The sequence below is a fragment of the Buttiauxella brennerae ATCC 51605 genome, from assembly GCF_001654925.1.
GTDB lineage: Bacteria > Pseudomonadota > Gammaproteobacteria > Enterobacterales > Enterobacteriaceae > Buttiauxella > Buttiauxella brennerae.
Genome location: NZ_LXER01000039.1, coordinates 1 through 48,526, shown reverse-complemented (window position 1 = coordinate 48,526; position 48,526 = coordinate 1). Strand labels below are relative to the sequence as shown.

Here is a 48,526-nt window from a genome sequence, read left to right as displayed (position 1 = left end):
TTTATGGGGAACACTGGGGCAATTTATACCGGGAACAAGGTCAAAACCTGCTCGGTGCTGTCTTTGGGTTTTGACATTGACCTTCGGTTCCGGCTTCAATCGCGCCGTTTTTCACCCTTCAGTCGGGGTCACGTGGCCGGGAGCCACGTGAGTGAGCGATCGTCGGGAACGAGTCGCGAACGACCCTGAATGTTGGGTGAAAAACGGTGTTTACCGCTTGCGGCGATTGATTTGCCGGGAGTCTGGGTTCTTAGGGTGGCGACGGTGGCCACCCTAAGTCGTTCACCGGTACAGTAGCTATATGAAACACGGAACATCGGGTGAACGGAACAGTCTCCCTACTTAAAAAGATGAGACTAAGAGACAGCCCCGAGGGTGAAGGGGAAGACAAGAAAATTAATCCAGATACTCCATCGCAACCCTTGACGTCAGGCGCGTGATAAGTTCGTAAGCACTCACTTTTGTGATTTCAGCAATGCGCTCAACCGGCAGGTTGTCGCCCCACATCACCACGCTATCACCCACTTTTTCTTCTGAGTTGGGGCCGAGATCGACACAAATCATGTCCATGGCAACACGCCCGACAATCGGCACCTCACGGCCATTAACCAACACGGGTGTGCCAGATGGTGCGGCACGCGGGTAACCGTCGCCATAACCAATCGCCACAACACCCAAACGCGTATCACGCTCAGCAACCCAGGTACCGCCGTAACCGACCGCTTCACCCGCTTTATGCGCGCGAACCGCAATCAGGCTGGAAGTCAGGGACATCACTGGCTGGAAGCCAAAATCTACGCCCCACGGCTTTTGTTCAAGCGGTGAAACGCCGTAAAGGATGATACCTGGGCGCACCCAGTCCATATGCGAGTCAGGCCACAACAGGATGCCGCCTGATGCGCCAATAGAACGCTGCCCTGGCTTGCCTGCGGTAAACGAATTGAAAATATCAAGCTGGCGCAGCGTGGCGTCAGATTCTGGTTCATCTGCACGGGCAAAATGGCTGACGATATTTACCGGCTGGCTGACATTTTTGCAGCGTGACAGGCGCTGATAAAACGCCTCAGCTTCTTCAGGCAAGATGCCTAAACGGTGCATGCCGGTATCCAGTTTCATCCACACCGTTACCGGATGGCTTAACTCGGCTTGTTCCAGCGCTTCAAGCTGTTCGATGCAGTGGACAGCTGTCTGGAAATTCTGTTCGGCAATAGTCGGGAGGTCGCTGGCATTAAAGAATCCTTCCAGCAGCAGAATGGGTTGAGTGATCCCACCCGCACGCAAGCGCACGCCTTCTTCAAGGCGGGCAACGCCAAAAGCATCGGCGTCAGAAAGTGTCTGGGCAGTCTCGAGCAGACCATGCCCATATGCGTTTGCTTTCACAACCGCCACCATACGGCTGGCTGGAGCCAGTTCGCGCAGGCGTTGCAAGTTATGTCGCAGAGCGCGGCGGTTAATTTTTACGGTTGCCGCTTGCATGTTCGATCCTTGCGAAATTTTTGTATATGGAATTGGAATGCCCAAATCCTCTAAATCATTCGGGCTGCAAGAAGGCGGCAAACTCGTGAATCCCCATGAGCTTACACAAGTAAGCGATTGGAGTAAGCGAGTGCAGCCAACGCACTTGCAGCGTGAAGGATGACGAGGATTTAGTCTTCGTCGTATTGCGGGCCAGCATAGTTATCGAACCGCGAGAACTGGCCGTTGAACGTCAGGCGTACGGTGCCGATTGGGCCGTTACGCTGTTTACCGAGGATGATTTGCGCGATGCCTTTCTCGTCACTGTTGTCGTTATAAACTTCGTCACGATAGATGAACATGATCAAATCGGCATCCTGCTCGATGGAGCCGGATTCACGCAAGTCGGAGTTCACCGGGCGTTTATCTGCACGTTGTTCCAGGGAACGGTTCAGCTGCGAGAGCGCAACGACCGGGACTTGCAGCTCTTTTGCCAGCGCTTTTAGTGAGCGCGAAATCTCGGCGATTTCCAGGGTACGGTTGTCCGATAGTGACGGTACGCGCATCAATTGCAGGTAGTCGATCATAATCAGGCTCAGGCCGCCGTGTTCGCGGTAGATACGGCGCGCTCGGGAGCGCACTTCCGTCGGCGTCAGGCCGGATGAGTCATCAATGTACATGTTGCGTTTTTCAAGCAAGATGCCCATGGTGCTGGAAATTCGCGCCCAGTCTTCGTCATCAAGCTGGCCGGTACGGATTTTGGTCTGGTCGACGCGTGACAGCGACGCCAGCATACGCATCATGATCTGCTCGCCTGGCATCTCGAGGCTGAAAATGAGAACCGGTTTTTCCTGCAACATCGCGGCGTTTTCGCACAAGTTCATCGCAAAGGTGGTTTTACCCATCGACGGACGCGCCGCCACGATGATCAGATCCGATTTTTGCAGACCAGCCGTTTTCTTGTTCAAATCCTGATAGCCAGTGTCCACGCCCGTTACGCCATCGTGTGGCGTCTGGTAAAGCGTTTCGATACGCGAGACTGTCGCTTCAAGAATTTGGTCGATGCTTTTCGGGCCTTCGTCTTTATTCGCACGGCTCTCAGCAATCTGGAACACGCGTGACTCAGCCAGGTCGAGCAAATCTTCGCTGGTGCGCCCTTGTGGGTCGTAACCGGCATCGGCGATTTCATTCGCCACAGAAATCATTTCACGAACTACGGCACGTTCACGCACGATATCGGCGTAAGCGCTGATATTTGCCGCACTTGGGGTATTTTTTGATAATTCGGCCAGATAGGCGAAACCACCGACACTTTCCAGGTTGCCCTGAAGTTCCAGAGATTCAGAAAGCGTGATCAGGTCGATTGGCTTGCTCATTTCGAGCAAACGCTGCATTTCGGTGAAGATCATGCGGTGTGGACGGCTGAAAAAATCGTTAGCCACGACGCGCTCGGAAACGTTATCCCAGCGTTCGTTGTCCAGCATTAAACCGCCCAACACCGACTGCTCCGCTTCCAGAGAATGTGGCGGCATTTTCAGCCCTTCCATCTGACGATCGCGGGGTTCTTTCGGTTTGTTGAAGGGTTTATTTCCTGCCATAGTGAGGGAGTTACCAAAATCAGATAAGAGAGACGAGAGTTTACTCTATCTCCCTCCGAGGAAACAGAAGGAGTTCTCATGGCAACACGCATTGAATTTAGTCAGCACGGCGGGCCAGAAGTCTTAAAAGTTGCTCAGTTCACCCCAGCCGCACCCGCAGAAAACGAAGTCCAGGTCGAAAACAAAGCGATAGGTATCAATTACATCGACACCTATATTCGCAGCGGTTTATACCCACCACCGATGCTGCCAAGCGGCCTCGGAACAGAAGCGGCGGGCGTGGTAACTCAAGTTGGTAGTGCGGTAACACATCTTAAAGTAGGTGATCGTGTTGTCTATGCGCAGTCCGGGCTTGGCGCGTACAGCAGTGTGCATAATGTGCTGGCAGATAAAGCCGCGAAACTTCCTGATGCTATCTCTTTCGAACAAGCCGCCGCGTCATTCCTCAAGGGGCTGACGGTCTATTATCTGCTGCGTAAAACTTACGATATCAAAGCCAATGAAGTTTTCCTGTTCCATGCAGCAGCCGGTGGCGTTGGACTCATCGCCTGCCAGTGGGCCAAAGCGCTGGGCGCAAAACTGATTGGTACCGTGGGTTCAGCACAAAAAGCGGAACGCGCCAAAAATGCCGGTGCCTGGCAGACCATTAACTACCGCGAAGAAAATCTTGTCGACCGTGTGAAAGAGATTACAGGCGGCAAAAAAGTGACGGTCGTTTATGACTCTGTAGGGAAAGATACCTGGGAGGCGTCGCTGGATTGCCTTCAACGGCAGGGGTTGATGGTGAGTTTTGGTAACTCGTCTGGCCCAGTGACAGGCGTAAACCTCGGCATTCTCAACCAGAAAGGCTCACTGTATGTTACCCGGCCATCACTCAATGGTTACGTGACCACGCGCGAAGAGCTGGAAGAAGCCTGCAACGAGTTGTTCTCGTTGATTGCCAGCGGCGTGATTAAAGTGGATGTGGCTGAAACCCAGAAGTTTGCTTTGAGCGATGCTGCTCTTGCGCATCAGACACTGGAGAGCCGTAGCACAGAAGGCTCTAGTTTACTGATTCCATAAAAGAATTTGGGCTTCCCTTAGGAAGCCCATTCTTTTTTTGTTCGCACGGTATGTAGGGTACAGCGCGATGAATTCGTTTTTTTGCAACCCGGTAATATTGTCAGATTTGGTAAATAATTGATATCCCGCGACCCGCAAACTTAGCCAGAAAGATGCGAGGTTGTGATCAACTCCGCAATACCTGAGCAATTAGATGGGTTATTACAAACAAAACCTAGCGTTTGTCGGCAACCAATGACAACGCATGTTCCACAACATCGATTCCAGCACCGGCTTTATGGGCGTTTTCACTCAGGTAACGACGCCACTGGCGCGCTCCGGGGATGCCCTGGAACAGGCCTAACATATGGCGCGTAACGTGGCCTAAATAAGTGCCGTTCGCCAGTTCGCGTTCAATGTACGGGTACATGGCGCGCACTGCTGCTACGGTGTCGACTTCCTGCGTCTCCAGGCCAAAAATCTCCCGATCAACTGCCGTCAGTAAACCAGGGTTCTGGTAGGCTTCGCGCCCGACCATGACACCATCCATATGTTCCAGATGCGTTTTGGCTTCTTCCAGCGTTTTAATCCCACCGTTAATCGCCATTGTCAGATGCGGGAAATCACGCTTTAACTGATAAACGCGCGGGTAATCCAGCGGTGGAATTTCGCGGTTTTCTTTCGGGCTTAAACCCGAAAGCCAGGCTTTACGGGCATGAATGATGAACATATCGCATTCGCCCTTCCCGGCTACCGTGCCAATAAAATCACAGAGGAATTCGTAGCTGTCCTGGTCGTCAATGCCGATACGCGTTTTGACAGTGACCGGAATAGACACCACATCGCGCATCGCTTTAATGCAGTCGGCAACCCGCTGTGCATCCGCCATCAGACATGCACCAAACATACCGTTTTGCACACGATCTGACGGGCAACCCACGTTCAGGTTAATTTCATCGTAGCCGCGCTCTTGCGCCAGTTTTGCGCAAATAGCCAGTGCAGCCGGATCGCTCCCCCCTAATTGCAGGGCGATAGGATGCTCGTCTTCGCTGTATGCCAGATAGTCCCCTTTGCCATGAATAATCGCACCGGTTGTCACCATTTCGGTGTACAGCAGTGTCTGGCTTGATAACTGACGCAAGAAGTAGCGGCAGTGGCGATCGGTCCAGTCAAGCATCGGCGCAATAGAAAAACGATGTGGCTGGAAAGGAGTCTGGCTGATTTGTGAGGACATAGGCTGTGGGCGTTTACGGGCTACGGTTAAAAAAGGGTCGCTACTATAGCATAAAGCAGCGCCGGGACACCCGCTCGTCCCGGCGGCTATTTTCATCAGAAAGTGACGCTCAGCTGTGCCCCTGCCCCCCATGTCTGGTCTTCGCCATACAATCCCATTAAATCGACATGAACACGATTGAATGGCGCAAAGCCAACACCACCGGTAAAGACATTGCTGTCGTTTGATTTTACATCTGCGCGATAACCCGCACGCACGGCAAGCCATGGCAGCGGCGTAATTTCAGCACCGACGCCAACATACTGCGAGTCTTCTTCGCTTTTGAAGCCTTTAGTTTCGGTGAGATCGCCATCGGCGCTGAGGGTGATGAGGTCGTTATGCCAGGCAACGCCTGCGGTCACTAACGGGCGAATCTGGTAAGTGTCTTTGTAGTTTACCGTCTCGCCGGTTCTGCCATTGGTGATAAGAATATCTTTGGTATCAATGTCACGCGAAATCAGGTTCTGACCGCTCAAACCCACCGTCCAGTTTTCGCCGAAATCGGCGGCAACACCTGCATCAACGTTGAAACCCGTATCATCATTGCGGTAACGACTGCTGTTCCAGTCGTTGCTGTCGTAGGAATAGACTGACGTGGTGTAATTATACAGCCAGGTTTTTTGCAGCTTTGGCGTAACGCCAAAAGAGACGGGTACGCCGCCCAAATCAAACTGTTTCGCAAGCGCCACACCATAGTCAGAGACAATAGCTGCACGGCCAGAAGCCGTAGAGTTCAGATTGCTGGTAATAACATCGGAGCCATTAATAGCGGCATCTAACGCAACGCCCCCGGCCACTGCCCGAGAACCTGCGATGCTATTGAGGTAATCGATATCTTGCTGATCAATGGAAGAACTAACATGCGCTCGTGCATAGGCTTTTGCGACAAAAGCCACTGAAAGCACGTCGTTTGGAATACTGACGGCAATACTCGCACCCGCTTTCGCGTTTGCTGTTTTCCCTTTCAGATCTTCCAGTTCCCCAGCCAGATCACCTGCGGCACCCTGAAGCTGATTGAGCGAACCATTGGGGTTGAAAAGGATATCCTGCAAGGTGAGATCGTCGATAACGTTTTTGTAGTTATCGACTTTGTTACTGATGTCGTCGATCTGATCTTGCAGGTTATCTTTATCGGTAATTTGTGCGCTGACGGCAGGTAGAATCACCGTTATCGTGTCATCCTGCTTTGCTTTTGCCAGCAGTGCAGGGTTAGTGAGAACTCCACTTCCGTAACTTGCGGAGGCAACTCCCGTTCCCCCCATTGCATCACTACGCGCTTCTGCCCAGGTACCCGCCGCAGAGGCCGGATTTGCCACAAATAAAGATGCAGCGCTAAGCGCCACCAAAGTTTTAATTTTTTTCATTCACCGCTGCCCGTATGTTAATCGGATGTAATAACTTGCCCTCCCAGTTATGACTGAACAGAGGCAGACTATTGCTGTGAATAAAAAGCTAAAAAGTGAGCTGTTTCGCCCATCGAAATCCTGTTTCTATCCATCAGGATTATCAGTTCAAAATTCCTTTGCAGCCTTATTTATAGTTTACCGTTTGGTTTTCGTGAAGGGAGACCATCATGTTGGCCGAAAAATTGTGGTGGGTGATCAATCCAGCGATCCTGACGCTGCGCGGCATATCCTGGGTTTAACGGGTAATAAATACGGTTTTCAGCTTTGTTGGCTTCACCCACAATTAATAACCGGACTTCATGTTCTGTATTGTTGATAAAGGTATGGCAGATACCGGTTCCAGCCGGGAAACCGACGCTATCGCCTGGTTCAAGCGGGTAAAGATGCCCGTTAATCCACACCTGCGGATGCCCTTCGAGCACATACGCAAATTCTTCTTCACTGCTTTCCGCATGGGGATAAGAGGTGCGGCGGCCAGGCAGCAGGCGCTCATGATGAATCCCCAGCCGCGTTAAACCGAGTTTACGAGCCAGCGGTGCGCCAATAGAAAAAAGCTCAGGGTTGCCCGGATAAGTAGAATCATCCTCACCTTCCAGGTCCTGCCAATGGCGAATGCAATCAGGTTTATTCATAACAAACTCCGGGATAGTCATCTCAAAAGATATGGCCAACATGGCGCACCACTCGGCGTTTTTAGCGCGTTGTGATAGAGTGTAGGGCTAATCTACAGGGGAATGCTGATGGACATCACGACTTCACAAAACGTGTTAGCGCAGGCTGAAAAACTATGCGAGCAGCGTAATGTGCGCCTGACGCCACAACGCCTTGAAGTGTTGCGTTTGCTGACGCAGCAGGCGGGAGCAATCAGCGCTTATGATTTGCTGGATTTATTGCGTGCCAGTGAACCGCAAGCCAAACCCCCGACGGTGTATCGTGCGCTCGATTTTCTTCTGGAACAAGGTTTTGTACACCGGGTAGAGTCCACCAACAGCTATGTGTTGTGTAATCTGATTGATCAGCCAACTCATTCATCTGCGATGTTTATTTGCGACCGATGTGGTGCGGTGAAGGAACATAGTGCGGAAGGTGTGGAAGATATCATGCATCAGCTGGCAGCCCATTTAGGGTTTGCTCTGCATCATAATGTCATTGAAGCGCATGGTTTATGTAGCGGATGTGCAGAAGTTGAAGCCTGTAGCCACCCGGATGCTTGCGGGCATGACCATTCAATTCAGAGCAAGAAAAAATCGCGCTAGTGAGATTTGGTACATCCGTGTACCTGGGCAGGGCTGAGAGTTAACACATCTGAGGGAAGCTAATTACCAACGATATTTGTTGCGAGTTTCCCAATCAACAACTTCATCCTCTGCCTTGTCCTTTTCATAGCCGTAACGCTCCTGAATCTTACCGACAAGCTGATCGCGTTTCCCTTCGATGACGGTCATATCATCATCTGTCAGTTTGCCCCATTTCTCTTTTACTGTGCCTTTAAACTGTTTCCAGTTACCGCCGATTTCGTCTTTATTCATAATAATATCCTCATCGTTCGGGAAAGAACTGCTAAAAAATTACCAACGTCCAATGTGCTGCCATTTGGCCAACACCACTCTATCTGCTGGACGTGATAATAATTGTAGTCAAGGATATGGCGGTACGGAGAAAACTAAGAATCTTTAACCATACGGCTTAACTTTGTACATTGTTAAACCAGGTATTTTGCTGCCAGTGACGACGCCAAATCCAACCTAAAGCCAGCCCCCGCAAAGCAAGGAATACCGCCACAGACAGCCACAACCCGTGATTGCCTAAATATGGCACGGTGAACATCGAAAGGCCAAAACCCAACGCCGCAACAGCCATGCTATTTCGCATCTCAGCACCCCGTGTTGCACCAATAAACATTCCATCGAGCAAATAGCACCACACCCCGACGACCGGCAAAACTATCTGCCAGTTTAAGTAGATATCAGCCTGTAGTTGTAACTGAGGTAAAGAAGTCAGGAGTGAAACAATTTGCTCGCCAAACAGGGCATACACCACGGCAAACATGAGCGCGACTAAACCCGCCTGGCGGCATGCAGCACCCCAAACTTCGAGAAGCTGGCCGCGGTTCTTTGCGCCATAAGCCTGTCCGGAATGGGCTTCAACCGCATACGCAAAGCCATCAAGTGCATAAGCCGTAAACGTCAGTAGCGTCATCAGCACCGCATTGACGGCGACAATTTCGCTGCCTAAGCGAGCACCGAAGATAGTCACGGATGCGAAGCAAATTTGCAGTAGCAAAGAGCGCAGCATGATGTCACGGTTTAGCGCCAGTAAACGCCGAACGTTGCCGCGCCAGGCCAGTCTGAGCATCTCAAAACTGATGCCACGCAAGCCCATAACCTTTTTCACCATCAGCAAGCCGATGATAAAGGTGACGTATTCAGCCGCCACGGTAGCCAGTGCAGCGCCCTGAACATTCATATGCAGCCCCATCACCAGCCACACATCCAGCACGATATTGAGCACATTACCAACAACCAACAGGATTACCGGGGCCCGTGCGTATTGCACGCCCAGCAGCCATCCAAGCAATACCAGGTTCGCAAGTGAAGCAGGCGCACTCAGCCAGCGGATTTCAAGAAAACGCTGCGCCTGAAAGAGCACATCCTGATTCCCGCCAACAATGTGCAGGGCCAGTGAAATAAGGGGTTCGCGTAGCAGGACAATCGCAACACCCGCCCCTAATGCCAGCAGTAAAGGCTGCACCAGTGCACGCGCTAACGCTGAGGGATTGTTTGCACCAAAAGCCTGAGCAGTTAAGCCCGTGGTACTCATGCGCAAAAAAAGCAGCAACATGAACAGGAAGCTGGTTGCCGTCGCACCAATAGCGACACCGCCGAGATAGACCGGGCTATCGAGATGGCCAATAACTGCCGTATCGACAAGGCCAAGCAGCGGAACGGTAATGTTGGAGAAAATCATGGGTAAAGCGAGGCGCCAGAGCGCACGATCCGCCGTGGAGAATAATTGCATGACCTCTCCTGAAGGAGATCAAAGAGAATGAAGACGGTGATGCGCATTGTGCATGCACATCACCTAAAGAGATTTACAGCCAGTCGCCGTTGCGAATAACCCCAACAGCCAACCCTTCAATAGAGAAGTTATGCTCGCGCAGGTCGACCACAATCGGTTCAAATTCGCTGTTTTCGGGAAGAAGATGAACGGTATTACCCTGCTGTTTCAAACGCTTAACAGTCACTTCATCATCAATACGCGCGACCACAACCTGGCCATTACGCACATCTTGAGTTTTATGAACTGCAAGCAGGTCACCGTCCATAATACCGATGTCTTTCATAGACATACCACTGACGCGCAGCAGGAAATCGGCATTAGGTTTAAACAGGGATGGATCGACCTGGTAGTGACCTTCGATGTGCTGTTGTGCCAAGAGTGGCTCACCCGCAGCAACACGCCCAACCAGCGGAATACCGGTGACTTCTTCCACCAGCAAACGGATGCCACGTGAGGCACCGGAGACAATTTCAAGCACGCCTTTACGGGCGAGCGCTTTGAGGTGCTCTTCAGCGGCGTTTGGAGAACGGAACCCCAGACGTTGAGCAATTTCAGCACGAGTCGGTGGCATGCCGGTCTGGCTGATATGATCCCGAATAAGATCAAACACCTCTTGCTGCCTGGTAGTTAACGCTTTCATTCCGCCCCCTGGGTGTTTATACAGTTATGCTGTGAGTATATACAGTCAAAGGTCAATTTGGAACCATAAATTGAGCAAAAAACCAGGGACTTAACTATTCTGGAATCATCCGCGCAAATGCGGCCAAAGCAGCGTGACCCAGGTAACGACTGCGAGGATAATTGCTATTAATACAGCGGCTGAGCCCATGTCTTTGGCACGCCCGGAAAGTTCGTGATAATCAGTGCCAACGCGGTCTACAAGGGCCTCAATAGCACTATTGAGGATCTCGACAATCATGACCAGCACGACTGAGCCGATAAGCAAAACACGGGTGATAGGGTCGACATCCAGCCAACAGGCAATGGCAATGGCGATTACCGCGCTGACGCCTTCCTGGCGGAAAGCCGCTTCGTTAATCCAGGCTGCTTTGAGCCCTTTCCATGAATAGCCTGCGGCTTTGATGATACGGGTAAGTCCAGTGGTACTGCTCGCCATTTTGGGAAACCTTTTCAAATTATTTGGGTCAATGCTTATCTATATTGCAACGCCACAGAAATCTGAGCCAGATTCTGATATTCTTGCGGCGAATTTGCATCATTAACCTGAGGCTTTACATCGTTTATGTCAGGCTGGCCAAGAATCTACTACAAATTACTTAATTTACCATTAGGCGTTCTGGTAAAGAGCAAGTCCATTCCGGCTGATCCACAAACCGAACTGGGCTTAGATCCTACACGTCCAATAATGTACGTGCTGCCGTATAACTCAAAGGCGGACTTATTAACGCTGCGCGCACAATGCCTCGCGCATAACTTGCCCGACCCTCTCGAGCCATTAGAAATCGACGGTGCGGTATTGCCGCGCTATGTCTTTATTCATGGCGGCCCGCGTGTGTTCACGTACTACACACCAAAAGAAGAGTCGATCAAGCTGTTCCACGATTACCTCGATTTGCACCGTAGCAATCCAAACCTGGATGTGCAGATGGTGCCAGTGTCGGTCATGTTTGGCCGTTCACCTGGCCGCGAAAAAGGCGAAGTGAATCCGCCATTGAAAATGCTTAACGGCATTCAGAAATTCTTCGCGGTGTCCTGGCTTGGGCGCGACAGCTTTGTGCGTTTCTCGGCACCTGTTTCGCTACGTCAGATGGCAACCGATCACGGTACAGACAAAAAAATCGCCCAAAAACTGGCACGAGTGGCGCGTATGCACTTTGCTCGCCAGCGTTTAGCGACTGTCGGCCCGCGTCTGCCGGTGCGCCAGGATTTGTTTAACAAACTTCTGGCCTCAAAAGCGATTGCACGCGCAGTAGAAGACGAAGCACGCAGTAAGAAAATCTCCCATGAAAAAGCGCAGCAGAATGCTGTTGCCTTGATGGAAGAAATTGCAGCGAACTTCTCCTACGAAGCCGTTCGTTTGACCGACCGCGTGTTAGGTCTGACGTGGAACCGCCTGTACCAGGGCATTAACGTTCATAATGCTGAACGTGTGCGCCAGCTGGCTCACGACGGCCATGAGATTGTCTATGTTCCCTGCCACCGCAGCCACATGGACTACATGCTGTTGTCTTACGTGCTTTACCACCAGGGGCTGGTTCCTCCGCACATCGCGGCGGGTATCAACCTGAATTTCTGGCCAGCAGGCCCGATTTTCCGTCGCCTGGGCGCGTTCTTTATTCGCCGTACCTTTAAAGGCAGCAAACTCTACTCCACCGTGTTCCGTGAATATCTTGGCGAACTGTTCAGCCGTGGCTATTCCGTCGAATACTTTGTGGAAGGTGGCCGTTCTCGTACCGGACGTTTGCTTGACCCGAAAACCGGCACACTGTCGATGACCATTCAGGCCATGCTGCGTGGCGGTACTCGTCCAATTACATTAGTGCCGATTTACATTGGCTACGAGCATGTAATGGAAGTGGGGACTTACGCGAAAGAACTGCGCGGAGCGACCAAAGAGAAAGAGAGCTTCATGCAGATGGTGCGCGGGCTGAGCAAGCTGCGTAACCTCGGGCAGGGCTATGTGAACTTCGGCGAACCGATGCCGTTGATGACATTCCTGAACCAGCGAGTGCCTGAGTGGCGTGATTCAATCGACCCGATTGAATCCATTCGCCCGGCATGGTTAACGCCAACGGTTAATGAAATTGCTGCCGAACTGATGGTGCGTATTAACAATGCAGGCGCGGCAAACGCCATGAACCTGTGTTGTACCGCGCTCCTGGCATCGCGCCAGCGTTCACTGACGCGCGAACAACTGACCGAACAGCTCAACTGCTACCTGAGCCTGTTGCGTAATGTGCCGTATTCACCGGACGCTACCGCGCCAGATCAGCCAGCAGAAGCACTTATCGAACATGCGTTGCAGATGAACAAGTTTGAAGTAGAGAAAGATACGATTGGTGACATCATCATTCTGCCGCGTGAGCAGGCAGTGCTGATGACTTACTACCGTAACAACATCCTGCATATGCTGGTGTTGCCTTCTCTGCTGGCTGCGATTATCACGCAACATCGCCACATTTCCCGTAGCGAGCTTTTGCGTCAGGTCGAGCTGCTCTACCCGATGCTGAAGTCTGAGCTGTTCCTGCGTTGGGAAAAAGCCGATCTTGCCAGTGAAATGGATGCGCTGCTCAATGAGTTGGTTCGCCAGGATCTGATTACCCTTACGGGTGAAGAGGTGGTGATTAACCCGGCACGCTCGCGCACTATGCAGCTTCTGGCGGCAGGTGTTCGTGAAACGCTGCAACGTTACGCCATTACTTTCTGGCTGCTGAGTGCTAATCCGTCAATAAACCGTGGGACACTGGAGCGCGAAAGCCGCACCGTTGCCCAACGTTTGTCGGTATTGCATGGCATTAACGCACCGGAGTTCTTTGATAAAGCCGTATTCACCTCGCTGGTCTTAACTTTGCGTGATGAAGGCTACATCAGCGACACCGGGGATGCAGAACCCGCCGAAACGATGAAGGTCTACCAGATGCTGGCAGAGCTGATCATGCCGGATGTGCGTTTGACGATTGAAAGCGCGACGTCGCAGGCCGCGACTGAGTAAAAAATCTGGCGGATAAACGAAGTGTCATCCGCCATTTAGTTTCTTATACCCGAGCTACTTCGAGATGCAGGTAGGCGGCAATCGAATGAATCCCGATGAGCTTACTCAAGTAAGTGATTCGGGTGAATGAGAGCAGCCAACAACCCTGCAACTTGAAGGGCGATGGGTATAATTAGAAGTGCACGTAACTGAGCACCAACCCAATAAACAGCACCAGTCCAACGTAGTTATTATTCAGGAAAGCACGGAAGCAAGCATCGCGGTCGCGATTTGCTGTCAGGCGTTGTTGATGAATAAATAGCGCACCCGCCAGTGCAATAGACCAGTAGAAAGCCCCACCTAGTCCATTTAACCAGCCAATCACCGCCATCAGCACCATCACCGTAAACTGCAAAATACCAATGATCAGGTTATCAAAGCGGCCAAACAGTATCGCCGTGGATTTTATGCCGATTTTCACATCATCATCACGGTCGACCATCGCATATTGCGTGTCGTAAGCCACAGCCCAGCAGATATTGGTCAAAAACATCAGCCAGCAACTTAGCGGCACAGATTCACTCACCGCAGCAAATGCCATCGGGATTGACCAACCGAATGCCGCACCCAGCACCACTTGTGGCAGATGGGTATAACGCTTCATGAATGGATAAACCCAGGCAAGCGCCAACCCTGCTACCGACAGCAATATTGTCATGGTGTTGAGCGTCAACACCAGTAAGAACGAGAGCAGCACCAGCACCACGAACAATATGCGCGCTTCTTTCTCACTCACCGCCCCGCTCGGCAGCGGCCGGTGCGCCGTGCGTTTTACGTGGCCATCAAATTTGCGGTCGGCGTAGTCATTCACCACACAACCGGCGGCGCGCATCATCCATACGCCAGCGATAAACACCGCTAAAATGGTAAGCGGCGGTACACCCGGTGTCGCAAGCCATAGCGCCCATAAAGTGGGCCATAACAGTAAAAGCGAGCCAATCGGCTTATCAAGCCGCATCAGGCGTTGATACGCCTGCCATTTGCCCTGTTTCAGACTCCACTCCATTATTTTTCCTCTCCATACAGCGGGGAAGCAGGAAGGAAAAGCTCAGTCAGCACCAATGGCTTTCCGGCTAATCGCAAGCGGGAACGACGCCCCCACAACTCCGCAGTGCGGCCAATCTCAATAAAATCCCTGGTCAGGGAAGATGTATTAAACAGATAACGCCCAAGCGGCGTGGTGCCCAGCTGTTGCAAAGCCAGCTCAGGCCCTTCCAGAGTGGATTCAGGTACGACCGTGCGCCCCAAAAGCCAGGGTTCTTCATCACCGCAAAGCACAACTTCGCGCAACCAATAACGGCTGGACTCTGGCAACATATCAGCTTCTGGAAGAACGACATGCGATTCGAAAAAACCTTCACGCACAATGCGGGCAGTAACTTTGGAACAATACTGCTCAAAGCGTTTGGTCATCGAGTCTTCAAGCAACAACCAGTCAAGAAGCGATGCACTCAGCTCCTCGGGAATCGTAGCTTCAAAACGTAAGGCGCGCAGTGGCGAAAGCGCGTCAGACATGGGAATTTCTCCGAAACAAAACCGGCAGTCATTGTAACGCAGAATAGGTATAGCGGGGCAGGGAAAAGCTCACAACAATTTAACAGGTCGGAGGCCTTCTAAATCATTCGAGTTGAATCAAGGCGGCAAATGAGAAAATCCCGATGAGCTTACTCATGTAAGTGATTCGGGTTTGTGAGAGCAGCCAACGCAGAGTCAGCTTGAAGGATGACGAAGGAAAAAAGGTGCGCCAGGCGGCGCACCAAACTTCAAACATCAGCACTGCGGGGAAACCATCACCCCTTGCCTTTTACACTGCTGATAAAGGTTTTACGGGCGCTAGTCGATCCCAGGCGTTCAGCTTCATCCAGCAGTTTAAGGGCTTTATCTACATCGCCTTTTGCGACTGCATCTTTGATAGCCTGGTTGAAGTACGTTTCTGTATCGCTTAGCACTGGCTCCGATTTTTTGGCGGGCGCGGCGGTAGCTGGTGCCGCCGCTGTGGCAGCAACAGCTGCCGGGGCAACATAAGTTGCGGCTGGTGCTGCAGTATTACCAACCGTGACCGGGCCTGGGCCTGATGAACCGAATAGTGGGCCGACTAATACGCTCGAAGCAGAAGAGGTTTTCACTTTAATCTTCAGCGTGCCGTCAGTGCCGTGGCGGGCAATCGGGTCTGGAATATCCGGAACAGCGTTGCCCGTGCCTTTCGCATAAGCCTTGGCCGGGTCAATCATCGTGGTGGTCTGTTGGGTGTCTTTATTGGTGGTGAAGACCAGTAAATAGAGTTTTTGTTGCCCCAGTGCTGGTGTTAATTTCAGCGTGCCTTCCAGACGATCGGCAGACATTACGCCGGGCTCCTGATAGGCAAAGTAGCTTGCCGGGAAGTAAGCCGCAGGCGTCATATTCTGATCAAGCACTAACACATTTGGCGCAAATACTGAGTTTTTGTTCACTTCACTGGTCAGCGTGATATTCAGCTCACCAATGTTGGCAGGGACGCTATAGGCTGCAACCGGGCCAGTAATATCTCCGGCTTTCAGGCTTTGACCACTGGTAGCCAGCGTCGTCGTCAATGTCTTTGATTGATCGACTGGTGTCCACTGCAATTGTTGTAATGCAGAAGTCGGCACGGCGGGTGCCATTGATATATCCTGTGGAACGATATTCACATCAGCCAGGCTTACGGCAGGCACGCTGGCGAGCAACCCTGCGGAAAGGCAGAGTGCGAGGAGACTTTTTTTCATTTTCATTTTTATAAACCTCGAATGGGAAATCAGTGGAAAGTTAGCCAGGCAATAGCGCTTTCCATCGAAGCAGGCATTGGCATACAAGGGTAATCATGATGGAGAGTTCAGTGGCGAACTCCCCATCATTTCTTCACTTCAGGTTAATGCTGTATTACCACCAGATTTCCATCTGGGCACCGAAGCTGAACTCATCGTCATTGCCACGGCTGGTAGAGAAGGTGCTGTTGCCAGAAGAGTCGCTGATCTGGAAGCGAGTTGAATCGCCGTTACCATCTTTAGCGTAACCCCATTTCTCATCCCACTTGGCGTAGGTTGCGAAGACACGCAGTGCCGGACGGGACCAGATGCTGTCGCCTGCCTGCCATTGTTGCGCCAGGGTAATTTTGTACTGACCGTTACGATCGCCAGTTTCCTGGGATTTCACGTTGTCGTAGCCAACTTCCAACAGGGTGCTCATGATTGGCGTCCATTTGTACATTGGACGAACACCGATGGTGTACCACTCAGTCCCCTGGTTATCATCCAGGTTCAGGTTCTGGTACATACCGACGTACATCAGGTCCCATTGGTCTGCCAGGGTAATCGCACCATGGTCAATAACACGGAACAGATAACCGTCGTTATCGAGGCTGCCGCCCTGCGCCTGGCCTTTACCGTTAGAGGTCATGGAGTCTGTTGCGTACTGCAGAACAAACTTGTTGTAGCCTTTCATCATGCTCTGGGTATGTTCAAGCGTACCCATCCAGCCATCTTTAGAAGCGCCTGGTTGCAGATAATAGTCGTCAGGAATGTTGGTGTGACCGTAGTCAACGCCCAGTTCCAGGGTACCGCCTGGGTTGGTTTCAATACCTGCCCAACGCACGTCGAATACGTCATTTGGTACTTTGTTGCTGTAGTTACGGGTACCGTCAGCATTGAAATCGTTGAATGCCGCAGAACCGCCTGATTCAGAAGAACGCGTTGCCGCGAAGGAAAGTTTACCTACGCCAACATCGATGTTTTCCAGACCTGCACCAGGACCAGAAATATCCCAGTAGTAGAAGTCGATCATGTGAACGTCATGACGTTGATAGAAACGCTTACCTGCCCACATATTGGCACCTGGCAGCGCATCAATCAGGTTTTTACCCTGCACGTTTGCTTCACGGAATGCCGGGCTGGTTGCTTCCCAGTCATTGTCCTGTGCTACGGAGTACGCCACGTTAGTATCGAAGTAGAAGCTCTTATCGCCTTCTTTCCATACTTCCTGACCCAGTTTCAATTCCGCATAGGTTTCACATTCGTTACCAAGACGGTATTTAGATTGAGCACCAGTTGCCTGGAAACACTCTTGTGTACCGCCGCTACCGGTCCAGCCGATACCAGAACGGGCATAACCGTGGAAGTCCACAGCCAGAGCCTGAACAGACATAACGCCTGCTGCTACGGCGACCGCCAGTGGAAGTTTGCGCAGAGTAATCATCGTTCTATCTCCTGAGATCATTGCTTTTCTTTTTTATGGGAATGCTTAAACACCTGGCTCTTGATGCAACCGACGACATGCAGTGCCATCTTCACGGAACAGATGGCAGCGCTCTGGCGGCAAGCCAATAGCGAATGTGGCACCCTCTTTTACCAACACCACGTCATTCTGGCGGTACACCAGATTCTGACGGATGGCGGGGATTTGGATATGAATCTGAGTTTCATGGCCAAGCTGCTCAACCACCTGCACTTCACCTTCGAGGGTGACGTCAGCAATGTCGCTTGGCAGTAAGTGTTCCGGGCGAATACCGAGAGACATGTTGGCACCGACCTGCACTTCCTTACTTTCTACCGGCAGCCAGACTTGCTGGCGGTTTGGTAATTCAACCTGGACTTGATCGATAGCCGTGGCAGTGACTTTCACCGGCAGGAAGTTCATTTTTGGCGAGCCAATAAAGCCCGCAACAAAACGATCCGCCGGGTAGTGATACAGCTCGAGCGGTTTGCCGACTTGCGCTACGCGCCCGGCATCCAGCACCACAATTTTGTCTGCAAGCGTCATCGCTTCGACCTGGTCGTGCGTGACGTAAATCATGGTGCGACCAAGGCGCTTATGCAGTCGGGAAATCTCAATACGCATCTGCACACGCAGTGCCGCATCAAGGTTTGAAAGAGGTTCATCAAGCAGGAATACACGTGGTTCAGCCACCAGCGTACGGCCAATCGCTACGCGCTGACGCTGCCCACCAGAAAGTGCTTTCGGACGGCGTTCTAATAAATGCCCCAGTTGCAAAGTTTCTGAAACCTGGGTGACACGTTGATTGATATCGCTTTTTTTAGCGCCTGCGAGCTTCAACCCAAAGGACATATTTTCAGCAACGGAAAGATGGGGATAAAGAGCATAAGACTGGAACACCATGCCGACGCCACGCTCAGCGGGAGGAATGTCGTTCATGCGAGTATCACCGATGAATAAATCACCGCTGGTGATCGTTTCCAGACCTGCAATCATGCGTAACAGAGTGGATTTACCGCAGCCTGACGGTCCAACAAAAACCACGAACTCACCTTCCTGGATGTCGAGGTTAATATCTTTCGACACCACCACATCACCCCAGGCTTTTGTTACGTTCCGTAGCTGTACGCTTGCCATGCACTTCTCCCTTCATTCCGTCACGCTGCTATTGGGCAGGTGATTCAAGATGTGTCGGACTATGACGGATCGATACATTTCGTGAATCCTCCACCCCGCTGTTTTTTATGGGGGAGGAGGCGGGAGGATGAGAAGGGTTGCTCTGCAACCGGTTGCAGTGGGCGTGACAGTTTTTCGTGATCGTGGTTTCAAATTTCTGGGTAGTTTTGTGTGCTCCAGCACACATAACTGTCAGTTATGGAATGCAGATCACAGATACCCGGGTGGGGGCGTAGGGCCAAGGAGGATGAGAAGCACTTGCCATCTGCGCAAACTGGCAACCGTAACGCCACTACCTTGACCTTGATGTATCCACGCGCAAAGCAAACCACCATTCAAAGGATGGGAATAAATATGAAAATTAAAACTGGCGCCCGCATCCTCGCTCTGTCTGCCCTGACAACGATGATGTTTTCCGCCTCTGCACTGGCAAAAATAGAAGAAGGCAAACTGGTCATCTGGATTAATGGTGACAAAGGCTATAACGGCCTGGCTGAGGTCGGTAAGAAGTTTGAAAAAGATACCGGTATTAAAGTCACCATCGAACACCCGGACAAACTGGAAGAAAAATTCCCACAAGTTGCGGCGACCGGCGATGGCCCGGACATCATCTTCTGGGCACACGACCGTTTCGGTGGTTATGCACAATCTGGCCTGCTGGCCGAAATCACTCCAGACAAAGCTTTCCAGGACAAACTCTATCCGTTTACCTGGGACGCAGTTCGTTACAACGGCAAAATCATTGCTTACCCAGTCGCGGTTGAAGCGCTCTCTCTGATTTACAACAAAGACCTGGTACCAAACCCGCCGAAAACCTGGGAAGAGATCCCGGCACTCGATAAGCAGCTGAGAGCGAAAGGTAAGAGCGCGTTGATGTTCAACCTGCAAGAACCGTACTTCACCTGGCCGCTGATTGCCGCTGACGGTGGTTATGCGTTCAAACTCGAAAACGGCAAATACGACGTGAAAGATGTGGGCGTGGATAGCGCAGGCGCGAAAGCAGGCCTGACCTTCCTGGTCGACATGATTAAAAACAAACAAATGAATGCGGATACCGATTATTCCATCGCTGAAGCAGCCTTCAACAAAGGCGAAACGGCGATGACAATCAACGGCCCGTGGGCATGGTCGAACATTGATAAAAGCAAAATCAATTACGGCGTGACACTGCTGCCTACCTTTAAAGGTAAAGCATCTAAACCGTTCGTGGGTGTGCTGAGTGCCGGTATCAACGCCGCCAGCCCTAACAAAGAACTGGCGAAAGAGTTCCTGGAAAACTACCTGCTGACCGATCAGGGCCTGGCTGACGTTAACAAAGACAAGCCATTGGGTGCCGTGGCACTGAAATCCTACCAGGATCAACTGGCGAAAGATCCACGTATCGCCGCCACCATGGATAACGCCCAGAAAGGCGAAATCATGCCGAACGTACCGCAGATGTCTGCGTTCTGGTATGCCGTTCGTACCGCAGTCATCAACGCAGTCAGCGGTCGCCAGACTGTTGATGAAGCGATGAAAGACGCTCAGGGACGTATTACTAAGTAAGAACTTCCCCCTCACCCCGGCCCTCTCCCTAAAGGAGAGGGAGAAAACCGGACAATCCCCTCTCTCTCAGGGAGAGGGTTAGGGTGAGGGTGGTTTCAGATGAAAAGCTGTTGAGGAACACCCCATGGATGTAGTTAAAAAGAGCCACTGGTGGCAAAGCGATGTGCTGAAGTGGTCAGTCATCGGCCTGTTGGGACTGCTGGTTGGTTATCTTGTGGTATTAATGTACGCCCAGGGGGAGTACCTGTTCGCCATTATGACGCTGATTTTAAGCTCACTTGGCTTATATATTTACGCTAACCGCAAGGCTTATGCCTGGCGTTATGTTTATCCTGGTCTGGCCGGCATGGGGCTGTTCGTCCTGTTCCCGCTGGTCTGTACCATCGCCATCGCCTTCACCAACTACAGCAGCACCAACCAACTGACGCAGGAACGTGCGCAGGAGGTGCTGATGGACCGCCAGTATCAGGCGGGAAAAACCTTTAACTTCGGCCTGTATCCGGCGGGTGACGAGTGGCAACTGGCCCTCACCGACGGCGAATCCGGCAAGAATTTCATCTCCGACGCTTTTAAATTTGGCGGCGCTCAACACCTGAAACTGAAAGACGCCGATGCTCTTCCTGCGGGTGAGAAAGCCAATCTGCGCGTGATTACGCAAAACCGTGCGGCGCTGACGCAAATCACCGCGCAAATGCCTGATGAAAGCACCCTGACCATGAGCTCCCTGCGCCAGTTCTCCGGCACCCGCCCGCTTTATACGCAGGGCGAAAATGGTGAACTGACCAACAACCAAAGCGGCGTGAAGTACCGCCCGAATAACGGCATTGGTTTCTATCAGTCGGTTAACGCCGATGGCAACTGGGGCAACGAACAGCTAAGCCCGGGCTACACCGTGACTATCGGCTGGAAGAACTTCCTGCGTGTGTTCCACGATGAAGGTATTCAGAAACCGTTTATGGCGATTTTCGTCTGGACGGTGATCTTCTCAATCCTGACGGTGATTCTCACCGTGGCGGTTGGCATGATTCTGGCCTGCGTGGTGCAGTGGGAATCCCTGAAAGGCAAAGCGATTTATCGCGTGATGTTAATACTGCCATACGCGGTGCCATCGTTTATTTCTATCCTGATTTTCAAAGGCTTGTTCAACCAAAGTTTCGGTGAAATCAACATGATGTTGAGCTCACTGTTTGGTATCAAACCCGCCTGGTTTAGCGACCCGACCACTGCGCGTTCAATGATAATTATCGTGAATACGTGGCTTGGTTATCCGTACATGATGATTCTGTGCATGGGCTTGCTGAAAGCGATTCCGGACGACCTGTACGAAGCCTCTGCAATGGATGGCGCAGGCCCGTTCCAGAACTTCTTTAAGATTACGCTGCCGCTGCTGATTAAGCCGCTGACACCGCTGATGATCGCAAGTTTTGCCTTTAACTTTAACAACTTCGTGCTGATTCAACTGTTAACCAACGGTGGTCCGGACCGACTGGGAACCACAACTCCTGCGGGTTATACGGACTTGCTGGTGAGCTACACCTACCGCATCGCCTTCGAAGGCGGCGGCGGTCAGGACTTTGGTTTAGCTGCGGCTATTGCAACGCTTATCTTCATTCTGGTTGGCGCATTAGCGATTGTTAACCTGAAAGCCACCCGCATGAAGTTTGATTAAGGAGCAACACACATGGCTATGGTACAACCCAAATCTCAAAAGCTGCGACTCTTCACGACGCACTTACTGTTACTGATATTTATCGCCGCGATCATGTTCCCGCTGCTGATGGTTATTGCGATTTCACTGCGTCCGGGTAACTTCGCGACAGGCAGCCTGATCCCGGACCAAATCTCGTGGGAGCACTGGAAATTAGCACTTGGTTTCAGCGTGCAACATGCCGATGGCAGCGTAACACCACCGCCGTTCCCGGTGCTGTTATGGTTGTGGAACTCGATCAAAATCGCGGCGATTACTGCGCTGGGTATCGTGACGCTCTCGACAACTTGTGCCTACGCTTTTGCCCGTATGCGTTTCCCTGGCAAAGCCACGCTGCTGAAAGGGATGCTGATTTTCCAGATGTTCCCGGCGGTGCTGTCACTGGTGGCGTTGTACGCCTTGTTTGACCGCCTCGGTCAGTACATTCCGTTTATCGGTTTGAATACACATGGTGGGGTGATCTTCGCCTATCTTGGCGGTATCGCGCTGCATGTCTGGACGATTAAGGGTTATTTCGAAACGATTGATAACTCACTGGAAGAAGCCGCAGCACTGGATGGTGCAACCCCATGGCAAGCCTTCCGCCTGGTGCTTTTACCGCTCTCTGTACCGATTCTGGCGGTGGTGTTTATTCTGTCGTTTATCGCCGCAATTACCGAAGTGCCAGTGGCCTCATTGTTGCTGCGCGATGTTAACAGCTACACCCTCGCGGTCGGTATGCAGCAATACCTCAACCCACAAAACTACCTGTGGGGCGACTTTGCCGCAGCCGCTGTACTTTCTGCAATCCCGATTACTGTCGTGTTCTTACTGGCGCAGCGCTGGCTGGTGAGCGGCCTGACGGCTGGCGGGGTGAAGGGTTAAGATTTCCTGTTCGTTATTGCTTCACATTATGTAATGCCACTGCAAAACCCTCATTTGACCTTGGATTTACTTATGGCGGCCCTTGGGCCGCCTTTTTTTATTCTCGTTTTAAACGGTTGCTGTTACACAGCCACAACGTAATCACCAGCACCAGGATTGCTCCGGAGTAAATCAGCACATCGCGCGGATCTTTATGGTCGATGATGATAAGACGCACAATGGCGGTGATGCCGATATAGATAAAGTAGCGCAGCGGGAAGTGATAACCCGACTGAAAGTATTTAACGATCAAAGCGATAAATTCGAAGTACAGGAAGTAAACCACCAGCCCTTCAATCAGTTGGTACTTGCTGGCTTGATCGGTGGGTGCAAATAACGATGTGGCTAAATGCAGCGTTTCTTTACCCAGGAAGATGATGAGGATCAGACCAAGCGCAAGCAACGCCAGATTGAGGACCATTTGCATAATTTTAGCGATGAGCTCAACGCCGGGGGTGGTTGTCATAGGAACGCCTCTTGTTCTGGTATAGAGGTGTTGTTATACGTTAAAAATGTGATCTTGATCTAATTTTTCTGTTTGCGTAACTCCCCTCACCCTAACCCCCTGAAGAGGGTTAGGGTGAGGGCGTGATCACCGGAAATTAATATCCCGATCGCTCGTCATCCCATACAACTCAAACTTACGTCCCACCATCTGCCCACCGTCACGCGTCAACGGTGTCCAGCTCACTTGTGCACGGCTGCGGGTTGGCGACGACGAGAAGATATCCAGCGGCACATTCACGTAGAAACCTTTGGTGAAGTCCCCTTCCCCGTACTCCTCTTTCGACACATTGGTAATGGTCGCATAAGTCCCGACAACCACGCCGCTGTCGAAGCGTTTGGAGATCTCCAGCGTGCCGCCCTTATCTTTAGCCAGATACTGGCCGATGCTGAGTTTAATCAACACGTCATCAGCAAACGGAGGTGTCCAGTAGCCGGTGATATGGCCAGTTGGCGCGCTGTAATCGGTGAACTTCATCATGTCCATCGGACTAGTCCAGTCACGCTGTTTGACGTAGTTGGCGTTCGCGCCAATGGCCCAATTGCTGTCGATGGGACGATACAAGACCTCGGCACCCACCCCGCCATACATGGTTTCGAGATAACCGCCGTACACCTGGCCGTACCAGCTGTTGCCCAAATACTGGAAGTAGTTGGCTTGCAGGTTATTGACGTAAATATCGTTCTCAACGTAGTCACGCACATGGGTACGCACACGCGGCAACGTCGAATCATTCGGTGGATTGGTGTAGTTAAATTTGTCGTAGTTATTGGCAATGTTGGCAAACAGGCTGCCGGTAGTCAGCAAGTGATCCGTCACCCACCAGTCAGCGGTTCCCATTACGCCAACCTGGTACATGTAGAAGCTCTCTGGCCCGCCAACAGACTGGTTCAACACCGGGTTAATCGAGAAGTTCACTTTCGATTTATCGATGAAATATCCCTGCTCGGTTTTCTCTGGAATGACCGGCTCAACACGTTTTTGCACCAGTTGTGTTTCATGCCCAAGCGGCTCGCCTTCCAGGTGGTGGCGTAAGCTCGAGACATCCGTTTGGGTCGTCACCTGTGGCAGGTTGAGGCGTGTTTCTGTCACGTGAATGGTGCGGATATTTTCTGGCAGGTCATTCATGATGATGCGGTTTGCGCGTTCAATACCTTCACGGGAATCACGGTATTTCACCTGTTCCCCGCTGACATACAAAGTATCGCCTTTCACCTGAATATTCGGGTTGGCCAGACCGGCGTTATATTTGAGAAGCGTCAACTGGTTCGCCACCACGGTCGGCTGCAAAATTTCATCTTGTGGTTGCGGCTGGTATTGCGGGCGACGATTATCGTTATATCCTGGTCGCAAATCGTTGAAGTTAGTTCGCAACGTCACCCCAAACATAAAGGTATTGCCGCGTTCATAGCTGACGTTAACGTCGGCCCAATCGGTGACGCGATAGATAGCGCCGACGTTAAAGTTGCTGCGTTGCTCGAGCTTGCCAGCAAAATCCTGAGTGTAATTGTTACCTTCGTATTCCGCTTTCAGGCGCAGCGGCTGCCACGGAGTCTGGTATTCAATACCGCCGAACAGTGATGCCGGGCCATGGAACATGCCGCTAAAGTTGAACGAACCGGCCTGGTTGTAACTGTTATCGCGGTAACAGAAGCCATCGCTCACTTCGCAAAACGGGTTCTTCACGTTGCCGCTGGTGCCCATGTAACCCCAGCCCATACCGAGCGTGAAATCAAACGGCCCCCAGGCTTTGCTCGCCACAACGTATTCACTGTCGAACAGGCCTGTTCCGCCTAAGTCACGCACCCCCACCGCCACCTGCGGCAGGTAATAACCTTCTTCCCAAAGACGCACTTTCATATCGAAGGCTTTATCTTTGTAAGTCTGGTTTCCCGAGAATGCTTCGACACTGCTGTACTCTCTGGTACGCACGTCGGTGTAGCGCAAAGTCGTTTCCAGCCAAGGGAAAAGCTGTACCGAGGCGGAGTAAAAACGGTACTGATCGTTATCGCGATAATTGAGGCTAAACTCGCCTTCAGGCGCCATACGTGCAGTCGGTGTTTGCAGCAAACCTACACCGCCGAAATCCGATTGCGACGGTCCGACAGGGTCTGGAAAGGTTTCTGCCTGGCAGGCAGTAGATACGGCCAGCGCGAGCAGGCTGTAGAGATATTTCTTTTTCATCAATCCGGTCTCCGATGAGTCAGAGAGTTAAGGATTTGCTGATTCAAATCGTTGAAATCAGAATTAAATAGTCGCTCTTTAAAGCCGACAAACAAGATGCTGCCTGGAGTGAGTTCGACATGGCGGTTATTCCAGTAGGCCACTGGCGCTTTTTGGGTTTTGCCGTCCGGGTAAATCACCCATGCGAAACTGCGGTCGGCGCCACTGAGTTTGTCGATACCATCGAGATATTCGTCGGCGCTGCGTCCGGCAACGAAAGGTTTCACTCCCGGTGAACTCACCAGCCCTATCAGCGTGATAGTGGAAGGCTGCGGCCCGGCCCACAGGCTGTAATCACCTTGCAGTGGAACATTGGCGCGAGGATGGACGCGCACCCAGTCAGGGTCGAGATCGATAAGCTGCCGCCCGGTAACGTGAATGGCCTGCATTTGCTGGCGCACGCCATTGATTGCTGCGGCATCGTCACCGTCTTCTTCGGCAGCAAAGCCTGATAAAGCGGCTAACAATTTCTGGTGCTCTTGTTCTGCAACCGCCGTTGCCTGCCGTTCGCTAATCACCGCGCCTGGCCACCAGGCCCGCGCAAGTGAGGGCTGAGAGACTAAATCACCGAGGCGCTCTACGTTGGTGAGTTGCTGATTGCCAGGATAAATAGTCACATTCCCGGCGGCATACGAATAAGCACTGAGTTGCAGGGCGGCCAGGCAAAGCGCCATCCACCCAGAGTTGGCTGTTATTTTCATTCTTTTGCCGCCTTCAACAGAGTCGTGGTGACAGGCCAATAATCCGGTCCAATATATTGTTTTGACTGGCGGACATGTCCTTCGCTATCGATCAAAAAGCGGTTATGCCAGGTTTTGCCGGAAGCGGTAACTTCTTCGTTCAGCACGCGAACGGGCGTGGTGCTTTCAGCGATTTTTAGTGTATCGGTGCCGTCCCAGGTGAAGGTCGAACGCGCTGTCGCCATTCGCACCTGTTGATGTTCGGTCCAGGCCATTTGCCGCGTCCAGCTCACGCCATCAATAATCTGGTTGGCGTTTGCCAGCGGGTCGCTTGTCAGGTTGGTGACTTGTTGAAGGTTGTCGCCAAGGCCGGTAGTTTTTACGATGCGGCCCTGTTCGGTGACGATCATCGCCCGGTCTTGTGTTACCCATTTTTGTTGACCATTTTCGTCATACGCCAGAACAACAAATATTTGTGGGCCGTTATTGATGCTCATGTACTGGCTGGCGTAGCGCATATTCTGAATGTCGTCATTGGTCAGTTGTACACCGTCACTACCGACAATGCTGTGCCAGAGAGATGAACCAAGGCCTTGCGTGGTGGCAGAACAAGCCTGAAGTACCAGGCAGGCAAGAATAATTACGAGTCGCTGCACGAGGTTTCCCCGGAGTCGAAATAACCACACCGAAGTGTGGTTAGAGTTAAATCACCCGCGAAATTAACGGGTGCTGGTCGTCGTGGTGGTTGTGGTCCCGGTATTGGAACCATCGCCACCACCGGTTGCAGCAAGTGCTACACCCACTGCCGACCCGACAGTGCTGGCGCTGGTCGCAGTAGAACTGCCTGCGGACACAGAAGTCGCTTGTGCGCCGGCCGCTTCACCGACTGCTACCGGGTCTGCACTCGCCGCACCAGCTGCTGCCAGCGTGAATATGGCTAAAGCGCCATAAAGAACTTTCTTCATAACAATTTCCCTTCATTGAATGAATGGAGATTTACCCAAAAGAATTTCAGGCGCTTTCGAGTATACACAACAAGTAATAGTGGAAGACCGCAGTGGGGAATATGACAGGCGCTTTAAGATAAATGGAAAAATAATCAAAAACAGGTTATCTACATACAATAAAAATCATTAAAAACAGTAAATTATAATATTTATGAAATTCATATTCATCTAATTAATCCGAAAATAAACCTCCTGAATTATCAGGATATAGGTATTTTTAGGATTAACCTCAGCGGAGATATATGAGGGAATTATGCAACAAGGGGAATTATCTTATAATTATGCAATACCCATAAATAAGCCGGCGCATAAGGCCGGCTTATATTTAAATCCAATTACCTATACCCTAAATAATTCGAGTTGTGGCCAGGCGGCAAACTTACGAATCCCCAGGAGCTTACTAAAGTAAGTGACTGGGGTGAGTAAGTGCAGCCAACACCGCCACAACTTGAAGTATGACGGGTATTAGCGCCAGGATTTATAACGGTTAATCAGGCCGTTCGTTGAAGAGTCGTGGCTGCTGATTTCTGCCGCATCACCCAGTTCAGGCAGAATACGGTTCGCCAGTTGCTTACCTAATTCAACGCCCCACTGATCGAAGGTGAAGATGTTCAGAATCGCGCCCTGAGTAAAGATTTTGTGCTCATACAGCGCAATCAGTGCACCCAGGCTGAACGGCGTGATTTCACGCAGCAGGATGGAGTTGGTTGGGCGGTTGCCTTCAAACACTTTGAACGGCACAACGTGATCCAGCGTTTTAGGATCCAGGCCCTGAGCTGCATATTCCTGCTCAACCACTTCGCGAGCTTTACCAAATGCCAGTGCTTCTGTCTGAGCAAAGAAGTTAGACAGCAGCTTAGGATGGTGATCAGACAGCGGGTTGTGGCTGGTTGCTGGTGCGATGAAATCACACGGAACCATTTTGGTGCCCTGGTGAATCAGCTGGTAAAACGCGTGCTGGCCGTTAGTGCCAGGCTCCCCCCAGATGATTGGGCCAGTCTGGTAATCAACAGCGTTGCCGTTACGGTCAACGTATTTACCGTTGGATTCCATGTTGCCCTGCTGGAAGTAAGCAGCAAAACGGTGCATGTACTGGTCATATGGCAGAATTGCTTCGGTTTCAGCGCCGAAGAAATTGTTGTACCAGATACCAATCAGCGCCAGCAGCACTGGCAGGTTCTGTTCTGCCGGGGTGTTTGCGAAATGCTTGTCCATGGCATGCGCACCAGACAGCAGTTCTACAAAGTTTTCGTAACCCACAGACAGGATGATGGACAGGCCAATCGCGGACCACAGGGAATAACGGCCGCCGACCCAATCCCAGAACTCAAACATGTTCGCCGTGTCGATACCGAACTCGCCAACCGCTTTCGCGTTAGTAGACAGCGCGGCGAAGTGTTTCGCGACGTGTTTGTTATCGCCAGCCGTTGCCAGGAACCAGTCGCGCGCGCTGTGGGCGTTGGTCATGGTTTCTTGCGTGGTGAAGGTTTTAGAAGCGACCAGGAACAGCGTGGTTTCCGGATCAACATTCTTCAGCACTTCAGCAATGTGAGTCCCGTCAACGTTAGACACAAAGTGCATGTTGAGGTGGTTTTTGTAAGGACGCAGCGCTTCGGTCACCATGAATGGGCCGAGGTCTGAACCGCCGATACCGATGTTCACAATGTCAGTGATCGCTTTACCGGTGTAGCCTTTCCAGTTACCGCTGATGATGCTCTCAGAGAAGGTTTTCATCTTCTCAAGCACCGCGTTAACTTCTGGCATCACATCTTTGCCATCAACAATGATTGGCGTGTTGCTGCGGTTACGCAGTGCAACGTGCAGCACAGCACGGTCTTCAGTGCGGTTAATCTTCTCGCCAGAGAACATGGATTTAATTGCGCCCTGCAAATCCGTCTCTTTTGCCAGCGCTTGCAGCTTGGTCAGGGTTTCTTCGGTGATGCGGTTTTTGGAGTAATCCACCAGCATTGAATCGTCGAAAGTGGCGGAGAATTTACCAAAACGGTTAGCATCCTGAGCGAACAGCTCAGCGATTGTGACGTCTTTCATTTCGTCAAAATGCGCCTGCAAAGCCTGCCATGCAGCGGTCTGCGTTGGGTTGATATTTTTCATAGCGTTACCCTTTTGATTTGAGAACTGTGACTGCGGTCAATTGTATATCCACAAAACAGGATTTGTGATGATTTTTCTACCATTGCACCGGGAATACCGTTTCAGATTATGTGCCAGCTAAAAAGTTGCCGGGGTGGACTCAGTCCCAGGTGACCCCGTCCACACTGAGAAAAACAGTGAAGGCGCTCTGACGCTACGTTTCAAGAATTACCTGCTTATTACGGAAATGCCAGATCTGAACACACCGAAAACTTTCTCGATTTAAGCAACACTGCACATGTGCGCCCGTTTTCGTCGCCATGAAAAATTTTTTCCTGAAGATATCACCTGGAGTCGTTTGAGCCGTCTGTTAGCCAAGGGAGCGACCATCAAAGCAACACGTCTGAATGAAAATTTTGGCTGGCTGGAATATCTGGAGAAAAATAGCGGTGTTGTGCCATTTTTTGCCCGTAATGAAGAAGGAAAAACTATTGCGATAAATGGCAAAGCGACCCCAGCGCTGCCTTACACCTTGATTGCTCTGGTGCAGACCGATAAATCGCTGGCTTCCAGACGTTGACATCTGACGCATAAAATTTTATTTCTATACGGCTACTTGCTCACTTGTGAGTAAGCCAGAAGAGGCGCGCCGCCCAGGTATCGTGTTTGAGGAGCCAATCCGCAGACGACACAGGAGGGGGAGCGGCGCCGAGGTAGTGCATGTATGGCAGCATGTATTATCGGCCACGGGGGCTGAATCCCTTGGGCTGTCACCAGGAGCATTTTAATGCTCCAAAATCCCCGAATTCGTCAAGAAATCGGGGAAACAAGGTGGGGCGCTTCTGGGTGTATCGTAGTTCAGAACTTCTATTCTACGTCTGCCCCGTATCCCGCTCTTCCCTTGTGCCAAGGTTGATTTACTTTTTTGCCATAACAATGGCTCCCTGACACGAGGCTGTAATGTCCTACCCACAAACCGTTATTGCCAAATTTGGCGGCACCAGCGTTGCTGATTACGACGCGATGAACCGCAGCGCCGACGTGGTGCTGGCTGATGAAAACGTTCGCGTTGTCGTCCTTTCCGCATCGGCGGGTATCACCAATTTGCTGGTGGCGCTGGCAGGCGGACTGGAAGCTACAGAGCGTTTTGTTAAGCTCGATGCGATTCGCAAAATTCAATATGACATTGTCGAGCGCCTGGCTAACCCGCAAATCATTCGCGAAGAAGTCGAGCGCCTGCTTGAAAACATCACCACTCTGGCCGAAGCGGCATCACTGGCGACCTCTACTGCGTTAACTGACGAACTGGTGAGCCATGGCGAGCTGATGTCTACGCTGCTGTTTGTCGAGATCCTGCGTGAGCGCAAAGTCGACGCGCAATGGTTTGATATCCGTAAAATTATGCACACTAACGACCGTTTTGGCCGCGCAGAACCGGATATCGCCACATTAGCAGAACTGGCCAGCCAACAGCTTTTGCCACGTCTTGCAGAGTCCCTGATTATTACTCAAGGCTTTATCGGTAGCGAAGCGAAAGGACGCACCACAACGCTTGGCCGTGGCGGCAGTGACTACACTGCGGCACTGCTGGGCGAAGCGCTGCATGCCAGCCGTGTTGATATCTGGACTGACGTGCCGGGCATTTACACCACCGACCCGCGCGTGGTGCCAGCGGCAAAACGTATCGACCGAATTGCTTTTGAAGAAGCGGCTGAAATGGCGACGTTCGGGGCAAAAGTCCTGCACCCGGCGACATTAATGCCTGCGGTTCGCAGTGATATTCCTGTCTTCGTTGGCTCCAGCAAAGATCCGAAAGCGGGCGGTACACTGGTTTGTAACAAAACAGAAAATCCACCGCTGTTCCGTGCTCTGGCATTACGTCGTAAACAAACCCTAGTGACGCTGAATAGCCTGAGCATGCTACACGCCCATGGTTTCCTGGCGGAAGTGTTCAACATTCTGGCGCAACATAATGTTTCTGTTGATTTGATTACCACTTCAGAAGTTAGCATTGCACTGACGCTCGATACCACGGGTTCAACGTCCAATAGTGATAGCCCACTGACCACGTCGCTGCTGACCGAACTTTCCTCACTGTGTCGTGTAGAAGTGGAAGAAAACCTCGCGCTGATTGCCATCATCGGCAACAAACTATCCCAGGCCTGCGGCGTGGGCAAAGAGGTGTTTGGCGTTCTCGACCCCTTCAATATCCGCATGATTTGCTATGGCGCATCCAGCTACAACCTCTGTTTCCTGGTGCCTGGCGACGACGCAGAACAAGTGGTGCAGACACTTCATCACAATCTGTTTGAATAAAATTTCTACATAAGTAATTAATACCAAATGCCGGGCTCGATCCCGGCATTTTTATAACCATAAAACAACACAACACTTGCAAGGATCTTACTATGCTCGCTTCATTAACCCGGCTGTTTCCGCTGTGGGCGGTGCTGCTGTCTGTACTCGCTTATTACACTCCCGGCACGTTCACACCTATTGGCCCGTGGGTCAGCACGCTTTTAATGCTGATTATGTTCGGCATGGGCGTGCATCTGCGTATTGATGATTTTAAACGCGTGCTGTCGCGCCCGGCACCTGTCGCGGCGGGCACGTTCTTGCATTACCTGGTTATGCCGCTGGCCGCCTGGGTTCTGGCGAAGCTGTTTCATATGCCGCCGGACCTCTCAGCAGGTATGGTTTTGGTCGGCAGCGTAGCGAGCGGAACGGCATCAAATGTCATGATTTATCTGGCAAAAGGGGATGTGGCGCTGTCAGTGACGATTTCTTCGGTGTCCACTCTGGTAGGCGTCTTCGCGACACCGTTGCTTACTCGTCTGTATGTTGATGCAGATATCAAAGTCGACGTGATGGGCATGTTACTGAGCATCCTGCAAATCGTGGTTATTCCTATTGGTCTGGGTTTGATCGTGCACCACCTGTTCCCACGCCTTGTGAAGCGCGTTGAGCCTTATCTGCCTGCATTTTCGATGCTCTGTATTCTGGCAATCATCAGCGCGGTGGTGGCAGGTTCAGCCTCTCACATCGCGTCTGTGGGTTTGATGGTTATTGTTGCTGTGATTTTGCATAACGGAATTGGCTTGTTGAGCGGTTATTGGGGCGGGCGCCTGTTTGGCTTCGACGAATCCACATGCCGCACGCTGGCAATTGAAGTCGGTATGCAGAACTCCGGGCTTGCTGCCACGCTCGGCAAAATCTACTTCTCGCCGTTGGCTGCCCTGCCCGGCGCACTGTTCTCGGTGTGGCACAACCTTTCTGGCTCACTGCTGGCAGGTTACTGGTCCGGCAAACCGGTTGATGAGAATAACGATAAAAGTTTGAAGAAACGCCGCGCCTGAAAATGAGCAGATACAAAAAAACCCGGGAAACCGGGTTTTTTGCTTTTAACTCAACGAAACGCTGACAAACCTGCCCATGAAGCTGAGCATATTTACCAACATTTTAGGGTAACTTTGCGACCAGACGCTGATTTTTACTGAGCCTGGGAGCAGTTTGCTTTACACTGGAGGCCACTTCTTAAGAGGCCGCAATAATGTCCACATCAAGACTGACACAGCAAGACATGACCGAAGCCGAGCAGCGCGAATTGAAAACGCGGCTTGACCGCGCACGCATCGCCCATGGTCGCCCCCTGACAAACTCAGAAATCAACCACGTTAAAAAAACTTATATTGACCAACTGATAGCAGCGCGTGAACAGGAGGCCAAAAAAGTCCGCCAGATTAAAAAGCAAAAAGCGGCAAAACCAGATACATCTGCAACTTACTCCTGGTCTGCAAACAGCCATTCACGTGGGAAGCGCTAATTTAGCGCCCCTTCTTCTTGCGCCCTGGCTGAGCAAAACGTTTACGTGAAGCCAGCTCTGCCGGGGTTTTAGCAGCACTCTTCGGCCCGCTAACGACAGGTTTTTTCACCGCAACTGCAACCGCCTTCGGTTTAGCTTTTGCTTTGGCCGCCGGTTTCGCTTCAGAAGACGAATTCTCAATCAGCTTAAACAACTCGACCAGTTCATCGTCGGTCAAATCACGCCATTCACCCAACGGCAGCCCTTTCATGCTGACGTTCATAATGCGAGTACGCTCAAGTTTCGTCACTTCATAACCAAAGTGTTCGCACATGCGGCGAATCTGGCGGTTAAGCCCTTGAACGAGGGTAATGCGAAACACAAACGGCGCTTCTTTTTTCACTTTGCATTTTTTAGTGACCGTCCCCAACATCGGAACGCCTGCACCCATGCCGCGAATAAAATCGTCAGTCACCGGCTTATTGACCGTGACGACGTATTCTTTTTCGTGGTCGTTCCCGGCTCGCAGGATTTTATTGACCAGATCGCCATGGTTGGTCAGGAAAATCAGACCCTGAGAGTCTTTATCTAAACGCCCAATCGGGAAAACGCGTTTGCTATGGTTAACGAAATCAACAATGTTGTCTTTCTCACCATCTTCGGTGGTACTCACGATACCCACCGGTTTATTCAGCGCGATAAGCACTAAATCGTCTTCGTCACGGGGTTCAATTAACTGACCGTTGACCTTCACCACATCTCCGGCAAATACCTGATCGCCAATCGCGGCGCGTTTGCCGTTAATAAAAACATTTCCCTGTTCGATGTAACGATCGGCGTCACGGCGGGAGCAGATACCGCTCTCGCTAATGTATTTGTTCAGACGTATTGATGAGTTGGTCAGCATGGTTCCTCCGTAAAACCCGGAATATACCTTACCTGAGGGGCGATGCGAACAGGAAGAGCGCACATTGTCTGATTATCTGGATGCTCCTCGCAGAGAGAAAAAGTGAGTTGCGGCGTACTTTCCAGAAAATTAACGGCCGGGTTGTAGGGAACAACCAGGAACGAATACTTTCGGTTCTCGACTCTCTTTCCTTAAAGTATTTTATAAACTACAATGGACATAAATATAATCAAGCAAACCGAAGCGTTTCGCTTATGGGAAGTGAACCTTAAAGACATTCAAGCTAAAGCCTTAATTGCTGTTCGATTACTTCGTCTTGCTAACGGACTAAAAGGCGATGTTCAGCCGGTAGGTGACGGTATTAGCGAACTCAGAATTCATTATGGGCCCGGTTATCGTGTCTACTTTCAGCAACGAGCAGAAACGCTTGTTTTGTTGCTATGTGGAGGCAATAAAAGTTCGCAATCACGAGATATACATCTGGCAAAAATGCTAGCCCGAACATGGGTTGATGAGGATGAAGAAGATGAAAATTAAAGTAACCGATTACGATCCTGCAGCGGCTTTAGTAAATGATGAAGCAATTGCCTTTTTCATGGCTGATGCATTAGAAACCGGTGATGCTGCATTTATAGCTCAGGCACTCGGCGTTGTTGCACGAGCAAAAGGCATGACATCCGTCGCCACCGAAACAGGACTGTCACGTGAGCAGTTGTATCGTTCGTTTAGTGAAGAAGGAAATCCTACGCTCAAAAGCACGCTGGCAGTGATGAAAGCTTTGGGAATCGAGCTGACGACAAAAGTCCCTAACTCTTAATTGAAAACACGGGTGATAAATCAGAAATTCATCACCCGCGATTAATCGCCTACTTCGGCGCTGCGGCAGTTATCGCTAACCGTTTCTGAATATCTTTATCCAGATTATTCACCCAGTGATTATAAGAACGGTGAATTTCGCCATCGGATGCCAACAAATTCACGCTGCTGACATAGTTAATTGAGTAGTTTCTTTCACTGTAGTTAATGCGAACCGTGACGCTGTGCTTACGGATATTCTGTGTCGCATTAATCACGCCAGGCCCTGCAACCGACATTATCCAATCGCGCCCCTGTCCTGCATTGATGATTGCATCCTTGACCTGCTCAACTGTCACATGCTGAGTGATAATGGTCTGCGGTGTGCGCACTGGCTCGGTTCGCTCGAGTGCTGCACAACCGCCTAGCACTACAACGCAAAGCACACTGGCAAGTATCTGTTTTAGCTTCATCATTAAATTCCTTTTATATAAAAATTACCGTCCCGATTATAAACAGATAGCCACGCCAGGATAATTAGTATTCGTCCCTTTCGTCGTCATCCGGCTGCTCCAGAACGCTGTAAGCGACGGCACAAAACAGTGAGTTAAGGCGTTTCATATCCCCGAGTAAACCGAGGTGCAGTGAGCTAGTTTCGATGCTTTGCACGTTTTGCTGATGCAGGCGATCTACGTGCGCATGCGAGAAGCGGCGGTTCAGAATGCGGAAGCGATGCTTATTACGGCGCAAACGGCGTGCACTGTTTACGTCCGCAGAGAAGAACACCGACAGGCTGAGTTTCAGGTTGCTGGTTAATTGTTGAAGCAGAATATCCAGCTCTTTCAGACCGTCTGGCGAGAATGCCCGGCGTGCCGCCAGCGATTTATCCGCCACTTCGCTGCCCATGCGTTCAAGAATATCCGCCGCCTGTTCGAGGTTTAATGACATCTCAATAATTTCCGCCCAGCGACGAGATTCGACTTCTGCCAGCTCCTCTTTTTGCATCTGCGCCATATACAGTTTGATCGCGGTATAGAGCACGTCGACATCGTCGGCAAGCTTACGCAACTCTTTCTCCTGGCGCGGCTCACCGTGCATGACCTTGCTCCAGGTTTCCAGCATCTGCTCCAGAACATCGCCCATACGCAAGGTTTCACGCGCCGCGTTGGAAAGCCCAAGTGCTGGCGTATCCAGAGCGGTGACATCAAGATGTTTTGGTTTCATGCGCGCATCAACTTCTGGCACTTCGCTGATGACACTCCGGCAAAAACGCGCCATCGCGCCCGCAAATGGCACCATTGCCAGGCAGCGAATCAGGTTATAGAACACGTGGAAATAGATAACCAGTTCAGATTCCGGCTGCGAGAGTTTTTGCATCGCATCGGCAAGAATATGAACGAACGGCAGCACAATGATGCCGCCCACCAGCTTAAAGAGCAGGCTTCCTAACGCGACACGGCGAGCGGCCGCATTGGCGGTACTGTTATTGATCATCGCCAACAGGCCTGAGCCAAGGTTGGCACCAATCACCAGACATAGCGCGACATCGAACGAGATAATGCCAGCGGACGTAAGCGTGGCGGTCAGCAGCACAGCGGCCAGGCTGGAATAACTGATAATGGCGAACATTGCGCCAATCAGCGCATCAAGCATGATATCGCCCGTCAGCGAGGCGAAAATAACCTGTACGCCAGAGGCCTGGGTTATCGGCGTCACGGCAGCAACAATCAGCTCCAGCGCCAGCAAAATCAGCCCGAGGCCAATCCCCACACGCCCGAGTTGCCCGGCGCGAGTTTGTTTGCGGCTAAGGAAGAAAATAACGCCGATGAAGATGAGTAGCGGTGAAAGCCAGGAAAGATCGAAGGTCAGGATTCGCGCCATCAGCGCAGTACCGACATCGGCCCCAAGCACAATAACCAGCGCAGGAGTAAGCGCCACCAGATCCTGTGCCACAAAAGAGGTGACCAACATGGTGGTCGCGTTGCTGCTTTGCACCAGCGCGGTAACACCAATCCCGGCACAAAAGGCGAACGGTTTTTTTTCAACACTGCGGCTGAGTACGCTACGAAGATTTGCACCGTATACGCGCATGATTCCGGTCCGCACTATGTGCGTGCCCCAGACCAGTAGCGCCACCGCAGAAAGTAGATGCAGTAATGTCAGCACACTTTCTCCTGGAAAATTTTATACCCGTCATACTTCAAGTTGTATGAGCGTTGGCTGCACTCGTTCATACAACTCGAATTATTTTGGGTAACTCTTCGAAATTCCTTCTCTTTCCAGTATATAACGCCTGGCGACAAATAAACGTTTCGGGATGTAAGAAGAGGGACAGGAAGGAATTCATTGATCGACCGTCGGTGTCGCAGCCAGTTTGAACTCGGACAGCGCACAGCCACCGGAGCGTACACGTAGTACGTGACGGGGCGAGCACTGCCAAGTTCAAAATGGCAAGTAAACCAGGCCGAAGCGAACTAGTCCGCGTCGTAACCTAAGTTAGGTGCTAACCAGCGTTCCACATCGGTGACCGACATCCCTTTACGACGCGCATAATCTTGCACCTGGTCACGCTGAATCTGTGCCACGGCGTAATATTTGCTGTCAGGATGGCTGAAGTACCAGCCGGAAACTGATGCACCTGGCCACATGGCGTAAGATTCTGTGAGTTTCATCCCCACCACATTTTCGACGTCCAGCAATTCCCAGATAGTTGCTTTTTCGGTGTGTTCCGGGCACGCCGGGTAACCCGGTGCCGGGCGAATCCCCTGGTAGTTTTCGCGGATAAGATCTTCGTTGCTGAGGTTTTCCGTCGGCGCGTAGCCCCAGTAAACCTTACGCACACGCTCATGCAAATATTCCGCAAAAGCTTCAGCCAGACGGTCAGACAACGCTTTCACCATGATTTTGTTGTAATCATCATGCTGTGCTTCATAACCTTCCGCTAATGCGTCTTCTTCCATGCCACCCGTGACCGCAAACGCGCCGATGTAATCCGCTTTGCCGCTGTGCTTTGGCGCAACAAAGTCGGCCAGGCAATAGTTGGCAAAACCAACTTTCTCGGTTTGCTGACGCAAGTGATGAGCCACCGTTTGCACGCGAGTCCTGGACTCATCGCGATAGATTTCGATGTCGTCATCCACGCGGTTGGCCGGGAACAGGCCGACCACGCCACGCGGCGTCAGTAGCTTTTCCGTATGCAATTTATCGAGCATGTCGTTAGCATCTTTGAACAAGCGTTTGGCTTCTTCACCCACCACTTCATCTTCCAGGATGCGTGGATATTTCCCGGCCAGCGACCAGGTCATAAAGAACGGCGTCCAGTCGATGTAATTGCGCAGCGTTTCGATGCTGGCGGTGACTTCTTGCACGCCCGGACGATGGGGAACTGGCGGCGTGTAGCTTGACCAGTCAAATGCCAGGTCGTTTTCACGTGCAGCGGCAAGTGTAACCGGCGGAGTACGCGGTTTTTTACGTGCGTGTTGGGTACGCACGGTGACATATTCTTTGCGCGTGCGGGCAACGAAATCGTCGTGCTGAGTCGGCGAGAGCAGCGCTGAAACCACGCCGACCGTGCGCGAGGCGTTCTGCACATAAACGGTCGGGCCGCTGTAGTTCTGCTCGATCTTAACCGCGGTGTGCGCTTTAGAGGTGGTTGCCCCGCCAATTAGCAGTGGCAGCGTAAAGCCCTGGCGCTCCATCTCTTTGGCAACGTTCACCATCTCATCGAGCGACGGCGTAATCAGCCCGGAAAGGCCAATAATATCCGCCCCCACTTCACGTGCCGTTTTCAAAATCTTCTCAGTTGGCACCATGACGCCAAGGTCGATGATTTCGTAGTTGTTACATTGCAGCACCACACCCACGATGTTTTTGCCGATGTCATGAACGTCGCCTTTCACCGTCGCGAGCACGATTTTGCCGTTGGTCGAGCCTTTTTCTTTGCTGGCTTCAATGTACGGTTCGAGATACGCCACCGCCTGTTTCATTACGCGAGCGGACTTCACCACCTGCGGCAGGAACATTTTCCCTTCGCCAAACAAATCACCGACCACGTTCATGCCAGACATCAACGGCCCTTCGATCACTTCAATTGGCCGGTCAACTTGCTGACGAGCTTCTTCGGTATCCGCTTCGATAAATTCGGTAATACCTTTGACCAGCGAGTATTCGAGGCGTTTTACCACATCCCAGCTACGCCATTCGGCTTGCTGAGCTGTCGCGCCATCGTCACTTTTCGTGCCGCGATATTTTTCGGCCAGATCAAGCAGGCGCTCAGTGCTGTCATCACGACGGTTCAAAACCACGTCTTCAACGGCATTACGCAATTCTTCAGAGAGATCGTCGTAAATCGCCAGTTGCCCGGCGTTAACGATCCCCATATCCATGCCATTACGGATGGCGTAATAGAGGAATACCGCGTGAATCGCTTCGCGCACCGGATCGTTACCACGGAAGGAGAACGACACGTTCGATACGCCACCAGAAATCATCGCATGAGGCAGTTCGCGTTTGATGTCAGCACACGCGCCGATAAAGTCCTGGGCGTAGTTATTGTGTTCTTCGATGCCGGTCGCAACCGCAAAGATGTTCGGGTCGAAAATAATGTCTTCCGGTGGGAAGCCGACTTCTTCGGTCAGAATTTTGTAGGCTCGGCGGCAAATTTCGATTTTGCGCTCACGGGTATCCGCCTGGCCGATTTCATCAAACGCCATGACCACCATCGCGGCACCGTAACGGCGCACCAGTTTGGCGTGATGGATAAACGGCTCAACGCCCTCTTTCATGGAGATGGAGTTAACGATGCCTTTGCCCTGAATGCACTTCAGCCCTTTTTCGATGACGTCCCATTTTGAGGAGTCAATCATGATGGGCACGCGGGCGATATCCGGCTCACCGGCAATCAGGTTGAGGAAACGCACCATCGCCGCTTCGGCGTCGAGCATCCCTTCATCCATGTTGATATCGATGATTTGCGCACCGCTTTCAACCTGCTGAAGCGCAACTTCCAGCGCTTCGTTATATTTTTCTTCTTTGATCAGGCGCTTAAACTTGGCAGAGCCCGTGACGTTGGTACGTTCACCCACGTTCACAAACAGACTGTCGGCGCCAATGTTTAGCGGCTCAAGACCCGCCAGACGGCATGCCACTGGCAGATCGGGTATTTTACGTGGAGCAACGCCTTCCACGGCTTTGCTCATTGCCGCAATGTGTGCAGGCGTGGTGCCGCAGCAACCGCCGATAATATTCAGGAAACCGGCCTGCGCCCATTCGCCAATCTGACGCGCCATCTCAAAAGCATCGAGATCATATTCACCGAAGGCGTTCGGCAGGCCTGCGTTCGGGTGCGCGGTAACATAGCAGTCAGCGATACGTGAAAGCTCAGCGACATACTGGCGCAGTTCGTCAGGTCCCAACGCACAGTTCAGGCCGAAGGTTAGCGCATCCGCATGGCGCAAAGAGTTATAGAAGGCTTCGGTTGTCTGGCCGGAAAGGGTACGGCCTGAGGCGTCGGTAATGGTGCCGGAAATCATGATCGGCAAATCAACGCCCAACGCTTCAAATTCGGTTTTAACGGCAAAAATCGCCGCTTTGGCGTTCAGAGTATCGAACACCGTTTCGATCATGATGAGGTCAGAGCCCCCTTCCACCAGCGCACGGGTGGACTCGCGGTAAGCCTCCACCAGCTGATCAAAGGTGACGTTACGGAAAGCGGGATCGTTTACGTCCGGGGAAATAGATGCTGTGCGGTTCGTTGGGCCTAACACACCAGCCACGTAGCGCGGTTTTTCAGGCGTACGAGCGGTCCACTCATCGGCACAAGCGCGGGCAAGTTTTGCCGCTTCAAAGTTGATTTCCGCCGACAGGGATTCCATTTGGTAATCCGCCATCGCGATTGTGGTTGAGTTAAAGGTGTTGGTTTCGACGATGTCGGCACCAGCTTCAAAGTAAGCGTAGTGAATGGCGGCAATGATTTCCGGTTTGCTCAGCACCAGCAAGTCGTTGTTCCCTTTCAGGTCACTCGGCCAGTCTGCAAAGCGTTCGCCACGGAAATCGCTCTCATCAAGACGGTAGCTCTGGATCATGGTTCCCATACCACCATCCAGTACCAAAATGCGTTGTTGCAACTGCTGATGCAGTTTTTCTAATTTATTGCTCACTCTCGCTCCCACCTGTTTACCCAAGCCTGTCAGCCCAACAAGTCATACTGTCACAAGTTGTAATAGTCGCAAAGCAATGGAACATGAGACATGTTCACCTGACTGATCCGATGAGTCTGATGTTGGTTGCATTGTCGCCAAATAAAACGAAAATGATTTCCACGATACGAAAATTGGAGTCAGTTATGGTTGCTGCCGTTCCCGCCAAACGTGGAAAAAAACCACGCGCTACCACAGTCGCTGCACCTCAGCCTACCGGGCAAGTTCAGTCACTGACTCGTGGTTTGAAACTGCTTGAATGGATTGCCGAATCGCACGGCAGTGTTGCTCTGACGGAGCTTGCACAACAGGCTGGCCTGCCTAACTCCACTACGCATCGTCTGCTAACCACCATGCAGCAGCTGGGTTTTGTACGCCAGATTGGCGATTTAGGGCACTGGACGATTGGCGCACATGCGTTTGTGGTTGGCAGTAGCTTCCTGCAAAGCCGTAATCTGCTGGCAATTGTTCACCCGATGCTGCGCAAGCTGATGGAAGATTCCGGTGAAACGGTGAATCTGGCGGTGCTCGACCATAGCGATCATCAGGCGATTATTATCGACCAGGTGCAATGCGCGCAGTTGATGCGTATGTCGGCACCGATTGGTGGCAAATTGCCGATGCATGCCTCTGGCGCAGGCAAGGTGTTTCTCGCCAATCTGAGCGACGACCAGGTGGTCAATTTATTGCATCGCAACGGGCTGCATAGCTATACGCCAGCAACGCTCACTTCCCCGCTACACCTGAAAGAAGATTTGGCACAAACCCGTAAGCGTGGTTATTCATTTGATGATGAAGAGCATGCGCTGGGGCTGCGTTGTGTGGCGGCATGTATTTATGACGAGCACCATGAAGCCTTTGCGGCAATTTCGATTTCCGGGCCAATTTCACGCGTGACAGATGACCGTGTAACCGAGCTGGGTGCGCTGGTGATTAAAGCGGCGAAGGAGATTACTCAGGCGTATGGCGGCGGGCGTTAACCCGCCTGCTTTAAATCGCCAAAACGGGCAATAAACCGCTGGCGTTTACGATAAGCAAAAACATCTTCTACGTGGCCATTACGGATACGTTCCTGCAACGCACGCCAATAGTCAGCGCGGAACAAGTCGCTGTGCATCTCATCAAATATCGAGCGAATACGCGGGTCAGCGCATAAGTAGTGGCGAAACTCTTCCGGGAACACATCGCCGGGCGCCACGCTGTACCAGGGCTCGGCGGAGAGTTCGTCTTCGGGGTAACGCGGCGGCGGTATAGCGCGGAAATTCACCTCAGTCATATAGCAAATTTCATCGTAATCGTAGAAAACCACTCGTCCGTGGCGCGTCACGCCAAAATTTTTAAACAGCATGTCGCCGGGGAAAATATTAGCGGCGGCAAGCTGGCGAATCGCATTGCCATACTCTTCTACCGCATCACGTAACTGCTGACCTTCCACCCGCTCCAGCCACAAATTCAGTGGCACCATTCTGCGTTCAATATACAGATGGCTAATGGCGATGCGGTCGCCAAGGTCGGTTAATTTTTCAGGAACTTCCTGCTGTAATAATGCCAACAGCGGCTGGCTAATTTGATGTTTAGACAGCACAAAGTTTTCAAACTCCTGGGTATCGGCCATGCGCCCGACACGATCGTGTTCTTTGACCAGCTGATAGCATTCGCGCACGCGTTCAGCGGTCACCTCTTTTTGCGGCGCAAACTTGTCTTTAATCACTTTGAATACCCGGTCAAAACCGGGCAACGTAAACACCAGCATCACCATGCCACGAATACCAGGCGCTTCGATAAACTGTTCGTCAGTGGCTGAAATGTAGGTCAGATATTCCCGGTAACTTTCTGTTTTACCGTGCTTCTGGCAACCAATCGCCATATACAGTTCAGCGGTGGTTTTGCCAGGTAACAACTCGCGTAACCATTCCACCAGAGCCGCGGGTTGTGGCGCATAAACCATGAAATAGGAGCGGGCGAAACCGAAGACAATGCTCGCTTCGGCGGTGCTGGTTAAACAGGTATCAACGACCAGATGACCGTCATCGGTGCGATGAATTGGCAATAAAAAAGGCACTTTTCCGCCCGGCAAGACCAACTTACCCACAAGCCAGGCGGCTTTATTGCGATAAAACAGTTCGTTGGCGACTTCAAGGGAAGCCTGCTGCAAAGCATCAGTTCCGAAGGTTTCCGTCAGATGCGCAATGATGTAGCCCGCATCGCGCGCGAGATCCTGCCACGGCAGGCGCAATGGCAAATCTCTTAGCAAAGATCGCAAAAGTGGCTGCCAGGCTACAGCAGGGTTAAAGGTTTTTGACAGCGGACGAGGGATCTCACGAAAGCGCTTTTCTTCCTGAGAACTAAAAATAAAAAGCCGCTCGGGAGATAACGAGCGGTGATCGAAGAGCCGACAATAAACCGAATTAAAGAAGCTTTCAGCAATTTCGAAACGAGGGTAATCGGGCAATAACTGGGTGTACTGCGCTTTGACCCGCAGTAAAAACTCATCGTCAGTATTGTGGCCACCAGTGATGCAGCGCAGTTGCTCCACCACCAGACCAACGTGGTGATCATAGAGATGGATACGGCTTTTCATCGCCCGCTGAACCGCATGCCAGTCCGCTTGCTCAAACCGCTGCTGCGCACCCGCGGTTATTTCAAGAAAGCGACCATACTGCGCGTCAAAGCCTTGCAGGATGGTATGGGCAATTAACAGTTCCAGCTGACGCGTCATGAGTTACTCCATGGTGGGTTTTTACCCTCACCCTAACCCTCTCCCACAGGGAGAGGGGACTGGATTGGTTTTCTCCTTCTCCTACAGGGAGAGGGGACTGGACTGGTTTTCTCCTTCTCCCTCTGGGAGAAGGTCGGGATGAGGGTGGCTTTAGAATTGCTCTTCTTCCGTCGAACCCGTTAACGCAGTCACCGAAGACGCTCCACCTTGAATAATCGTCGTCACGCGGTCGAAATAACCGGTGCCCACTTCCTGCTGATGGGAAACGAAGGTGTAACCTTCAGGTGCGGCGGCAAATTCCGGCTGCTGCACTTTTTCCACGTAATGACGCATCCCTTCACCCTGTGCGTAAGCATGTGCCAGGTCGAACATGTTGAACCACATGCTGTGGATGCCCGCGAGTGTAATAAATTGGTATTTGTAGCCCATTGCTGACAGCTCCTCCTGGAACGAAGCAATGGTTTTGTCGTCGAGGTTTTTCTTCCAGTTAAACGATGGCGAACAGTTATAGGCCAGCAATTTGCCAGGGAAGCGTGCATGAATAGCTTCAGCAAAGCGGCGAGCCTGGTCGAGGTCTGGCTTCGAGGTTTCACACCACACCAGGTCAGCGTATGGCGCATAAGCAAGCCCACGACTGATAGCTTGTTCAATGCCTGCACGCGTGCGGTAGAACCCTTCTTGTGTACGCTCGCCAGTCACAAACTCCCGGTCGTATTCGTCACAATCGGAGGTGATGAGATCCGCCGCATCAGCATCGGTACGCGCAATCACAAGCGTTGGCACGCCCATGACATCTGCCGCCAGACGTGCAGCGACTAATTTCTGAATCGCTTCCTGAGTCGGAACCAGTACTTTGCCGCCCATATGGCCGCATTTCTTCACGGAGGCCAGTTGGTCCTCAAAGTGAACTGCTGCAGCACCGGCCTGAATCATCGACTTCATCAGCTCGAAGGCATTCAGTACGCCACCAAAACCGGCTTCCGCATCGGCCACGATCGGCAGGTAGTAATCGACATAACGCGGATCGCCCTCTTCAATATTTGATGCCCATTGGATCTGATCGGCACGGCGGAATGTGTTGTTGATCCGATCAACTACCGCAGGAACGGAGTTCGCCGGGTATAAAGATTGATCCGGGTACATGCTGGAAGCCAGGTTGGCATCCGCCGCCACCTGCCAGCCAGAAAGATAGATGGCTTCGATACCGGCTTTCGCCTGTTGCAAAGCCTGCCCACCGGTTAACGCACCAAGGCTGTTGATGTAACCCTTTTTCGATTCACCATGCAGCAAACGCCACATTCTCGCCGCGCCATTTTGCGCCAGCGTGCATTCCGGGTTCACCGAACCGCGCAGTTTAACCACCTCTTCTGCGCTGTACGGGCGCTTGATTCCTTCCCAGCGTGGCTGCGTCCACTCTTGTTGTAATTGTTGGATTTGTTGGGTGCGAGAGATTTTAGTCATGGCAGATGCTCCATATTATTATTGAGTAAGATTAAGCAAGTAAGCGGTAGCCCGGCAGCGTCAGGAAGTCGATAAGCGTATCGGAGGTGGTGATCTGCTCCATCAGGCGAGCCGCTTCATCAAAACGCCCCTGGCTGAAACGTTTGTCACCCAACTCTTCCTGAATAACGAACATCTCCTCGGCCAGCATTTGGCGGAACAGCGCCTTAGTGACCGTTTCGCCGTTACTCAGCGTTTTTTCATGATGGATCCACTGCCAGATGGAGGTACGTGAGATTTCTGCTGTCGCGGCATCTTCCATCAGGCCGTAAATCGGCACGCAACCGTTGCCTGAAATCCATGCTTCGATGTACTGCACAGCAACACGGATGTTGGCACGCATGCCCGCTTCAGTACGCTCGCCGGGGCACGGCTCCAGTAGCTGCGCTGCGGTAACAGGAGCATCTTCTTCACGTAAAACATGCAGTTGGTTTTTATCGTCGCCCAACGTTTTGCTAAAGACTTCCATCACCGTGTCGGCCAGACCCGGGTGGGCAATCCATGTGCCGTCATGGCCATTGGTCGCTTCCATTTGCTTATCCGTTTTGACTTTATTGAGCACCCAGTCATTACGCTGGCTGTCTTTACTTGGAATAAATGCCGCCATGCCGCCCATAGCAAAAGCTCCACGGCGATGGCAGGTTTTGATAAGCAGACGGGAGTAAGCATTCAGGAAAGGCTTATCCATTGTGACGGACTGGCGATCGGGAAGAACGCGATCCGCATGGTTTTTCAGGGTTTTGATGTAGCTGAAGATGTAATCCCAACGGCCGCAGTTCAGGCCAACGATATGATCGCGCAGGGCATGCAGGATCTCATCCATCTGGAATACTGCTGGCAGTGTTTCAATCAGCAATGTCGCTTTGATGGTGCCACGCGGCAGGGTGAAATGATCTTCGGTGAAGCTGAAGACTTCGCTCCACCAGGCCGCTTCCTGCCAGGATTGGGTTTTCGGCAGGTAGAAATACGGGCCGCTTCCTTTGGCCCGCAGGGCATCTACGTTGTGGAAGAAGTAGAGTGCGAAATCAAACAGGCTGCCCGGGATGGGTTCGTCACGCCAGATGACGTGTTTTTCCGGTAAGTGCAGACCACGAACACGGCACACCAGTACCGCCGGGTCAGGCTTCAACTGGTAAATTTTTCCCGCTTCGTTTGTCCAGCTAATGGTGCCGCTGATGGCATCACGCAAGTTGATCTGACCATCGATAACTTTGCTCCAGCTCGGTGCCAGGGAGTCTTCAAAGTCGGCCATGAATACTTTGACGTTAGCGTTCAAAGCATTAATCACCATTTTGCGTTCAACCGGGCCAGTAATCTCGACACGCCTGTCCAGTAAATCTGCTGGGATCCCACGAACAGACCATTCAGATTCACGAATGGAACTGGTTTCCGAAATAAAGTCAGGAAGTTTACCGGCATCAATTTCCGCCTGCTGTACAGTGCGTGCCGCCAGCAACTTATTACGCTGTGGTGTAAAGCGGGTGACGAGTTCACTGAGAAACTCGACTGCATCAGGCGTCAGTATCTGTCGCTCTGGTTCACCAAACGGCTGGCTAAAGGCCAACTCTGCGCTAACTGTCTGTTGTGTCATTAGATCTCTCCCCTCATCTCATCCCGTCAATAACGCCAATTTCATCTGGTACGTCCAGTGTCTGGTTTTCACTCAACAGGGTTAAGACTACTTCATGATTTTCTAAAATCAAAAACAATTTCCATTTTTGAAATTAAAATCACTTATCATATTGATATTTATGAAGTTAAAAATTATTCAGTGCGGGAAGTGATTTTTAGAAAACAAAAAAGGCACCCGAAGGTGCCTTGATCGTAGAGTAGACGGGATACTGAAACGCTTAATCGAGCGTTGGGTTCATATGGCGTAGATCGAACGGTGTAATCTGGTAGACGTAGTAGTTCAGCCAGTTTGTGAACAGTAAATTTCCGTGGCTACGCCAGGTTGCATGTGGTTTTTTCTGCGGATCATTGCCAGGGAAATAGTTATACGGTACATCAGGATTCAGACCTGCTTCCACATCACGGAAATACTCACCTGAGAGCGTGTGCGAATCATATTCCGGATGGCCTGTCACAAACGCGATGCGCTTGTCTTTGCTACCGAAAAGATAAGCATCCCCTTCTTCTGACTCAGCCAGCACTTCAAGATCGGTGTAATCACGAATCAGCGATGCAGGGAAGTCGGCGTAACGTGAATGGGGAGCCAGGAAGGAGTCATCAAAACCACGAGTCAGCAGAGCATGCGGGTAAGTGAGGTTATGCTCATATACGCCAGACAGTTTCTCTTTGCGCGTTTGCTTAGGAATACCGTAGAGAATATTAAGTGCTGCCTGCACGGCCCAACAGACAAACAGCGTTGAGGTGACGTGATCTTTAGCCCAGTGAATCACTTGTTCAATCTGCGGCCAGTAGGCTACATCGTTAAATTCCACCAGGCCTAATGGTGCACCCGTCACGATAAGCCCATCAAAGTTTTCATCCTGAATATCGTCGAAATTACAGTAGAAATTATTGAGGTGCTCAGTTGGTGTGTTGCGGGATTCACGCGAGTCAATGCGCAACAGCTGGACGTCAACCTGTAGAGGAGAGTTAGAAAGCAGACGTAAAAACTGGTTTTCCGTCTCAATCTTTTTTGGCATCAGATTAAGTATGAGCACCTTTAGCGGACGGATCTCCTGATTACTCGCACGCGATGTCGTCATAACAAAGACATTCTCATCACGCAGGAAATTGACAGCTGGTAACTCATCCAGTACCCGAATTGGCATAACCTTTTACCCTCACAGCATACGTTTAAACGTTTAGACATCCAGATAGCTGAAGATAACCCGGTGCATGTCAAATGTCGAGTATTCATAAGATAGTTGAAAATGTTTCACTTAAGCACAGAGTTTACAGATAGGGGAATAGACTGGGTAATAGTTGGTTTTGCAGTGGATTATATGGTAGGGGTTGGCTTACTCAGAGGCGGATATGAAGGGTGATCG

At 51.5% G+C, this 48,526-nt stretch carries 41 protein-coding genes and 1 riboswitch; of the genes, 13 read left to right on the top strand and 28 right to left on the bottom strand.

From position 1 onward, the window contains the following. Nucleotides 1-396 precede the first annotated feature (396 nt). Together alr and dnaB are read right to left on the bottom strand one after the other, a co-directional pair. Nucleotides 397-1,476 (bottom strand): alanine racemase, encoded by a 1,080-nt coding sequence (gene alr, locus M975_RS20440; protein WP_064561713.1) that lies wholly within the window; start codon nucleotides 1,474-1,476, stop codon nucleotides 397-399. 170 nt (nucleotides 1,477-1,646) lie between these two features. Next, nucleotides 1,647-3,053: a replicative DNA helicase gene (gene dnaB, locus M975_RS20435; protein ID WP_034492420.1), complete on the bottom strand. Its 1,407-nt coding sequence runs from the start codon at nucleotides 3,051-3,053 to the stop codon at nucleotides 1,647-1,649. Nucleotides 3,054-3,131: 78 nt separating this feature from the next. Between dnaB and M975_RS20430 the strand changes: the two genes are divergently transcribed. Then, the gene (locus tag M975_RS20430; RefSeq protein WP_064561712.1) at nucleotides 3,132-4,115 is read left to right on the top strand and encodes a quinone oxidoreductase; all 984 of its coding nucleotides are present in this window, start codon (nucleotides 3,132-3,134) and stop codon (nucleotides 4,113-4,115) included. Between the two features lie 214 nt (nucleotides 4,116-4,329). Here M975_RS20430 and dusA read toward each other — a convergent pair whose 3' ends face one another. The 3 genes from dusA to M975_RS20415 form a co-directional block, all read right to left on the bottom strand. Further along, a complete protein-coding gene (gene dusA, locus M975_RS20425) occupies nucleotides 4,330-5,328 on the bottom strand; it encodes a tRNA dihydrouridine(20/20a) synthase DusA (RefSeq protein WP_064561714.1) in 999 nt (332 codons plus the stop codon). Between the two features lie 95 nt (nucleotides 5,329-5,423). Then, on the bottom strand, nucleotides 5,424-6,731 hold the full coding sequence (locus M975_RS20420) for a conjugal transfer protein TraF (RefSeq protein WP_064561711.1): 1,308 nt from the start codon (nucleotides 6,729-6,731) through the stop codon (nucleotides 5,424-5,426). 170 nt (nucleotides 6,732-6,901) lie between these two features. After that, complete coding sequence (locus M975_RS20415; protein WP_064561710.1) at nucleotides 6,902-7,405, bottom strand: cupin domain-containing protein; 504 nt, start codon at nucleotides 7,403-7,405, stop codon at nucleotides 6,902-6,904. A 108-nt stretch (nucleotides 7,406-7,513) separates the two neighbouring features. On the opposite strand from M975_RS20415, the gene zur reads away from it, so the two are divergent. Beyond that, on the top strand, nucleotides 7,514-8,029 hold the full coding sequence (gene zur / locus M975_RS20410; protein ID WP_064561709.1) for a zinc uptake transcriptional repressor Zur: 516 nt from the start codon (nucleotides 7,514-7,516) through the stop codon (nucleotides 8,027-8,029). Nucleotides 8,030-8,092: 63 nt separating this feature from the next. On the opposite strand, the gene M975_RS20405 is transcribed toward zur, so the two are convergent. The 4 genes from M975_RS20405 to M975_RS20390 all read right to left on the bottom strand — a co-directional run bounded on the left by M975_RS20405 (nucleotide 8,093) and on the right by M975_RS20390 (nucleotide 10,950). After that, entirely contained in the window at nucleotides 8,093-8,302 is a 210-nt protein-coding gene (locus M975_RS20405) for a CsbD family protein (protein ID WP_064561708.1), read from the bottom strand. Nucleotides 8,303-8,459: 157 nt separating this feature from the next. Further along, nucleotides 8,460-9,791 (bottom strand): MATE family efflux transporter DinF, encoded by a 1,332-nt coding sequence (gene dinF, locus M975_RS20400; protein ID WP_064561707.1) that lies wholly within the window; start codon nucleotides 9,789-9,791, stop codon nucleotides 8,460-8,462. Nucleotides 9,792-9,864: 73 nt separating this feature from the next. Beyond that, nucleotides 9,865-10,473, bottom strand: coding sequence for a transcriptional repressor LexA (gene lexA, locus M975_RS20395; RefSeq protein WP_064515371.1), 609 nt, complete (start codon nucleotides 10,471-10,473; stop codon nucleotides 9,865-9,867). 105 nt (nucleotides 10,474-10,578) lie between these two features. Next, complete coding sequence (locus M975_RS20390; RefSeq protein WP_064561706.1) at nucleotides 10,579-10,950, bottom strand: diacylglycerol kinase; 372 nt, start codon at nucleotides 10,948-10,950, stop codon at nucleotides 10,579-10,581. 126 nt (nucleotides 10,951-11,076) lie between these two features. On the opposite strand from M975_RS20390, the gene plsB reads away from it, so the two are divergent. Continuing rightward, nucleotides 11,077-13,506: a glycerol-3-phosphate 1-O-acyltransferase PlsB gene (plsB, locus tag M975_RS20385; protein WP_064561705.1), complete on the top strand. Its 2,430-nt coding sequence runs from the start codon at nucleotides 11,077-11,079 to the stop codon at nucleotides 13,504-13,506. 172 nt (nucleotides 13,507-13,678) lie between these two features. Here plsB and ubiA read toward each other — a convergent pair whose 3' ends face one another. From ubiA to malK, 5 genes are all read right to left on the bottom strand, one after another. Continuing rightward, entirely contained in the window at nucleotides 13,679-14,551 is an 873-nt protein-coding gene (ubiA, locus tag M975_RS20380) for a 4-hydroxybenzoate octaprenyltransferase (protein ID WP_064561704.1), read from the bottom strand. Further along, nucleotides 14,551-15,060: a chorismate lyase gene (ubiC, locus tag M975_RS20375; RefSeq protein WP_064561703.1), complete on the bottom strand. Its 510-nt coding sequence runs from the start codon at nucleotides 15,058-15,060 to the stop codon at nucleotides 14,551-14,553. Before ubiC ends, ubiA begins: the two co-directional genes overlap by 1 nt. A gap of 275 nt (nucleotides 15,061-15,335) precedes the next feature. Beyond that, nucleotides 15,336-16,292 carry a maltose operon protein MalM gene (malM, locus tag M975_RS20370; RefSeq protein WP_064561702.1) on the bottom strand — a complete coding sequence of 319 codons (957 nt, stop codon included), beginning with the start codon at nucleotides 16,290-16,292 and terminating at the stop codon, nucleotides 15,336-15,338. Nucleotides 16,293-16,440: 148 nt separating this feature from the next. Next, complete coding sequence (locus M975_RS20365) at nucleotides 16,441-17,751, bottom strand: maltoporin (RefSeq protein ID WP_245164499.1); 1,311 nt, start codon at nucleotides 17,749-17,751, stop codon at nucleotides 16,441-16,443. Nucleotides 17,752-17,796: 45 nt separating this feature from the next. Then, nucleotides 17,797-18,906, bottom strand: a complete 1,110-nt coding sequence (gene malK / locus M975_RS20360) for a maltose/maltodextrin ABC transporter ATP-binding protein MalK (RefSeq protein ID WP_064515357.1) — start codon at nucleotides 18,904-18,906, stop codon at nucleotides 17,797-17,799. 393 nt (nucleotides 18,907-19,299) lie between these two features. On the opposite strand from malK, the gene malE reads away from it, so the two are divergent. The 3 genes from malE to malG all read left to right on the top strand — a co-directional run bounded on the left by malE (nucleotide 19,300) and on the right by malG (nucleotide 23,062). After that, nucleotides 19,300-20,490: a maltose/maltodextrin ABC transporter substrate-binding protein MalE gene (gene malE / locus M975_RS20355; RefSeq protein WP_064561700.1), complete on the top strand. Its 1,191-nt coding sequence runs from the start codon at nucleotides 19,300-19,302 to the stop codon at nucleotides 20,488-20,490. Nucleotides 20,491-20,614: 124 nt separating this feature from the next. Then, nucleotides 20,615-22,159, top strand: a complete 1,545-nt coding sequence (malF, locus tag M975_RS20350; RefSeq protein WP_064561699.1) for a maltose ABC transporter permease MalF — start codon at nucleotides 20,615-20,617, stop codon at nucleotides 22,157-22,159. Nucleotides 22,160-22,171: 12 nt separating this feature from the next. Beyond that, nucleotides 22,172-23,062 carry a maltose ABC transporter permease MalG gene (gene malG, locus M975_RS20345; protein WP_034492378.1) on the top strand — a complete coding sequence of 297 codons (891 nt, stop codon included), beginning with the start codon at nucleotides 22,172-22,174 and terminating at the stop codon, nucleotides 23,060-23,062. Between the two features lie 97 nt (nucleotides 23,063-23,159). Here malG and psiE read toward each other — a convergent pair whose 3' ends face one another. The 6 genes from psiE to pgi all read right to left on the bottom strand — a co-directional run bounded on the left by psiE (nucleotide 23,160) and on the right by pgi (nucleotide 29,628). After that, nucleotides 23,160-23,567 (bottom strand): phosphate-starvation-inducible protein PsiE, encoded by a 408-nt coding sequence (psiE, locus tag M975_RS20340; protein ID WP_064561698.1) that lies wholly within the window; start codon nucleotides 23,565-23,567, stop codon nucleotides 23,160-23,162. A 126-nt stretch (nucleotides 23,568-23,693) separates the two neighbouring features. Then, nucleotides 23,694-25,790, bottom strand: coding sequence for a YjbH domain-containing protein (locus M975_RS20335; RefSeq protein ID WP_064561697.1), 2,097 nt, complete (start codon nucleotides 25,788-25,790; stop codon nucleotides 23,694-23,696). Beyond that, the gene (locus M975_RS20330; protein WP_064561696.1) at nucleotides 25,790-26,530 is read right to left on the bottom strand and encodes a capsule biosynthesis GfcC D2 domain-containing protein; all 741 of its coding nucleotides are present in this window, start codon (nucleotides 26,528-26,530) and stop codon (nucleotides 25,790-25,792) included. The genes M975_RS20335 and M975_RS20330 overlap by 1 nt, the downstream gene beginning before the upstream one ends. Then, nucleotides 26,527-27,165 carry a YjbF family lipoprotein gene (locus M975_RS20325; RefSeq protein ID WP_064561695.1) on the bottom strand — a complete coding sequence of 213 codons (639 nt, stop codon included), beginning with the start codon at nucleotides 27,163-27,165 and terminating at the stop codon, nucleotides 26,527-26,529. Before M975_RS20325 ends, M975_RS20330 begins: the two co-directional genes overlap by 4 nt. A gap of 63 nt (nucleotides 27,166-27,228) precedes the next feature. After that, nucleotides 27,229-27,474, bottom strand: a complete 246-nt coding sequence (gene yjbE / locus M975_RS20320; RefSeq protein ID WP_064561694.1) for an exopolysaccharide production protein YjbE — start codon at nucleotides 27,472-27,474, stop codon at nucleotides 27,229-27,231. A 507-nt stretch (nucleotides 27,475-27,981) separates the two neighbouring features. Beyond that, the gene (gene pgi / locus M975_RS20315) at nucleotides 27,982-29,628 is read right to left on the bottom strand and encodes a glucose-6-phosphate isomerase (protein ID WP_064561693.1); all 1,647 of its coding nucleotides are present in this window, start codon (nucleotides 29,626-29,628) and stop codon (nucleotides 27,982-27,984) included. Between the two features lie 277 nt (nucleotides 29,629-29,905). On the opposite strand from pgi, the gene M975_RS20310 reads away from it, so the two are divergent. The 4 genes from M975_RS20310 to M975_RS20295 all read left to right on the top strand — a co-directional run bounded on the left by M975_RS20310 (nucleotide 29,906) and on the right by M975_RS20295 (nucleotide 33,430). Further along, a complete protein-coding gene (locus M975_RS20310; protein WP_064561692.1) occupies nucleotides 29,906-30,187 on the top strand; it encodes a hypothetical protein in 282 nt (93 codons plus the stop codon). Between the two features lie 51 nt (nucleotides 30,188-30,238). Beyond that, nucleotides 30,239-30,457, top strand: a riboswitch (Lysine riboswitch). Nucleotides 30,458-30,567: 110 nt separating this feature from the next. Then, on the top strand, nucleotides 30,568-31,923 hold the full coding sequence (gene lysC, locus M975_RS20305; protein ID WP_064561691.1) for a lysine-sensitive aspartokinase 3: 1,356 nt from the start codon (nucleotides 30,568-30,570) through the stop codon (nucleotides 31,921-31,923). A 92-nt stretch (nucleotides 31,924-32,015) separates the two neighbouring features. Further along, nucleotides 32,016-32,963, top strand: coding sequence for a ketopantoate/pantoate/pantothenate transporter PanS (gene panS, locus M975_RS20300; RefSeq protein ID WP_064561690.1), 948 nt, complete (start codon nucleotides 32,016-32,018; stop codon nucleotides 32,961-32,963). Between the two features lie 194 nt (nucleotides 32,964-33,157). Continuing rightward, nucleotides 33,158-33,430, top strand: coding sequence for a YjbD family protein (locus M975_RS20295; RefSeq protein ID WP_064515331.1), 273 nt, complete (start codon nucleotides 33,158-33,160; stop codon nucleotides 33,428-33,430). 1 nt (nucleotide 33,431) lies between these two features. Here M975_RS20295 and rluF read toward each other — a convergent pair whose 3' ends face one another. After that, nucleotides 33,432-34,316 (bottom strand): 23S rRNA pseudouridine(2604) synthase RluF, encoded by an 885-nt coding sequence (rluF, locus tag M975_RS20290; protein ID WP_064561689.1) that lies wholly within the window; start codon nucleotides 34,314-34,316, stop codon nucleotides 33,432-33,434. Nucleotides 34,317-34,529: 213 nt separating this feature from the next. Here rluF and M975_RS20285 point away from each other — a divergent pair, with 213 nt between their 5' ends. After that, a complete protein-coding gene (locus M975_RS20285) occupies nucleotides 34,530-34,853 on the top strand; it encodes a type II toxin-antitoxin system RelE/ParE family toxin (protein ID WP_064561688.1) in 324 nt (107 codons plus the stop codon). Further along, the gene (locus M975_RS20280) at nucleotides 34,843-35,133 is read left to right on the top strand and encodes an addiction module antidote protein (protein ID WP_064561687.1); all 291 of its coding nucleotides are present in this window, start codon (nucleotides 34,843-34,845) and stop codon (nucleotides 35,131-35,133) included. The genes M975_RS20285 and M975_RS20280 overlap by 11 nt, the downstream gene beginning before the upstream one ends. A 49-nt stretch (nucleotides 35,134-35,182) precedes the next feature. Here the strand turns inward: M975_RS20280 and M975_RS20275 are convergent, their stop codons facing one another. From M975_RS20275 to metH, 3 genes are all read right to left on the bottom strand, one after another. After that, a complete protein-coding gene (locus M975_RS20275; protein ID WP_083967917.1) occupies nucleotides 35,183-35,587 on the bottom strand; it encodes a hypothetical protein in 405 nt (134 codons plus the stop codon). A gap of 61 nt (nucleotides 35,588-35,648) precedes the next feature. Then, a complete protein-coding gene (locus M975_RS20270; RefSeq protein WP_064561685.1) occupies nucleotides 35,649-37,277 on the bottom strand; it encodes a Na/Pi cotransporter family protein in 1,629 nt (542 codons plus the stop codon). A 308-nt stretch (nucleotides 37,278-37,585) separates the two neighbouring features. Continuing rightward, nucleotides 37,586-41,269, bottom strand: a complete 3,684-nt coding sequence (metH, locus tag M975_RS20265; RefSeq protein ID WP_064561684.1) for a methionine synthase — start codon at nucleotides 41,267-41,269, stop codon at nucleotides 37,586-37,588. A 185-nt stretch (nucleotides 41,270-41,454) separates the two neighbouring features. On the opposite strand from metH, the gene iclR reads away from it, so the two are divergent. Further along, a complete protein-coding gene (gene iclR, locus M975_RS20260) occupies nucleotides 41,455-42,288 on the top strand; it encodes a glyoxylate bypass operon transcriptional repressor IclR (RefSeq protein ID WP_064515489.1) in 834 nt (277 codons plus the stop codon). Here the strand turns inward: iclR and aceK are convergent. The 4 genes from aceK to metA all read right to left on the bottom strand — a co-directional run bounded on the left by aceK (nucleotide 42,285) and on the right by metA (nucleotide 48,307). Then, nucleotides 42,285-44,027, bottom strand: a complete 1,743-nt coding sequence (gene aceK / locus M975_RS20255; protein WP_064561683.1) for a bifunctional isocitrate dehydrogenase kinase/phosphatase — start codon at nucleotides 44,025-44,027, stop codon at nucleotides 42,285-42,287. The two genes, iclR and aceK, sit on opposite strands and share 4 nt — an antisense overlap. Nucleotides 44,028-44,177: 150 nt before the next feature. Next, complete coding sequence (gene aceA / locus M975_RS20250; RefSeq protein ID WP_064561682.1) at nucleotides 44,178-45,488, bottom strand: isocitrate lyase; 1,311 nt, start codon at nucleotides 45,486-45,488, stop codon at nucleotides 44,178-44,180. Between the two features lie 31 nt (nucleotides 45,489-45,519). Next, nucleotides 45,520-47,118 (bottom strand): malate synthase A, encoded by a 1,599-nt coding sequence (aceB, locus tag M975_RS20245; protein WP_064561681.1) that lies wholly within the window; start codon nucleotides 47,116-47,118, stop codon nucleotides 45,520-45,522. 259 nt (nucleotides 47,119-47,377) lie between these two features. Next, nucleotides 47,378-48,307, bottom strand: coding sequence for a homoserine O-acetyltransferase MetA (gene metA, locus M975_RS20240; RefSeq protein ID WP_064515315.1), 930 nt, complete (start codon nucleotides 48,305-48,307; stop codon nucleotides 47,378-47,380). Nucleotides 48,308-48,526 lie beyond the last annotated feature (219 nt).

Bases quoted from the DNA above. Each gene is read 5' to 3' on its own strand.
- alr (WP_064561713.1), bottom strand. From the start codon at position 1,476: ATGCAAGCGGCAACCGTAAAAATTAACCGCCGCGCTCTGCGACATAAC.
- dnaB (WP_034492420.1), bottom strand. From the start codon at position 3,053: ATGGCAGGAAATAAACCCTTCAACAAACCGAAAGAACCCCGCGATCGT.
- M975_RS20430 (WP_064561712.1), top strand. From the start codon at position 3,132: ATGGCAACACGCATTGAATTTAGTCAGCACGGCGGGCCAGAAGTCTTA.
- dusA (WP_064561714.1), bottom strand. From the start codon at position 5,328: ATGTCCTCACAAATCAGCCAGACTCCTTTCCAGCCACATCGTTTTTCT.
- M975_RS20420 (WP_064561711.1), bottom strand. From the start codon at position 6,731: ATGAAAAAAATTAAAACTTTGGTGGCGCTTAGCGCTGCATCTTTATTT.
- M975_RS20415 (WP_064561710.1), bottom strand. From the start codon at position 7,405: ATGAATAAACCTGATTGCATTCGCCATTGGCAGGACCTGGAAGGTGAG.
- zur (WP_064561709.1), top strand. From the start codon at position 7,514: ATGGACATCACGACTTCACAAAACGTGTTAGCGCAGGCTGAAAAACTA.
- M975_RS20405 (WP_064561708.1), bottom strand. From the start codon at position 8,302: ATGAATAAAGACGAAATCGGCGGTAACTGGAAACAGTTTAAAGGCACA.
- dinF (WP_064561707.1), bottom strand. From the start codon at position 9,791: ATGCAATTATTCTCCACGGCGGATCGTGCGCTCTGGCGCCTCGCTTTA.
- lexA (WP_064515371.1), bottom strand. From the start codon at position 10,473: ATGAAAGCGTTAACTACCAGGCAGCAAGAGGTGTTTGATCTTATTCGG.
- M975_RS20390 (WP_064561706.1), bottom strand. From the start codon at position 10,950: ATGGCGAGCAGTACCACTGGACTTACCCGTATCATCAAAGCCGCAGGC.
- plsB (WP_064561705.1), top strand. From the start codon at position 11,077: ATGTCAGGCTGGCCAAGAATCTACTACAAATTACTTAATTTACCATTA.
- ubiA (WP_064561704.1), bottom strand. From the start codon at position 14,551: ATGGAGTGGAGTCTGAAACAGGGCAAATGGCAGGCGTATCAACGCCTG.
- ubiC (WP_064561703.1), bottom strand. From the start codon at position 15,060: ATGTCTGACGCGCTTTCGCCACTGCGCGCCTTACGTTTTGAAGCTACG.
- malM (WP_064561702.1), bottom strand. From the start codon at position 16,292: ATGAAAATGAAAAAAAGTCTCCTCGCACTCTGCCTTTCCGCAGGGTTG.
- M975_RS20365 (WP_245164499.1), bottom strand. From the start codon at position 17,751: ATGATTACTCTGCGCAAACTTCCACTGGCGGTCGCCGTAGCAGCAGGC.
- malK (WP_064515357.1), bottom strand. From the start codon at position 18,906: ATGGCAAGCGTACAGCTACGGAACGTAACAAAAGCCTGGGGTGATGTG.
- malE (WP_064561700.1), top strand. From the start codon at position 19,300: ATGAAAATTAAAACTGGCGCCCGCATCCTCGCTCTGTCTGCCCTGACA.
- malF (WP_064561699.1), top strand. From the start codon at position 20,615: ATGGATGTAGTTAAAAAGAGCCACTGGTGGCAAAGCGATGTGCTGAAG.
- malG (WP_034492378.1), top strand. From the start codon at position 22,172: ATGGCTATGGTACAACCCAAATCTCAAAAGCTGCGACTCTTCACGACG.
- psiE (WP_064561698.1), bottom strand. From the start codon at position 23,567: ATGACAACCACCCCCGGCGTTGAGCTCATCGCTAAAATTATGCAAATG.
- M975_RS20335 (WP_064561697.1), bottom strand. From the start codon at position 25,790: ATGAAAAAGAAATATCTCTACAGCCTGCTCGCGCTGGCCGTATCTACT.
- M975_RS20330 (WP_064561696.1), bottom strand. From the start codon at position 26,530: ATGAAAATAACAGCCAACTCTGGGTGGATGGCGCTTTGCCTGGCCGCC.
- yjbE (WP_064561694.1), bottom strand. From the start codon at position 27,474: ATGAAGAAAGTTCTTTATGGCGCTTTAGCCATATTCACGCTGGCAGCA.
- pgi (WP_064561693.1), bottom strand. From the start codon at position 29,628: ATGAAAAATATCAACCCAACGCAGACCGCTGCATGGCAGGCTTTGCAG.
- M975_RS20310 (WP_064561692.1), top strand. From the start codon at position 29,906: ATGTGCGCCCGTTTTCGTCGCCATGAAAAATTTTTTCCTGAAGATATC.
- lysC (WP_064561691.1), top strand. From the start codon at position 30,568: ATGTCCTACCCACAAACCGTTATTGCCAAATTTGGCGGCACCAGCGTT.
- panS (WP_064561690.1), top strand. From the start codon at position 32,016: ATGCTCGCTTCATTAACCCGGCTGTTTCCGCTGTGGGCGGTGCTGCTG.
- M975_RS20295 (WP_064515331.1), top strand. From the start codon at position 33,158: ATGTCCACATCAAGACTGACACAGCAAGACATGACCGAAGCCGAGCAG.
- rluF (WP_064561689.1), bottom strand. From the start codon at position 34,316: ATGCTGACCAACTCATCAATACGTCTGAACAAATACATTAGCGAGAGC.
- M975_RS20285 (WP_064561688.1), top strand. From the start codon at position 34,530: ATGGACATAAATATAATCAAGCAAACCGAAGCGTTTCGCTTATGGGAA.
- M975_RS20280 (WP_064561687.1), top strand. From the start codon at position 34,843: ATGAAAATTAAAGTAACCGATTACGATCCTGCAGCGGCTTTAGTAAAT.
- M975_RS20275 (WP_083967917.1), bottom strand. From the start codon at position 35,587: ATGATGAAGCTAAAACAGATACTTGCCAGTGTGCTTTGCGTTGTAGTG.
- iclR (WP_064515489.1), top strand. From the start codon at position 41,455: ATGGTTGCTGCCGTTCCCGCCAAACGTGGAAAAAAACCACGCGCTACC.
- aceK (WP_064561683.1), bottom strand. From the start codon at position 44,027: ATGACGCGTCAGCTGGAACTGTTAATTGCCCATACCATCCTGCAAGGC.
- aceA (WP_064561682.1), bottom strand. From the start codon at position 45,488: ATGACTAAAATCTCTCGCACCCAACAAATCCAACAATTACAACAAGAG.
- aceB (WP_064561681.1), bottom strand. From the start codon at position 47,118: ATGACACAACAGACAGTTAGCGCAGAGTTGGCCTTTAGCCAGCCGTTT.
- metA (WP_064515315.1), bottom strand. From the start codon at position 48,307: ATGCCAATTCGGGTACTGGATGAGTTACCAGCTGTCAATTTCCTGCGT.